The organism is Vibrio sp. zbq_1 (assembly GCF_043102935.1).
GTDB lineage: Bacteria > Pseudomonadota > Gammaproteobacteria > Enterobacterales > Vibrionaceae > Vibrio > Vibrio parahaemolyticus.
The window spans coordinates 1-57,671 of record NZ_JBICJH010000024.1 but is presented as its reverse complement, the minus strand read 5'-3'; the positions used below and the strand labels follow the sequence as shown (position 1 = coordinate 57,671).

Sequence of the window (57,671 nt, the reverse complement as noted above, 5' to 3'; positions counted from 1 at the left end):
TCATAAAAAAGTTGATCCACCTCTTCACAAATTGGAAGTACAAAAAAACCAGCCCGAAGGCTGGTTCTTGTAAACTCAACAGTCTAGAGGGAAATTATTCCCACTCGATTGTCGCTGGTGGCTTACCAGAAATATCGTAAACAACACGTGAAATACCTTCAACTTCGTTGATAATACGGTTAGATACCTTACCTAGGAAGTCGTATGGTAGGTGTGCCCAATGCGCTGTCATAAAGTCGATAGTTTCAACTGCACGCAGTGATACCACCCAATCGTATTTACGACCGTCGCCCATTACGCCTACAGAACGAACTGGTAGGAATACCGTGAACGCTTGAGATACTTTGTCGTATAGGTCTGCTGCGTGAAGCTCTTCAATAAAGATAGCGTCAGCACGACGTAGCAAGTCACAGTATTCTTTCTTGATCTCGCCAAGAACGCGAACACCTAGACCAGGACCTGGGAATGGGTGGCGGTAAAGCATGTTGTACGGAAGACCTAGTTCTAGACCAATCTTACGAACTTCATCTTTGAACAACTCACGTAGTGGCTCAACTAGACCCATTTCCATATCGTCAGGTAGACCGCCCACGTTGTGGTGTGATTTGATCACGTGCGCTTTACCAGTTTTAGATGCTGCAGACTCGATTACGTCTGGGTAGATAGTGCCCTGAGCTAGCCATTTTGCGTTTTTCAGCTTCTTCGATTCTTCATCGAATACGTCTACGAACACGTGACCGATAGTCTTACGTTTTTCTTCTGGGTCAGACTTGCCTTTCAGCGCTTCAAGGAAACGCTCTTCTGCGTCAACTTTGATGATGTTTAGGCCGAACTTATCGCCGAACATATCCATTACTTGCTGACCTTCGTTTAGACGAAGCAGACCGTTATCCACGAATACACATGTAAGCTTGTCACCAATTGCACGGTGAACCAGCATAGCAACAACGGATGAATCTACACCACCAGAAAGACCTAGAATAACTTCATCGTCACCCACTTGCTCTTTAATACGAGCAACAGCGTCTTCGATGATAGATTCAGAGGTCCATAGACGCTCACAGCCACACACGCCAAGAACGAAGTTCTCTAGCATTTGTAGGCCACCTTTCGTGTGTGTTACTTCTGGGTGGAACTGAACGCCGTAGTATTTCTTCTCTTCGTTCGCCATTGCCGCGTAAGGACAAGTGTCTGTCTCACCGACTTTTACGAAGTCTGCTGGAATTTCTACAACTTTGTCACCGTGGCTCATCCAAACGTCTTGAGTCGCTTCAAGATCTTTGAAGATCGCAGATTCGCCAGAAACTTTTACTTGTGCGTAACCAAATTCACGCTCGTTTGAGCCCGCTACTTTACCACCTAGCTGTTCTGCCATGGTTTGCATGCCGTAACATACACCAAGTACAGGAACACCTGAGTCAAATACATATTGAGGAGCGCGAGGAGAGTTTTCTTCTGTAACGCTTTCTGGGCCACCAGAAAGGATGATGCCATCTGGGTTGAATTCGCGAATATCCGCTTCTTCTACGTCCCAGCTCCATAGTTCACAGTAAACGCCGATTTCACGTACGCGACGCGCAACTAATTGAGTGTACTGAGAACCGAAGTCCAAGATCAGAATACGTTGGTCATGGATATTTTTAGTCATTTTGAGCAGTCTTTTAAGGCTAAGTGATTAAAACCGAGGCGAGTGTACTCGCCTCTTCTTAATGCTTCAAGGAAAAAGCAAACGTTTACGTTAGGCTATTAGTTACCTAGACGGTAGTTTGGCGCTTCCTTAGTGATCTGAACGTCGTGTACGTGAGATTCTTGCATACCCGCACCAGAAATACGTACAAATTCAGCTTTAGTACGCATGTCTTCGATAGTTGCAGAACCCGTTAGACCCATGCTTGAACGTAGACCACCCATTTGTTGGTGTACGATCTCTTTTAGGCGGCCTTTGTATGCGATACGACCTTCGATGCCTTCTGGAACAAGCTTGTCTGCAGCGTTGTCAGACTGGAAGTAACGGTCAGAAGAACCTTGAGACATCGCGCCTAAAGAACCCATGCCACGGTAAGCTTTGTAAGAACGGCCGTTGTAAAGAATCACTTCGCCCGGCGCTTCTTCTGTACCTGCGAACATAGAACCAACCATCACACATGATGCGCCTGCTACGATTGCTTTACAGATATCACCAGAGAAACGGATACCGCCGTCAGCAATCACTGGGATACCGTATTCGTTAGCCACTTCAGCCGCGTCAGCGATTGCTGTGATTTGAGGAACACCAACACCCGTTACGATGCGAGTCGTACAGATAGAACCAGGGCCAATACCAACTTTCACTGCGCTTACGCCAGCTTCGATCAGTGCTTTCGCGCCAGCACCTGTTGCGACGTTACCGCCGATAATGTCTAGATCTGGGTACGCAGCACGAGTGTCACGAATACGTTGTAGAACGCCTTCTGAATGACCGTGAGAAGAATCGATAAGTAGTACGTCAACGCCTGCTTCTACAAGTGCAGCAACACGTTCTTCGTTACCCGCACCAGCACCAACAGCTGCGCCAACACGTAGACGACCGCGCTCATCTTTACATGCGTTTGGTTTACGTTCTGCTTTATGGAAGTCTTTAGCAGTGATCATACCGGTTAGTTTGAACTCATCGTTCACTACCAGTACTTTTTCAACGCGTGCTTCGTGCATTTTCTCTTGAACTTCTTCACGAGTTGCACCTTCTTTTACAGAAGCTAGACGCTCTTTAGGCGTCATTACCGCAGACACTTTCTTAGATAGGTCAGTCACAAAGCGTACGTCACGACCAGTGATGATACCCACTAGCTCGTTGTGCTCTGTTACTACAGGGAAACCTGCAAAACCGTGCTTTTCCGTCAGAGCGACTACATCGGCGATGGTTGCATCAGGATTCACAGTCACAGGGTCTGTTACCACACCAGCTTCGAACTTCTTAACTTTACGAACTTCTGCCGCTTGCTGCTCAATAGACATGTTCTTGTGGATAAAGCCAATGCCACCTTCCTGCGCAAGAGCGATAGCTAGACGGGCTTCCGTCACGGTGTCCATCGACGCAGAAATCATAGGGATGTTCAGACTGATGTTTTTCGTCAACTGAGTGCGAAGATCAGCTGTGTTTGGGAGAACGGTGGAGTGTGCTGGCACAAGTAGTACGTCATCGAATGTCAGCGCTTCTTTGGCAATTCTTAGCATTTGCAATATCTCACAATTAGAGGAGTAAAAAGAACAATCCAATCTCATCGTTTCGCATAATGAGGGTAACTGGTTTTAGTTAACAAGTTACATTTGGATTAGATATTGCGGAGGGATTATACGTTCAACGCAATCGCTTGACTACAAGTTTTTTAATTTTTTTCTTGCAATTACCCCCTTGCTATGTATTATATTGCCGCTAATTTCCATACTCACGTCTAAGAGATTAGCTGTGCTCTCCAAGACCAATCAGAACATCTTCACTGTTTCTCGTCTCAACGCAGAAGTTCGTTTACTCCTTGAAAACGAAATGGGGATCGTTTGGCTTGTCGGAGAGATATCCAACTTCTCTGCTCCTGTTTCCGGTCACTGGTACCTCACCCTTAAAGATTCTCGTGCTCAAGTAAAATGTGCCATGTTCCGTGGTAACAATCGTCGCGTTACTTTCAAACCTGCAAACGGCAATCAAGTTTTAGTTAAAGCCCGTCTGTCTCTGTATGAGCCACGTGGTGACTACCAATTGATCATCGAAAGCATGCAGCCTGAAGGCGATGGTCGCTTACAACAAGAGTTTGAAGAGCTTAAGATGAAGTTGGCAGCGGAAGGTTTGTTCGCTCAAACCAACAAACTGCCACTACCAGAACATCCAAAGCGTGTTGGTGTCATCACTTCTAAAACAGGTGCAGCGCTTTACGACATATTGGACGTTTTAAAACGCCGTGATCCTTCCCTACCCGTGGTGATTTATCCGACCATGGTCCAAGGTGATGACGCAGCCATTCAAATTGCCCAAGCAATCGGTCGTGCGAATAGCCGAAATGAATGTGATGTATTGATTGTTGGTCGTGGCGGCGGCTCTCTAGAAGACTTATGGTGCTTTAACAATGAGATCCTTGCTCGCACTATTGCTGCAAGTCAAATCCCGATCATTAGTGCTGTGGGCCATGAAGTCGACATGACGATTGCCGATTTTGTTGCCGATGTGCGAGCTCCTACTCCATCAGCTGCCGCTGAACTGGTTAGCCGTGACAATAGCCATAAAGATCAAGCTTTGGTGACTCGTCAACATAAATTGGCAAGTGCTATGCGTTACTACTTAGCGCAGCAAAAGCAGCAATCGGCTCAATTGATGCATCGTTTAGAGCGTCAGCATCCAAGCTACCAATTGCAGCGTCAGTCACAGCAACTCGATGAGCTGGATATGCGTTTGCGTAGAGCTATGCAGCGCTTCATCGATACACGTCAACAAGCCGTTGAGCGTAAACACCACCGTCTGCAATTAAACTCTCCTGTTAAACACTTAGCACAACAAAAATCGAGACTTGAACGTGTTGAGCACAAGCTATTAGACGCAATGGATCGAAAACTACTGACGATGCGTCATCAGTTAGCGATTGCGGCAGAGAAGTTAGATACCGTCAGTCCCCTAGCGACACTCAAGCGTGGTTACTCCATCACGCAAACAGAGCAAGGTAAGGTCGTTACAAGCGCAGATGATGTAAAAACGGGCGACCTTTTAGTCACCCGTTTGGCTAATGGTGAGATTCACTCTACCGTTAGTTAGCCGACTTTAAAATGAGCTTAATCAGCTGATTTTTTGAAACTCAAATCGCACACGAGATTTGGATTTGAGTTCATTACAGGTATTGCAGAAATAATTCGCAGCCCCACAAGCCTGAAGCTTTTCTAACTCAGCACCACAGTCCGGACAAAAACCTACTTTTTTGAAATCGGATTCACATTGGCCACAATGGTATTGGCCAGTCCATTCTAGTTCTACTTCGCAATCTGGACATTTGTTCTGTTGCATATCTCTCACCTTACTGTTTCACTCGCTCCAGTATTCACATTTTCTAACCGCTAACCTTGATGTATATCACCGTATGCAAGGTAATGGGTTTACTTCACGAGAAGCTTACTTTAAGAAAGATCTTATTCTGATCATCGGATATTTACCATTTGATCAGCGATCACCCCCTAAAAGAATATTTATATAACCACACACCGAAAGCATAAGTTACATATTCTGCATTCCAATTTAAAGAAGCATAAAACACCAAAATTAAATTCAAAAAAAGAAAAAACAGAATTTAATAAAAAGATCTAATTGGAAAAGCAAGCTATTACATCGGTGTGCATTTCAATCGTTTGTGAATCCATTTCGACCAACTTGACGTGTATCGAGCCAAAGTCACTCAAATGCTCTGCGTGCGTTCCTCCACAAGGGATCACGGCCAATTCTCCCTCTCCCAAGTCACATTTCCAAAAACGCGAATCGGTCAAGTTGTCACCATGGCAGTCCATAATGATCGCCGCGTCTCTTTCCAGCCAAAGCTTCAATTGTGCATTCACCTGACCCTCTATTTTCTCTAAGTCTGACAGCATTTCTGCGCTGTTTAGGCCTCTTTTACGGAGTGTTTTACCTAAACGGTAAGTATCTAGGCACTTGTCTGGTGTTACAAAGCTGGCTTCTTGGGCATAACTATTAAAATCATAGTTGCCATGTGGGTCTTTACGATCTGCATCTTTACGCCAGTAACTGGCAGCGAGGACTTTATTTAGGGCTAAATAGGCGAGATGACCTGCACTGTGTCCACGACTCAATGCTTGTTGGTACTCTTTATCCACTTTCAGCGTCACTCGTGTACCTTGAGATAGAGTGTCAACAAGCGCTAATACATGTACGACAACAAATAACCAACCTTCTGTATCGCGCTTTACAGGGATTGCCGCTCCAACAAATAACTCTCCGGTTGCCACTTCAATGGCACCAACTTGACAATCAATCACTTCAAATTGTTGATCATTAAATACTAAGATGCCTTTATCTGCGGGATGATCAGACCAGATATGGCTAACGGGATGAAACGGAGTCACGTCGGTGACTACGTAGGTCACTTCATTGTGGTTTTGAACGAGTTGAATCTGAGCGTCCAACTGCCAAGTTTGATGGCAGAAACGGGTTTGTGTCGCGGGAATCGTCATGCTTTGCTTATCTTTGTGAATGTAAGAAGTTAAGGTTTTGTGCTGAGCATTTGAAGATACAGGAATCTGCACGTCATCACTAATATCACTAGAGGAAAACCGCGCAGAAGAACATTGTGATAATGATGAAAGTAAGGTTTAGAAAAGGACACATCTCACATCACTTTTAGAGGTTGCAAAAAACAGATAAAAAAATACCCAAGTAAAAACTTGGGTATCTTCAAATACTTAAATTATTTTTTGCGGTTTTTAACCACAGACATCATACGTTTACGCTTACGCTCTTGAGACAAGGTTAGCTTGTTCGCACGATTCTCAAACGGGTTTTCGCTATTCTGGAAGTTGATACGAATTGGCGTACCCATAATTTCCAGTGACTTGCGGAAGTAGTTCATCAAGTAACGCTTGTATGAATCCGGAAGTTCACGAACCATGTTACCGTGAATCACGACGATTGGTGGGTTGTAACCACCTGCGTGCGCGTATTTTAGCTTGATACGACGGCCACGAACCATTGGTGGTTGGTGATCATCAGTCGCCATCTTCATGATACGAGTCAAAACAGAGGTACCAACACGTGTCGTTGCCGACTTGTACGCTTCTTGGATAGACTCAAACAAGTGACCAACACCAGTACCGTGCAGTGCAGAAATAAAGTGAATACGAGCAAAGTCTACGAAACCTAGGCGGCGGTCTAGCTCTTTCTTCACGTTCTCTTTTACTTCGTTATCTAGACCATCCCACTTGTTTACCGCTAGTACGATTGAACGACCGGCGTTCAATGCAAAACCTAGCAGGCTCAAGTCTTGGTCAGAGATGTTTTCACGTGCGTCGATAACCAATAGCACTACGTTTGCGTCTTCGACGGCTTTCAACGTTTTAACAACGGAGAATTTCTCAACCGTTTCGTTAATACGACCACGACGACGTACACCCGCAGTATCAATGATTACATACTCACGGCCATCACGTTCCATAGGAATGTAGATTGAGTCACGAGTTGTGCCTGGCATGTCGTATACCACAACACGTTCTTCACCAAGAATACGGTTGGTTAACGTCGACTTACCAACGTTTGGACGACCAATGATTGCTAGTTTGATTGGCTGTTCTTGTAGACGTTGGAACTCCGCTTCCGCTTCTTCTTCGGTGTATTCATCTGGTGCAATTTCAGCATCTTCAAATTCTGTCAGATCTTCAATCTCACCTTCTTCTGATTCACTTGTTAGTAAATCATCAAAGAATGGAGCTAGCGCACGCTCAAGCAATGCTGTAACACCACGACCGTGTGCAGCCGCGATTTGGTACATGTCATCAACACCAAGCTGCCAGAAATCAGCACACGCAGCGTCAGCATCAATACCATCAATTTTGTTTACCACCAGCATCGCTGGTTTTTCAATTTTACGCAGATGCGCCGCAATCGCTTCATCAGCAGGTGTAAGACCAGCACGACCGTCAACAAGGAATAGCACGACGTCAGCTTCATCAATCGCTGCTAGCGACTGCTCTGCCATTTTGGTTTCCACGCCTTCTTCTGTGCCATCAATACCGCCAGTATCAATGACAATGAATTCGTGCTCTTCATCAAGACGAGCTTGGCCGTATTTACGGTCTCGCGTTAGGCCTGGAAAGTCCGCAACCAACGCGTCACGTGTGCGTGTCAATCGGTTAAATAGTGTAGATTTACCTACGTTCGGACGCCCTACTAGAGCAACAACAGGTACCATAACAACCTCTACAATAATCTTTCTTCTGTAGTTATAGGTAACGACTTGCCCGATGCCAAATCAAGCCAGCTTTTTACCTATAACCACGTCAGGGTTAAAAATTTCAAACAACAAAACGGCTCCTAACTGTCACCAGCCAGGAGCCGAATGTGAATTATATCACGATATTATTCGTTAATGGTTAGTTTCTTTACATCGCCGTTGCGAGTTGTAATGACATAACCATCAGACAATAGAGTCGGACCAACCGCAAAACCACTGTCATCAACGAATTGTTGAGCTACGAACTCACCCGTCGAACGATCTAACCAGTGCAGGTAACCTAGGGTATCACCTAAAACTAAATAGTTACCGACGATAACTGGCGCAGTTAACTGACGGTGTTCTAATAGGCTATTTTCCCACAGTTCAGTACCGCTTCGAGCATCAACCGCGACCACGTGATCTTTTTCGGTGATAACAAAGATACGACTGCCGTCCGTTGCGATATCGTTCGCTGACGAATAATTACGCTTCCAGATTGGGTTAGCCGAACGCAAATCAATAGCGATCAACTGACCATTGTATCCAATGGTGAAAAGAGTTCCGCCCAGTACAATAGGAGAAGAGTCAACGTCAACCAGACGGTCAATTTCCGTAGCGCCTTTCGGTGTGCCTACTGGTTGTTGCCAAATAAGCTGACCACGCTCCACAATCGCTGCGGCTAGTCGACCATTTGCCGTACCCCAGAAAACACCACCACCAATCGCAGTTGGAGTGCTGTCTCCGCGTAGTGTCAGGTTTGGAACTTCAGTACTTAGTGCCCAGCGCTGCTCACCAGAGCTTTCATCCAAAGCAATCAACATACCACGGCTGGTATTTACGATGATCAAGCCTGAATCCGCAACGGGTTTCGCCAGAACTTCACCACCGACTTTAATGCGCCAAATGATTTCACCAGTTTCTTGGCTTAGTGCAATCACTTCACCATTTTCAGAACCGATGTAAAGATGTTCGTACGCCGCAGTAATACCGCCAGACAGACGAGCAATCACGTCTTCTTCCAGATCGGTTTGCCATAATTGCTTACCATTTTCTGGATCAAGCGCTTTCACCAAACCATCACGGCTCGCGACAAACAACATGTCGTTTGCGTAGACAGGAGAAAGCTTTGAGAAGTAATGACCAACACCATCACCAATCGATGTGCTCCATTCACTCTTGGTCGTAAACTGGCTATCTACCTGCGGTAGTGGTGCCATAACGATGGTATCTTCCTCGCCAGCACAACCAGCTAGGATGCCCACCGTTAATGCCCCTAACAAGGCTTTCTTAAAGACTCTTTTCATCCAATGCGGTCCTTATTATTTCGCCAAGTCGTCCAATTTCATTTGCAGTGTTGGGCTTGCATCTGCTGCTTGCTGCGCTTCTGTGTAAGCCGCGTAAGCTGCATCTTTGTCACCTTGACGAAGTGCAATATCACCACGCAATTCAGCAATGCGACCAGCCCATGCTGTATCTGTCACTTTGCCTAGCTCAGTGTTTGCAGCATCAAAGTTACCCATTTCTGTCTCGATACGAGCGATGCGGTAGCTAATTAGTGGAGATAATGCAGCATCTTTCGTATTGCTTTGAGCCCATTTAAGTTGCTCAAGAGCAGCAGCAAAGTCTTTCGCTTCGACTTGTGCTTTTGCTAGTTGCAGAGCAGCCAATACTGAATATTCTTTAACTTCGTTCGATTCGATAAAAGCTTGCACATCTGATTGTGCATCTACGCCTTTTTCTTGCAGCGTATTCATTGCGGTTGTGTAGCTTTGCGAAGCTGTTTCACTCGCCTGAATCACAGTATCCTGGTAGTAACGCCAGCCAAATAGACCACCTAAGCCAACAACAGCACCGATGATGACGGCTTTACCGTTTTCCTTCCACCAGTCTTTAATAGCTTCAACTTGTTGTTCTTCAGTATCGTAAAGTTCCACTTCCTGTCCTCTTAAAACATGTAAATGGCAGCAAAGCTGCCATTGCTCCTATTTCGTCGAAAGGCTCCGATTTGGGGAGCCTTATTGTTACAAACTAGGATTTAATCTTTAGCTTATTAAAAGACTTAAATCAGTGCTGCGATCTTCTCAGCAACTTCAGCTTGGTTGTAAGTCTCTTGCTCACCACCAACTAAGTCTTTTAGTACAACGGTATTGTCGGCAACTTCGTTTTCACCCAGAACCAATGCTACAACAGCACCTACTTTATCTGCGCGTTTAAACTGTTTCTTGAAGTTACCGCCACCGAAGTGATTCATCACGCGAACGCCTGAAATAGCTTCACGAAGCCGCTCTGCTAGCTTCATACCTGCAATCATGGTGCCTTCACCTGCAGTTACTACGTAAACATCCACACTGCGACGTACGTCTGTAAGCTCTAAAGTTTCCAACATAAGAACTAGACGCTCTAGACCCATTGCAAAGCCAACTGCTGGTGTTGGTTTGCCACCAAGTTGCTCTACAAGACCGTCGTAGCGACCACCGCCACACACAGTGCCTTGAGCACCTAGGCTTTCCGTGATCCACTCAAATACCGTGCGGTTGTAGTAATCCAGACCACGAACAAGACGTTCGTTAACTGTGTATTCGATACCTGCTGCGTCTAAAAGTTCACATAGACCTGCGAAGTGTGCTTTAGATTCTTCACCTAAGTACTCAGAAAGACGCGGTGCATCGCCTAAAATAGCCTGAATGTCAGGGTTCTTCGTATCCAGAACACGCAGTGGGTTAGTGTGCATGCGGCGCTTACAATCTTCGTCTAGCACATCGATATGTTGCTCAAGGAAGGCAACCAGCGCTGTACGGTAGTCTGCGCGATCTTCTTGAGAACCGATTGAGTTCAGCTCAAGACGAACGTGCTTGTCGATACCTAATTCACGCCATAGACGTGCAGTCATCATGATAAGCTCGGCGTCAACGTCTGGGCCATTTAGACCAAACACTTCCACACCACATTGGTGGAATTGACGGTAACGACCTTTCTGCGGACGCTCATGGCGGAACATAGGCCCCATGTACCACAGACGCTGTTCGTCACGGTTGATCAGGCTATTTTGAATACATGAACGTACACAACCCGCAGTACCTTCAGGGCGAAGTGTTAGGCTGTCTCCGTTACGATCATCAAAGGTGTACATTTCTTTTGAAACGACGTCTGTCTCTTCACCAACAGCGCGGCTGAATAGGTTTGTTTCTTCAACGATTGGCATGCGCACTTCGTTATAACCGTATGCGCTAATTACATTTTTCACTGTGTTTTCAAGTTTCTGCCACAGCGGAGATTGAGTTGGGAGACAATCGTTCATGCCTCGGATTGCTTGGATTGTTTTTGCCACAATACTTACCGTAATACTCGTTGAGATTAATCTTGTACTTTTACTTCAATGCGATTTTCGCTATCCATCATAGACGCTTTCGCACGGATCTTTGCTTCTAGCTGATTCACAAGGTCATTGTTATCGAAACGCTCTTTTTGACGTTTTCCGTCTTCATAGAACGCACTCTTCTTGTTGCTACCCGCAAGACCCAAATGGGAAACCTCAGCTTCACCAGGACCATTTACCACACAGCCAATAATAGACACATCCATTGGTGTGATGATGTCTTCTAAACGCTGCTCAAGCGCATTTACGGTACCAATAACATCGAATTCTTGGCGTGAACAACTAGGGCAAGCAATAAAGTTGATGCCACGAGAGCGAATACGCAAAGATTTCAGAATATCGAAACCGACTTTGATTTCTTCGACTGGATCAGCAGCTAAAGAGATACGTAACGTATCACCAATACCTTCCGATAAAAGCATGCCCAAGCCAACTGCTGACTTCACAGCACCTGCGCGCGCACCACCAGCTTCAGTAATACCTAAGTGAAGTGGCTGGTCGATTTTCTTCGCTAGCAAGCGGTAAGAATCAACCGCAAGGAATACATCCGATGCTTTAACGCTGACTTTGAACTGATCAAAGTTAAGACGATCGAGATGATCCACATGACGCATCGCTGATTCAACTAGGGCTTCAGGCGTTGGTTCACCGTATTTCATCTGCAGATCTTTTTCCAAAGAGCCGCCATTAACGCCAATACGGATCGGGATATTCTTATCGCGCGCACAATCAACAACCGAGCGAATACGCTCTTCGTTACCAATGTTACCTGGGTTGATACGCAAACAATCGACGCCGTATTCCGCGACTTTCAGTGCGATACGGTAGTCAAAGTGAATATCAGCAACCAGAGGAACAGATACTTGCTGTTTGATCAGCTTAAACGCTTCTGCTGCTTCCATCGTTGGTACTGAAACACGGACGATGTCTGCGCCGACTTTTTCTAGTGCTCGGATTTGTGCGACTGTCGCTTCCACATCAGTCGTGCGAGTGTTAGTCATTGACTGTACGGCAATTGGCGCACCATCACCAATTGGCACATCACCCACATAAATACGCGTCGATTTACGACGAATAATTGGAGATTCGTGTTGCATAATTTTTTATAACGGTAGAGTGAATCTAGCTACTTTGCCTGAAGTATACCCAGAAAGGTCGACAGGTTCACTTGCAAATGTCATTGTTACACCTTCCGGTGCGCCTAATATCACTTTAAATGGCGCTTTTCCGGTAAGTTCCACGTCTTGACCCGGTTTCTGAGTGCCACTTACGAGCGTTTTGCCGTTTGTATCTTTTACTTGGATCCAGCAATCTGCTTTAAATTTCATGGTGAGCAGAGTCATACCTTCTGGCACTACAGGAGATGCTTCTTGAACCTCTTCTGCTGCTTCAATCAAAGCAACTGGTTCTTGAGTTGCTTCTGTTGTCGACTCTTCTGTTTCTGCAGGTACCACTTCATCAGTTTGCGCTGCATTGATGGATGATTCTGATGCTGTATTGTTTGATGCCGCTAGTTCTGCTGGAGTACTTGCGATCAGCTCTTCTTCGGTCATTAGATCAATATCAGCAATTTCATCGGCACTTGGTTGGCTTGTTTCAACATTAGCCTCTGCTACAACTTGAGCGAGACTATTTTCTTGCTGATTTTGCCACCACCAAGCTGCTGAGATACCGATGATGACAATGGCTATTACCCAAGTCAGCAACATAATTCGGCTGTTGTGTTTCTCGTGTTTGGTTTTACGAGAAAAGCTTTGCATTTCGATTTCTTGCTCTTTTGGCTTTACATCTGCCGTCTGTTCTAGAGCAACCAGCACCACTTTCTCATCTAGCCCGACAAACTTTGCGTAAGAACGCAAATAGCCGCGAGTGAATGTCGCTACTTGTTGAGATTCAAATCGGTTGTTTTCAATATCTTCAATAACAGAAACGCGAAGTCTCAGGCGATCAGCAACTTGCTTTTGAGTCATACCTAAAGATTCGCGTTTGTTTTTGAGTAATGTGCCCGCTTCAATCGAAAGCGGTACTTCATTGGTATTTTCGTGTTCTGTCATAATGGTGGTATTTAATCTGTTTTAGTAGCTAACACGGTTATTTATTTTCGTTGTTGTTCTTAAGCCTCATTTAAAGATAGCTAGCCTGTTCGCGTTAACCAAAATTATATTTTTAAGAAATTCTCAACAATTGAGTGTGAATACCCGTTTTGCAAAAATCAGCAAAGCGTATGAGAAAAAATGTTGAGAATAATCGGTGTCTTCATGAATGTTCTTCACCATGATAAGCGAATGTATAACGAAGACAAAAACTCTTTCCACTCAAACTAACAGATAGCTCAAGCTTTTGTCCAAACTTTGACACAGTAAATTGAAATAAACGCCAAAACCATTCAATTTCAGGGGTTACTTTACAAATACAACAAACAAAATAGCCAGAGCAAAGGCTCTGGCTATTTTTAATTTGGGGCAAATTATACCGCTTTTACGTCGATGGTTTCTGCACCGCGCGCAGCTTTTAAAGCCGCAGTACGTTTAGTACGGTCAATAACGTCACCGACTAACTGACCACATGCCGCATCAATATCATCACCACGTGTTTTACGAACCGTCACCGTATGCTCGTATTGCATCAATGTTTTTTGGAATCGGTCAATACGTGAGTTGCTTGGCTTCTTGTACGGAGAACCTGGGTACGGGTTAAACGGAATCAGGTTGATCTTACATGGTGTGTCTTTCATCAACTCAGCCAGCTCGCGTGCGTGGTCCATGTCATCGTTCACATGATCAAGCAACACGTACTCGACTGTTACTTTGCCACGGTTTGCGTTCGAAGATGCGATGTAACGACGAACTGACGCTAAGAAGTCTTGAATATCCCAACGATCGTTGATTGGCATGATTTCACTACGTAGCTTATCGTTTGGCGCATGTAGGGAGATCGCCAATGCGACGTCAATCTTACCTGTCATCTGATCAAGACCAGAAACCACACCTGAAGTTGATACAGTAACGCGACGTTTAGAAAGACCAAAACCAAGATCATCAAGCATGATTTCTAGCGCAGGGATTAGGTTCTTCATGTTTAGAAGAGGCTCACCCATACCCATCATTACGACGTTAGTGATTGGACGACGACCAGTTTCTTTTTGCAAACCGATTTCACGTGCAGCACGCCACACCTGACCGATGATTTCAGATACTTTTAGGTTACGGTTGAAGCCCTGTTGAGCGGTCGAACAGAACTTACACTCCAACGCACAACCTACCTGAGAAGATACACATAACGTCGCGCGATCCTCTTCTGGGATGTAAACCGTTTCTACGTCTTGGTCACCCACCTTCATTGCCCACTTAATCGTGCCGTCTGAAGAGTGCTGAGCTTCTGCAACCGTTGGGGCTTTAATTTCGCACTTGTGCTGCAGTTTTTCACGTAGTTTCTTGTTGATGTTCGTCATGTTGTCGAAGTCATCAACACCGAAATGGTAGATCCACTTCATAACCTGATCAGCACGAAACGCTTTCTCGCCTAGTTCTTCCGCGAAAAACTGACGCATGCCTTTGCGATCAAAGTCGAGTAGATTGATTTTTTCAGTAGTCATGTTGCCTCTCAATGACTGAAACAAGAATAAGGGCGCGAATTGTACAGCCTTTATGCAGCTACAACAAGAGGTCTAAAACCCTGTCTTTGCTAAGGCATTAAAAACACATCGGTTAAATATTAAACAACCCTACCAATACGCCTTCGAACTATTTCGATAATAAAAAGCCCCGGAATTATCCGAGGCTAACTATCTTTACGAGCACAAACTAACTACCGATTAGCGAGGGCAAATTTCTGACTCAGGGAAGAAGAACTCAATCTCACGAGCCGCTGATTCAGGACTATCTGAACCATGCACAGAGTTATAACGCATGCTTAGCGCGTAATCTGCGCGAAGTGTGCCTGCTGCCGCTTCTTCTGGGTTGGTTTTACCCATCAATTCGCGGTAACGTGCAATCGCATTTTCGCCTTCCAACACTTGAACCATAATAGGGCCAGAAGTCATGAACTCTTTTAGAGGTTGGAAGAATTCTTTACCTTCATGTTCTGCGTAAAAGCCGCTCGCCTGCTCTTCAGTCAGGTGAACCATTTTCGCAGCAATAATACGTAGGCCTGCCTTCTCGATTCGATTGTAGATTTCACCGATCAGGTTTCTTTCCACAGCGTCAGGCTTAACAATGGAAAACGTTCTTTCTAGAGCCATAAAGTTTCCTTTTTGTACTTGTAATAATAGTGTTTAAAAGTGACTTACTTGACTACGGCAGCGCCTAACTGACGCCACCATAAATATTATTTTTCTGCTTGCTCATTAAGAAGGCGAGCAAGAGTGCGGACACCCATACCAGTCGCGCCAGCCGCCCACTTGTCTGATGCAGACTTACGGTAAGTACCAGCACAATCGAAGTGCAACCAGCCTTTCTTGTAGTCTTCAACAAAGTAAGACAAAAATGCAGCAGCGGTACTTGCGCCTGGACTGTAGTCTCCTGAGCTGATGTTCGATAAGTCAGCGAAGTTTGACGGCAACATTCCACGGTGGAAATCAGCCAGAGGCAGTGGCCACAGGCCTTCTTTCTCTTTGTTTGCTGCGGTTAGCGCTTGATGAGAAAGTTCATCATCAAAGCTCATTAACGCGTGGTAGTCGTTACCCAATGCGTTTTTCGCCGCGCCGGTTAACGTTGCGCAGTCGATGATCAACTCAGGGTTATGCTCGCTTGCATAGATAAGACCATCGGCAAGTACCAAACGACCTTCTGCGTCGGTGTTCATGATCTCAACAGTCTTACCGTTTTTGTAGGTGATGATGTCGCCAAGCTTAAGCGCACGACCAGAAACCATATTCTCAGCACAACATAAGATCAGTTTTACGCGCTTGTTCAAACCACGCAAAATAGCTAACCCCAAACCGCCAGTAATCGTACCTGAACCGCCCATATCGGCTTTCATTGCACTCATAAAGTTTGAAGGCTTAAGGCTGTAACCGCCTGAATCAAACGTAATGCCTTTACCTACTAGACACGCGAATACTGGTGCGTTTTCATCGCCAGTCGGGTTGTAATCCAATTGCAGCATTGCTGATGTGCGATCCGAACCGCGACCAACCGCATAGATACCTTCCCAACCTTCCGCTAGTAGATCTTTATCTTTAACAATACGAGCCGTTACTGTGCCTTCTGGTGCGACAGATTTGATGAACTCAGCCGCCATCGTAGCAAGTTGACGAGGTGCAACTTCTTCCGCCGTTTTGTTGATGATATCGCGCGTAAAATCGGTCGCTTTAATGCGAGCTTGAAGTTCAGTTTGGTCTTCTTCAGAAAGCGCAGTCCATTCTAGTAAACCGTGTTTTTTCGGGTTGCGGTAACCTTGATGGAAAGCCCAGATGCTTTCCAAATCCCAATGTTCACCAGAAAGTAGAACAGAATGAATTCCTTGGCCATCTAGCTGACGAGCTGCACGCTGAATTGCACCAAGATCGTGACCTTCACCTAGGTGAATCGTCGCACCGTTTTCAGAGAATGAAAGTAGTGCTTTCTCACCCCAGTGTGGAGCAGCAGAATCTTGACTTAAAAATACAGACATCTGTGTAGACATGGTTTCTCCTTGTCTTATATCGGCGTAGCCTACGCCGCTTCTTTTTAATAACTCACGGATGTTAGCATTATGTAGGGTAAAAATGTCAACTTGATAAAAAAACGGACCTAGAGGTCCGCTTTTTTTAGTAAGAATTGTTAACTCAGCTGCGTTTTACCGCCGAATTGAGCATCAGTCTGCTTCGTCCATCCAGCACATGATGACCGCTTCTAGGATCTTTTCGTTACAATGGTTTGGCTCATCGTCAAACTCATCTAACTCCATGATCCATTGATGAAGATCGGTAAAACGCACGGTTTGTGGATCCACATCTGGAAACTTGTCACAAAGCTCAATCGCGATATCGCGAGAATCTGTCCATTTCATTGCTCATCTTCCTTTTTCTTCGCCCCTATTTTGGAGCGATAGTATTAATGATCTTCTGATGCGTGGTTTAGCGTGTATTTTGGAATTTCAACAACCAAGTCTTCATCCGCAACTTTCGCCTGACAACCAAGACGAGACTCAGGCTCAAGACCCCATGCTTTGTCTAGCATGTCATCTTCTAGCTCTTCGCTCTCTTCAAGAGAATCAAAACCTTCACGAATGATCACGTGGCAAGTAGTACAAGCACACGATTTTTCACACGCGTGTTCAATACCAATACCGTTTTTTAGTGCTACGTCTAGAACGGTTTCACCCGTCTTCGCTTCCAACACTGCGCCTTCTGGGCACAAATCTTCGTGTGGTAATACAATAATCTTAGGCATAACTACTTTCTCTTATATATCGTCTACTGATTGACCTGACAATGCAGCTCGAATCGATTTATCCATACGGCGTGACGCAAAGTCTTGGCTAGCTTTGTCTGTATCTTTGATACCTTGCTCAATGGCATTTGCATCATCACCATTACGCAGCTCAATCAGTGCTTCAATGGCTTTTAATAGATCTTGTTTTTCTTGCTCTGATAGTAGTTCATCACCATCAGCTTGCATTGCAGCGATCAAACCTTCAATCACCCGGTCGGCTTCAACGCGTTGTTCAGCTAACGCACGAGCTTGCATGTCTTCTTTGGCGTGAGTCATCGAATCACGCAGCATGTTCGCAACTTCGTTATCGCTTAAACCGTAAGAAGGTTTCACTTGAATTTCGGACTGAACACCAGTGCTCTTTTCCATTGCAGTCACAGATAGTAAACCGTCAGCATCAACTTGGTACGTCACTCGGATGTGCGCTGCACCTGCCGCCATAGGAGGAATACCTTTTAGTGAGAAACGCGCAAGTGAACGACAATCATCCACCATCTCGCGCTCACCTTGCACAACGTGCACGCTCATCGCTGTTTGACCATCTTTGAAAGTGGTAAACTCTTGCGCGCGAGCAACAGGAATCGTGGTGTTGCGCGGAATGATTTTCTCAACCAACCCACCCATGGTTTCAATACCCAATGATAATGGAATCACGTCAAGCAGCAGCATTTCAGAGTCAGGCTTGTTACCAGCAAGAATATCTGCTTGGATACCCGCACCAATAGCCACCACTTCATCAGGGTTGATGCTAGTGAGTGGTGTGCGACCAAAGAATTCGCCTACCATTTCACGGACAAGCAAGGTACGAGTTGAGCCACCAACCATCACCACTTCAAGTACTTCCTCCGCTTCTACGTCAGCATCTTTCAGTGCACGACGACAAGACATCAGAGTTTTCTTCACGAGTGGGCGAATCAGATCTTCGAACTGCTCGCGTGTTACAGTGCCTTTCCAGCCAAACACGTCAACTTCTACGCTGTCTTGCTCAGAGAAAGCAATTTTGGTCGCCGTTGCAATGTTCAGTAATGCACGGTTTTTCTCAGCAGAAAGCGGCGCTTCTAGGCCAGCTTGCTCCATTAGGTAATCCGCTAATAGGTGGTCAAAGTCATCACCGCCAAGTGCAGAGTCGCCGCCTGTTGCTAATACTTCAAATACGCCTTTCGACAAACGTAGGATAGAGATATCGAACGTACCGCCACCTAAATCGTAAACGGCAATCACGCCCTCTTGACCTGAATCCAGACCGTAGGCAATCGCCGCTGCGGTTGGCTCATTAAGAAGACGCAGTACATGTAAACCCGCTAGCTTAGCCGCATCTTTCGTGCCCGCGCGTTGCGCGTCATCGAAGTACGCAGGAACGGTAATTACCACGCCCGCAAGCTCTCCACCCAGCGTTTCTTCTGCACGTTTACCTAGCGCTTTTAGAATATCTGCAGACACTTCAATCGGGTTTTTATCCCCTTGAGCAGTTTGCAGTACTGGTAAGCCATTATCACTCTCTTTAAAACGGTAAGGTAATGATGGGTAGCGAGATTGAATGTCTTTTAGCGAGCGGCCAATCAAGCGTTTCACTGAGATAATGGTGTTCTCAGGTTCAAACTCTGCTTTGGCTTTCGCATCGTAACCAACCACTGTTGATTCTGCTGAGTAATTCACCACCGATGGCAAAATGCTACGACCTTGCTCATCATTTAATGTGGTGGCATCGCCACTGCGTACAGAAGCGACCAAAGAGTTGGTAGTACCTAAGTCGATACCAGCCGCTAACTTATGCTCATGAGGTGCCGAGCTTTGGCCCGGTTCTGCGATTTGAAGTAGTGCCATGATTGGTCCTTGTCACGCTAACTAGCCGAGAAGCTTATCTTCGACCAGTTCAATTTCGTTCTTTAGTTTGGCAATGAATTTCAATTTACGAACTCGGTCTGCGGCTTCAGCCCAAAGACCATCGTTAAGCTCTTGCTCAACGCTTGCCAAATGCTGCTTATACATTTTGCTGACCTTAGAATCGAAGTCAAAAAGCGCCGATTCAGGATCAGAGCAGTCAGCAATATCTTCTAGTTCTTCGCGCAGTTCCATTTGTTCCATCAGGAACATCGGATCTTGCATGGTTTGTTGCTCACCACGGATTTCCATTCCCTGCTCTGCCAAGATGTACTCCGCACGAGAGATAGGATGTTTGAGGACTTGGTACGCATCGTTAATTTGCGCAGCCTTTTGCACCGACATCAAGCGGTCGCGCTCAGAGGCGGTAGCAAAGTTGTCCGGGTGGAAGCGTTTTTGTAGTTCTCGGAACTTAGAAGAAAGAAGGCTACCATCCAGCTGAAACTGACTTGGTAGCCCAAATAATTCAAAGTGATTCATTAAGATCGGGTCCTAGTAAAGCCTTCCGGACTCGCTTGCCCAGAAGGACAATCAATTAGACGTTGAAGCTTTCACCACAACCACATTCACTTTTTGCATTAGGGTTGTTGAATTCAAAACCTTCATTCAACCCTTCTTTCACGTAATCCAATTCGGTACCGTCTAAGTACACCAAGCTTTTCTTGTCGATGATGATTTTCACGCCTGAGAAATCAAACACTTCATCTTCTTCGTTTAGCTCGTCAACAAACTCAAGTACGTAAGCCATGCCGGAACAACCTGTCGTCTTCACTCCAAGACGTAAACCGATACCTTTGCCTCGGTTATCTAGGAATGCTTTTACGCGACTTGCCGCTGTTTCTGTCATTGTGATGGCCATACTGCACCTTAGTCTGTCTAAATTACGATTGGAATGGGAGCGTTAAAGGCTCCCATTATATTACGGAATAATTATTCTTGGTGTTTTTTCTTGTAGTCAGCAACCGCTGCTTTGATTGCGTCTTCAGCAAGAATTGAACAGTGAACTTTCACAGGTGGAAGTTCTAGCTCTTCTGCAATTTCAGAGTTCTTAATTGCAGCCGCTTCATCAATTGATTTGCCTTTTACCCACTCTGTTACTAGTGAGCTTGACGCGATTGCACTACCACAACCGTAAGTTTTGAACTTCGCATCTTCGATGATACCTTCCGGTGTCACTTTGATTTGCAGTTTCATTACGTCACCACAAGCTGGAGCGCCAACCATGCCGCTACCTACTGATGGGTCTTCTTTGTCAAATGAACCAACGTTACGCGGGTTCTCGTAGTGATCAATTACTTTTTCGCTGTATGCCATGATAAATTACCTCGAATCCTCTATTCAGTCCGTGAGATTAATGGTGAGCCCATTCAACAGTGCTCAGATCAACCCCTTCCTTGTACATATCCCATAGAGGAGACATGTCGCGTAGCTTAGTCACTGCAACGCGGATTTGTTCAATTGCGTAATCAATTTCTTCTTCAGTGGTAAAACGACCGAATGAGAAACGAACCGAGCTGTGAGCCAACTCATCATCCATGCCTAGGGCACGAAGTACGTAAGAAGGCTCTAGACTCGCAGAAGTACATGCACTACCTGAAGATACCGCTAGATCTTTTAGCGACATCAGCAGAGATTCACCTTCTACGAAAGCAAAACTGATGTTTAGGTTTTGTGGTACACGCTGCTCTAGGTCACCGTTCACTGTTACCGCTTCAAGGTCTTTCACACCATTAAGAAGGCGGTTACGAAGTGCTAGTGCGTGGTCGTAATCTTTCTGCATCTCTTCTTTTGCAATGCGGAAAGCTTCACCCATACCTACGATTTGGTGAGTTGCTAACGTACCAGAACGGAAACCACGCTCATGGCCGCCACCGTGCATTTGTGCTTCAAGGCGGATACGAGGTTTACGACGTACGTAAAGTGCACCGATACCTTTTGGACCGTAAATCTTATGCGCTGACAATGAAATCAAATCAACTTTCATTTCTTGAACGTCGATTGGCAATTTACCAGCAGACTGAGCTGCATCCACGTGGAACACGATCTTGCGCTCACGACATAGTTCGCCGATTGCTGCGATGTCTTGAATTACACCGATTTCGTTGTTTACGTGCATAATAGACACAAGCACTGTGTCATCGCGCATTGCCGCTTTCAGCTTCTCAAGATCGATAAGGCCATTTGATTCAGGCTCTAGGTAAGTCACTTCAAAGCCTTCGCGCTCTAGCTGACGACATGGGTCAAGAACCGCTTTATGCTCTGTTTTACAAGTGATTACGTGCTTGCCTTTTTTCGAGTAAAAGTGCGCAGCACCTTTAATCGCAAGGTTGTCAGACTCTGTCGCACCAGATGTGAATACGATTTCGCGAGGATCTGCATTTAGAAGGTCAGCAATTTGCTCACGAGCAGTATCTACCGCTTCTTCTGCCTGCCAGCCGTAACGGTGCGAACGTGAAGCTGGGTTGCCAAATGTGCCATCCATTGTCATGTACTGAACCATTTTTTCAGCAACACGTGGATCAACTGGACATGTAGCGGAATAATCAAGATAAATCGGCAGTTTCATTCTCTACTCCAATGTAAAATGCTGACCGCTAAGAGCGGACGTTTACACCGATGGGCGCGGCGGTTGTATTTTTGTTTGAAAGCCCATGAGTTACCGCCAGATCAATATCCTGACGATCAGAAATTTCTAGCACTTCATTGTCTGTCATCAACTCTCCAAGAGTGATGTTATTCAAGAAGTCACTAATGCGAGAACTTAGGTCACGCCATAGCGTATGAGTTAAGCAACGAGTCCCGCCTTGGCAATCTCCTTTGCCCTGACATTTGGTTGCGTCAACTGACTCATCAACGGCCGCAATCACAGTACCGATAGCGATACTATGTGCGTCGGCACCAAGTCGGTAACCACCACCAGGACCACGAACGCTGGCAACGAGACCTGCTTTACGCAATTTAGAAAAAAGCTGCTCTAAGTAAGAGAGCGAGATCCCCTGACGTTCTGAAATATCAGCAAGAGGTACAGGGTTTTGTTGCGAATGCAGTGCCACATCCAGCATGGCTGTCACCGCATATCTTCCTTTAGATGTAAGTTTCATACCACACCGTATCCACATGGTTTGTAATGGTTAAGATTTTTCCATACCCGAGTAAAATGGTCAAGTATTTATTTGACTAAATTACTCAGGTATTCATCCTTACACCTAAAAAGGTTATTCTTTATTCAGAGCTTCTTTTCAATCGAGGTCAAAATACCGCGAAGAATATTCAACTCTTGAGTCTCTGGTCGTGCTCGAGAGAAAAGACGACGCAATTTATTCATCACCTGGCCAGGTTGTTCTTTGTTTATAAACTGGGTCTCTACGATGACCTTTTCAAGATGGTCAAAGAACATTTCTAGCTCTTTATGACGAGGATACTCTTCGACTTCAACTGGTGAGAATTGTTTCTGCTCAAGATTAAGATGAGCAACACGAACTTCATAGCTTAGCGTTTGAACCGCCATCGCTAAGTTCAAGGAACTGTATTCAGGGTTAGCAGGAATGCATACATGATAGTGGCACTTTTGTAGCTCTTCGTTAGTTAGGCCTGTTCTTTCACGCCCAAACACTAAAGCTACCGGATGTTTTTGGCCTTCAACTGCAAACTTTTCACCACATTCACGTGGCTCAAGCATTGGCCATTCTAATGTGCGAGAGCGAGCACTTGAACCGACCACAAGACCACAGTCTTCAATAGCTTCTTCCAGTGTGCTTACGACTTGAGCATTCTGAGCGATATCAGCGGCACCAGCGGCCAGTGCTAGCGTTTGTTCATCCACTTCACATTGTGGATCGACCAATACAAGTTGGCTTAAACCCATCACTTTCATTGCTCGGGCTGCTGAGCCAATATTGCCAGAATGTGAGGTACCTACGAGTACGACTTTTACTTGATCCAACATCTATGATTGCTACCTAAATTAAAACCGCAGGATGTTACCATAGTTTTTTAACACACCCTAGGGAGAAGCTGACTTCTATTCGCATTCTCATCAATTGTTGTGTTGTATGACGCGATATCAAAGATGACACCATTCATTAACGTCTAAAAAATAACCACTTCCTTTTTCGTTTATCTTTGGTATACTCGCCGCCGCTTTTATTCGTTCTTTAACATCCGTTGGGAAATTTGTATGCATCCAATGCTAAACATTGCTATTCGCGCTGCGCGAAAAGCAGGCAATCATATTGCTAAATCATTAGAAAACACTGATAAAGTAGAATCTACACTTAAAGGCACTAATGACTTTGTCACTAACGTAGACAAAGAAGCAGAATACATCATCATCGATACTATCAAGCAGTCTTACCCAGAGCACTGCATCGTTGCTGAAGAACAAGGTCTTATCGAAGGTAAAGATAAAGACGTACAATGGATCATCGACCCACTGGATGGCACTACTAACTTTGTAAAAGGTTACCCACACTTCGCGGTTTCTATCGCTGTTCGTATCAAAGGCAAAACTGAAGTTGCTTGTGTTTACGACCCAATGCAAAACGAACTATTTACTGCACAACGCGGTGCTGGTGCTCAGCTAAACAGTGCACGTATTCGTGTTACTCCGCTGAAAGACCTTCAAGGTACTGTTCTAGCAACAGGTTTCCCATTCAAGCAGAAGCAACACTCAGAGTCTTACATTAAGATCGTTGGTTCTCTATTCACTGAATGTGCTGACTTCCGTCGTAGCGGCTCTGCTGCTCTTGACCTATGTTACGTGGCTGCTGGCCGTGTTGATGGTTACTTCGAGCTAGGTCTAAAACCTTGGGATATGGCTGCAGGTGAGCTTATTGCTCGTGAAGCTGGCGCAATCCTAACTGACTTTGCTGGCGGCACTGAGTACATGAAGTCTGGTAACATTGTTGCTTCAAGCGCTCGTGGTGTGAAATCTATGCTTAAGCATATTCGCGAAAATGGTAACAGCGCGATCCTTAAGTAAGATTTAAAAGTCAATTTAGCCCGTCACGCTGATGACTTTAAGAAGCCCCGCTCAACGAGCGGGGCTTTTTTGTATCCAAACCAACATTGTTTAGATACTAAAAACATGGGCAAGATTATAAAAACTTGATAGCCGCAAAACACTCTACTTCTTTGCTCAAAGTCTAGATACAAAAAAACCGCTGAGAGTTCAGCGGTTTTTGTTTTCGATTCTCAATCAGCCTTATGGCATCTCGTCGAATTCTGCGCCTTCTTTCTCTACTTGCGGTGGCATCAAGTGCTCTTTCTGGATACCCAGTTTTAGAGCAAGTGCAGATGCTACGTAAATAGAAGAGTAAGTACCAACCGTGATACCCAACAACAGTGCCGTTGCAAAGCCGTGGATCATTGCCCCGCCCTGTACAAACAGTGCAATAACTACAAACAACGTTGTACCAGAAGTAATCAACGTACGGCTCAATGTTTGTGTAATCGAAGCATCCATGATGTCCGCAGGATCACCTTTACGCATCTTGCGGAAATTTTCACGAATACGGTCGAAAACTACGATGGTATCGTTGAGCGAGTAACCAACAACCGTTAGCAACGCAGCCACGATAGTTAGGTCCACTTCAATCTGTAGGAATGAGAATACACCCAGCGTGATAATAATATCGTGCGCCAACGCCATTACAGCACCAGCCGCTAGACGCCATTCAAATCGCATTGATACGTAAATCAGGATACAGATGAGCGACACAAGGATCGCCAGACCGCCCGCTTCAGTTAGTTCATCACCAACGTTTGGACCAACAAACTCGATACGGCGCATTTCTACGCTTTCACCGGTACCTTCTTTGATCGCACCGATGATTTGGTTACCTAGCGTTTCGCCAGAAACGTCGTCACGAGGACGAAGACGCACCATCACATCGCGAGCACTACCAAAGTTCTGTACTGTCGCATCTCCGAAACCTTTTGCATCAAGTGCTGTGCGGATTTCTTCAAGGTTAGCTGGTTTTTCAAAGCCAACTTCAATTAGCGTACCGCCCGTGAAGTCTAGACCCCAGTTCAGCCATTTGGTTGATAATGTGAAGATAGAAGCGGCAATCATGAAGATTGAGAATACGAACGCCACTTTTGACCAACGCATAAAGCCGATCGACTTCTCTGCTTTTAGAATTTGAAACATATTAATTCCCAGCCTTAGATCGACAATTTATCAACGCGTTTGCCACCGTACAGTAGGTTCACGATACAACGTGTACCAATGATGGCGGTGAACATTGAAGTTAAGATACCGATAGATAGAGTAACTGCGAAACCTTTCACTGCACCTGTACCAACAGCAAACAGAATGATTGCAGTGATAAGCGTCGTGATGTTCGCATCGGCAATGGTACTAAATGCGTTGGCGTAACCTTGGTGAATCGCTTGTTGTGGACTACGTCCATCTCGCAGCTCTTCACGGATACGTTCAAAGATCAGTACGTTAGCATCGACGGCCATACCCACAGTCAATACGATACCGGCAATACCTGGCAGCGTCATCGTTGCCCCTGGAATCATCGACATCACACCAATGATCAACACTAAGTTAGCCATCAACGCAATATTGGCAATCAGACCAAAGCCGCGGTAGTAAAGCAGAGTAAATAGCATTACAGCTACCATACCCCAAACACACGCTTGGATACCCATGTCGATGTTTTGCTGACCCATTGACGGACCAATGGTACGTTCTTCAACGATAGAGATCGGTGCGATAAGTGCACCTGCACGTAATAGAAGTGCGAGGTTGTGCGCTTCAGCAGCAGAGTCGATACCTGTAATACGGAAGTTACGGCCAAGTGCAGATTGAATCGTTGCTTGGTTAATCACTTCTTCGTGCTTAGTCAGGATAACTTTGCCTTCAGGCGTTTTACGACCGCTGTCTTTGTACTCAGCAAACACGGTAGCCATTAACTTACCAATGTTTTTCTTCGAGAACGCCGACATCTTGTTACCACCCTCGCTGTCTAGCGAGATGTTAACTTGAGGGCGACCGTATTCATCCACACTAGAACTTGCATCCGTGATGCTAGCGCCACTTAGGATGACACGCTTTTTAAGTACAACAGGACGACCATCGCGATCTTGTTTGATTTCACTACCCGCAGGTGCACGGCCATTCGCCGCCGCTGCTAAATCAGCTTTATCATCAACTTCACGGAATTCAAGGGTTGCCGTGGCACCGAGAATTTCTTTCGCACGAGCAGTGTCTTGAACACCTGGCAGCTCAACAACGATGCGGCTAGCGCCTTGACGTTGCACAAGCGGCTCAGCAACACCCAGCTCGTTTACACGGTTACGTAGAATCGTGATGTTTTGTTCTACAGCGTAGTTACGAATCTCTTGCAAACGTTGCTCAGTAAAAGTGGCGATAAGAGCGTAACGACCATTCGAATCAGACTCGACAAAGTTCATATCAGGATGATTCTTCGTTAGCGTGCGCTTCGCTTCAGCCAGTTGCTCTTCGTCACGTAGCAGCACTTCCACCCCTTCTTTGCCAGAAGGACGGATTGCACGGTAACGAATCTTAGCGTCACGAAGTTCACTACGGAAAGCTTCCTCTTGTTGACCAACAAGCTTTTCCATTGCTGCGTCCATATCCACTTCCATCAAGAAGTGAACACCACCACGTAGGTCTAGACCTAGTTTAAGTGGCGACGCACCAATTGCTTCTAGCCAATCTGGAGTAGAAGGAGCAAGGTTAAGTGCAACAATTTTGTCTTTGCCAAGCGCTTCGCTGATGACATCACGAGCACTAATTTGAGTATCAGTGTCGTTGAAACGAACAAGAATTGATCCATTCTCGAGAGCAATGGATTTATGAGAGAGATGCTCTTTATCAAGAGCAGTGGTGACAGCATCCAGCGTTGACATATCTACAGAGGCGCCACGCGCCCCTGTAACTTGAATAGCCGGATCTTCACCGTAGATATTTGGAAGTGCATACAATGCAGCGGTGATGATGGCAAAAAACACCATCAAGTACTTCCATAATGGGTAACGGTTTAGCACAGCGAGGACCCTTTAGCTGTTTTATAGAGACTTAAGCGTACCTTTTGGCAGCACTGCAGTGATGAAGTCTTTCTTGATTACAACTTCATTGTTCGCGTTAAGCTCAATTGAAATGTAGTCGTTGTCTTCAGCGATTTTAGTGATTTTACCCACTAGACCGCCGCTGGTCAGAACTTCGTCACCTTTGCCCATAGAAGACATTAGGTTCTTGTGTTCTTTAACACGTTTCGCTTGTGGGCGGTAAATCATGAAGTAGAAAATCACTGCGAACATGCCAAGCATGATTAGCATTTCGAAACCACCGCCAGCTGGCGCGCCTTCTGCTGCTGCGTGAGCCTGAGAAATAAACATTAAAACATCCTCATTATATTTTATTGATAATCCAACAAGTTGGGCTTTCGCAATTTAGATTCAAGTCTGAGAGTGACTAATAGAGATCGCTCTCTCAAAAATAACGTGCGTTAGCCTACTTTATTAGCAAAAGCCTCTGGCGACATGCCAAAGGCTTTAATTCTTTTAAGCTTTGCTTAGTGGTGGCACTTCGCGGTCACGACGAGCGTAAAACTCTTGAACAAACTCATCGAAACGGTCTTCATCAATCGCCTTGCGAATGCTTTCCATCAGACGCTGGTAGTAACGCAGGTTGTGGATCGTATTCAGACGAGCACCTAGAATTTCGTTACAACGCTCTAGGTGATGAAGGTACGACTTGCTGTAGTTCTGACAAGTGTAACAGTCACAGTGCGGATCTAACGGCGTTGTATCCGTTTTATGTTTCGCATTACGGATCTTGATCACACCACCAGTCACAAATAGGTGGCCGTTACGTGCGTTACGCGTAGGCATTACACAGTCAAACATGTCGATACCGCGACGAACGCCTTCTACCAAGTCTTCCGGTTTACCTACGCCCATTAGGTAGCGTGGCTTATCTTCTGGAAGTTGTGGACAAGTGTGCTCAAGAATACGGTGCATGTCTTCTTTTGGCTCACCAACTGCCAAACCACCCACTGCGTAGCCGTCAAAACCGATCTCAGTTAGGCCTTTTACCGATACATCACGAAGGTCTTCGTAAACACCACCTTGAACAATACCAAATAGGTTGTTCGGGTTTTCTAGCTTATCGAAGTGATCACGTGAGCGTTGAGCCCAACGTAGCGACATTTCCATCGATTTTTTCGCTTCGTTATGTGTCGCAGGGTATGGCGTACACTCGTCGAAAATCATTACGATGTCAGAGCCTAGATCTTTTTGAATTTCCATCGACTTTTCTGCATCCATGAAAATCTTGTCGCCATTCACAGGGTTACGGAAGTGAACACCTTTCTCTGTGATAGTACGCATCTTACCTAGGCTGAATACTTGGAAACCGCCTGAATCGGTAAGAATAGGACCGTGCCAGTTCATGAAATCGTGCAGGTCACCGTGCATTTTCATCACTTCTTGACCAGGACGCAGCCACAAGTGGAACGTGTTGCCTAGCAGAATTTCTGCCCCTGTGCCTTTTACTTCTTCTGGTGTCATGCCTTTAACCGTACCGTAGGTACCGACTGGCATGAACGCTGGAGTTTGGACAGTGCCGCGTTCGAAAGTCAGTTGACCACGACGCGCATTGCCGTTTTTCTTCTTAAGATCGAATTTTAATTTCACGATGCCTCCGAATGTCAGAGAAACAGTCTGACTGAGTGTTTAGGGCTCTGCCCTACTTTAAGGAGCGGTCGCTTTTCCTTGCGAGAGACAAAGCAATGAATGCTTTATTTCCTAGCTTACTGCTAGCACTCGTAAATCTTATTTTTTACTAAATCGTTTTCTTTTTGATGAACATTGAATCACCGTACGAGAAGAAGCGGTATTTGTTTTCCACCGCATGCTTGTAAGCATTCATGGTGTTCTCGTAGCCAGCAAACGCACTCACCAACATGATCAATGTTGATTCTGGTAAGTGGAAGTTCGTGATCAAGCAATCCACCAGCTGGTATTCGTAACCAGGGTAGATAAAAATTTCAGTATCGCCGAAGAATGGAACCAACTCTGAGCCTTTCTTCAATGCATCTTGCGCTGCACTTTCGAGTGAACGTACTGATGTTGTACCCACTGCGATGATGCGACCACCGCGAGCTTTGGTTGCATTGATGGCATCCACCACTTCTTGCGGTACTTCTACATACTCTGCATGCATGTGGTGATCGTTGATATTATCCACTTTTACTGGTTGGAACGTACCTGCACCGACGTGTAGTGTAACGTAAGCAAACTCAGCGCCTTTGGCTTTGATCTTATCTAAAAGAACGTCATCAAAGTGCAGGCCAGCTGTAGGTGCTGCTACTGCGCCTGGTTTTTGGTTATATACGGTTTGGTAACGCTCTTTATCTGCGTCTTCATCTGGGCGGTCAATGTATGGAGGAAGTGGCATGTGGCCAATTTCTTCCAGGATGTCTAATACCGTCTTATCAGAGTTAAATTTCAGTTCGAATAGGGCGTCGTGACGAGCCACCATTTCCGCTGAGTATTCGTCATTCTCGCCCACAATAATAGTAGTGCCTGGTTTTGGTGATTTAGAGCAGCGAACGTGCGCAAGAATGCTTTTCTCATCTAGCATGCGCTCCACTAGCACCTCTAACTTACCGCCAGATTCTTTACGACCAAACATACGCGCTGGAATAACGCGGGTATTATTGAAAACCACTAAGTCACCAGCTTGAACTTGGTTTAACACATCGGTAAATGTGCCATCTATAAGCTCGCCAGTATTGCCGTCCATTTGTAGTAGTCGGCTTGCGGTACGCTCTGGTTGAGGGTAACGAGCGATGAGTTCATCTGGAAGGTCGAAATGGAAATCTGATACTTGCATGTTACTTGTCTTATATATTGGTCAAATCACGTCAAAGAAGACGATTAAATTGCGACGAGTTTTTCGCAGCAGACTAGTATATGTTTACATGCTGCAATAGCAAGCAAATCCCCAGAATATCGCTGTAAAAGCCATGGTGAAGAGTGTAATAAAACGTGAAAATCCGCGATCACTTGGCAATATTCTTACACGGCGTAAGGACATTCATTTTGACGACGCACTCATCGTCATTTATACAGCGCCAACCTAGCAATAAAACGAGCAGCGACATGCGCTGCTCGTTTCTTTCAACATCGTTAACGTGATTAAGCTTCGCGTCTGCGCCACCATGCAACAGGAGCGAACAGAGCCAACAACCAGAGATTTAGACTGCCGCCATCGTCATCGGAACCTTTGAAATCACAATTATTGGTTGCAATACCATCGTGACACTCTTTGCCCGCTTCTTCTCTAGCATTGATAATAAAATTTGGTTCAGTGATGTAACGGTTTGGTGGTGTGTCGGCAGTAATGTAAGACTGAACCCAATCGTAGTAGTTACTGACCTTCGTATAAAAACTTGGAATGGTCAGCGAGCCACAAGTCGGCAATACCAAAGGACCACCACTCACGACACCAATTTGCTTGCCTGTCGCAATGTCCAGCAGCGGGCCACCGCTGTCCCCTTTACAAGCAGAGTTACCATATTGAGTGCTGCTGCTTGGCTCTAAAATCCTATTGAATGTGGGCACTGTACAGATCTTAGTCGCGTTGGTTCTAGAGTTAATCAACCCCGGATAGCTATTGCCAATTTCCAGACGCTCATAACACTTGTCTATCGGAAGAAAACCGATCTGAGTGGTTTGTAACAAAGGAGAAGCCTCCGATGCCATTGGCGTTGTTGTTCCCCATCCATACACCTGAACATTTTCAGTTCGCTGGTTGGTGTCGTAGTTATCGTTCCAATCCGCCGCTAATCGAGCCTCAATGCTGATCATGTCTTCTTTCGTGGCGAGGTCAGCCACATTCACCCCAGTAACTGGGCGAGTAAGGTAAAGCAGCGCAATGTCATTATCGAGCGCCGTTTGAATAGGCTTCACATTCCCCTTGCTGTCAACATCCGCTTTCGAGATACGAGTGTAGTTTGGATGCACGACGACATGCGAAACGGTGTAGTAGTTGTCGATACTCGTATCGTGAAGATTATGTACACGAGCAGTGATAGACAGTTCACCCGGTTGGGTAACGTAATAGCTCGCTTCGTTCGAACCTTGCCCCATTACGACACAGTGGGCCGCAGTCATTACCCACTGGTCAGTGACCATAGTGCCGCCACAGTTTTGAAATTCCGCCATGTTACTGGCTCGAATCGCAACGCGATCTGCAGGGTTTGACTCCACGCTGCCCAAAACGATGGCCTGAGCGGATTGGACACTCATTGCAGCAGCCATCAGTGCAAATAATTTTTTGTACATAATCGTCTTCAATTTGGTAAGCCTGAGCGTATCTTCTTCGAGAGACGAATCTTGGAAAATCCAACGAATAAAAATGTGCGATTCAATTCATTGGATTACCTTGGGTACACATTCAATATCAATCAAAAATGCCAACTGACTCGCACGCAAACCGACTTATTCAAACTAATAAAAACATCGATAACACACAGATTACGCAGTAAAAAAGAGGCGCAAGAACATTGTGCTATTTAATTGATGAAAAACGAGTTGGCTCCCAGATATACGGCAAAATATTCTCTATATTTAAAGAAAGGACAATGCCGCTGGAGGTCTCTATGATCAAGGTTGAAGACATGATGACTCGCAACCCTCATACCTTGCTACGCACACATACCCTGCGCGATGCAAAGAGCATGATGGACGCGTTGGATATTCGACATATTCCGGTTGTTGACGCCAATCATCACTTACAAGGCTTGGTGACTCAACGTGATATTCTTGCTGCTCAAGAATCCTGTTTGCACCCAGATGACGCTGAACAATCTTTTACCCTCGATACGCCTCTCTACGAAATGATGCACACTAACATCATGACTGCAGAGCCAAGAGCAGGTCTAAAAGAGAGCGCCATTTACATGCAAAAGCATAAAGTGGGTTGCTTGCCTATCGTGCATAAAGGGCATCTGGTTGGAATCATTACTGACACGGACTTCGTTACGATCGCGATCAACTTGCTTGAACTGCAAGAAGAGGTTGAGCCGGAAGAAATTGAACCGGATGAAGAGGCGTTATAAAGACGAAAAAAGAGCGGCCGGGATGCCGCTCAAAATATGCCATTACTGACGCTGATTAAGGAAGTGTTGCAGTGCCAATTAGAATTGGTCTTCTTCGGTCGAACCGGTAAGCGCAGTGACAGATGAGTTACCACCTTGGATGGTGTTCGTCATTCTATCGAAGTAACCTGTACCCACTTCTTGTTGGTGCGCTACAAAAGTGTAGCCTTTCTCTGCTGCTTGGAATTCAGGACGTTGAACTTTCTCAACGTAATGACGCATACCTTCACCTTGCGCATAAGCGTGTGCCAATTCAAACATGTTAAACCACATGTTGTGGATACCCGCTAGCGTGATGAACTGGTACTTGTAGCCCATGTCTGAAAGCTCTTGCTGGAACTTCGCAATGGTTTCTGCATCGAGATTTTTCTCCCAGTTGAACGATGGTGAACAGTTGTATGCCAGCAGTTGATCTGGGTACTCAGCGTGAATCGCTTCTGCGAACTTACGCGCCTCTTCTAGACACGGCGTCGCAGTTTCACACCAAATCAAGTCTGCATATGGTGCGTAAGCCAAACCACGAGAAATCGCTTGGTCGATACCTGCACGTACACGGTAGAAGCCTTCTTGAGTACGCTCACCTTCAATAAAGTCTTTATCGTATGGGTCGCAATCTGAAGTTAGCAGATCTGCCGCGTTCGCATCAGTACGTGCAATAACTAGCGTTGTTGTGCCAGAAACGTCTGCAGCAAGACGCGCAGCTACCAGTTTTTGTACCGCTTCTTGAGTCGGAACCAGTACTTTACCGCCCATGTGACCACATTTTTTAACCGAAGCTAGTTGGTCTTCAAAGTGAACACCAGCGGCACCGGCTTCGATCATAGACTTCATCAGTTCGTATGCGTTTAGCACGCCACCAAAGCCCGCCTCTGCGTCCGCTACGATTGGTAGGAAGTAATCAATACCACCTTCATCTTCAGGAGACTTGCCATTCGCCCACTGAATTTGGTCAGCACGACGGAAAGAGTTGTTAATGCGTTTAACCACTGAAGGCACTGAGTCCACTGGGTATAGCGACTGATCCGGGTACATAGTCGATGCAGTGTTATTATCTGCTGCTACCTGCCAGCCTGATAGGTAAATCGCTTCGATACCCGCTTTCGCTTGTTGTACGGCTTGACCACCTGTCAGTGCACCAAGACAGTTTACATAACCTTTTTTCGCACTGCCGTTGACCAGTGACCACAGCTTATCAGCACCACGTTGTGCTATTGTATTTGCTGGTACCATCGAGCCACGCAGTTCTACGACTTCTTCTGCAGTATACGTACGCTTTACGTTTTTCCAGCGTGGATTCGTTGCCCAGTCTTTTTCCAGAGCTTCAATTTGTTGGCGGCGAGTCAATGTCATTGGTCTATCCCTCTTTATTATTTGCACTTTTGTTTGTGCGTTGAGTTTCCGTTCTCAGGCAGTACATCCCTATCTGCCTCGAAAGTTTTCACGTTATTGGTATTACAGTTAAGAATTCTTAGTCCAGATAGTCATAACCAGGAACGGTTAAGAAGTTGGTTAGCTCATCGCTAGTTGTTAGCTTCGCCATCAATTGTGCGGCTTCTTCAAAACGCCCGGCTTGATAACGTTCTTCGCCCACTTCTTGTTTCACTACTTCCACTTCTTCTTGCAAGTAGGTTTCGAACAGTGCTTTTGTCACCTGTTGGCCATTGTCGAGTGACTTCCCGTGCTGAATCCATTGCCAGATTGAGGCGCGAGAAATCTCAGCAGTCGCAGCATCTTCCATTAATCCGTAGATTGGTACACAGCCGTTTCCAGAAATCCAAGCTTCGATGTATTGCAGCGCAACGCGAATGTTGTGGCGCATGCCTTCTTCTGTACGTTCACCGTCACACGGTTCTAGCAACTCGGCTGCGGTAATTGGCGCATCTTCGGAGCGACTAACATCTAGTTGATTTGTTCGCTCTCCAAGTGCCGCACTGAATACTTCCATAGCAGTATCGGCGAGACCCGGGTGAGCAACCCACGTACCGTCGTGACCGTTATTCGCTTCAAGTGACTTATCGTTGTGAATTTTATCCAACACTTTCTGGTTTTCTTGCGGGTCTTTCGCGGGAATAAAGGCGGCCATTCCTCCCATCGCGAAAGCACCACGCTTGTGACAAGTACGAACCAGCAAACGCGAATAGGCGTTCAAAAATGGTTTGTCCATGGTGACGACTTGGCGATCCGGCAGAACACGATCTGGGTGTTTCTTCAGTGTTTTGATGTAACTGAAAATGTAATCCCAACGACCACAATTCAGCCCTACGATATGCTCTTTAAGTGAGAACAAAATCTCATCCATCTCAAACACAGCTGGTAACGTTTCGATCAGCACGGTCGCTTTGATCGTGCCAGTCTCTAAACCAAAATATTCTTCTGTGAAATGGAACACTTCACTCCACCACTTCGCCTCATGATGAGACTGCAGTTTAGGAAGATAGAAATATGGACCGCTACCTTTTTGAAGCAATGCCTTGTGGTTGTTGTAGAAATACAGTGCAAAATCAAAAAGCGCGCCTGGAATGATCTGACCGTGCCACGTCACGTGTTTTTCTTTTAAGTGAAGGCCGCGAACACGGCAGATCAACACCGCTGGGTCGTCCACCAGCTGATAATGCTTGCCATTGCTAGGGTTGGTGTAGCTAATGTTGCCATTAACGGCATCTCGCAAGTTAACTTGACCATCGAGAACCTTGTCCCAAGCTGGCGACATAGAGTCTTCGAAATCCGCCATGAATACTTTTACATTTGCATTCAAAGCGTTGATCACCATTTTGCGATCCGTTGGGCCTGTAATCTCAACACGGCGATCTTGTAGATCCTGAGGAATACCTAAGATCTTCCAACTACCTTCACGAATATCTTGTGTGTCAGGCAGGAAGTCTGGCAACTCCCCAGCGTCGATGCGTGCTTGCTTTTCTTCTCTCGCTTCCAACAACTCTTCAACACGCCCAGCAAATTTTTCACACAGCAGAGATAAAAAGGTTTGGGCTTCAACAGGGAAAATAGCTTGATGCTCCGGAGCAAGTGCTCCAGTCACCTCAAGCATGCCTTGGGTTTGCTGTGATGGTTGTGTTTTTTGTTCTGTCTGAGCAAGCATAATCATTCATCCTTAACGTGCTTTATCTATCTTGGGCAGTCAGCGTAAAGCTACATTTGTAAGTTATGAACAACAAAATACATCCTTTAACTTTGTGTTCAATCTGTGTGGCCGTGTTCATAGATTGCTTAAGCCTGAGTGCTTTTTCAATCTAGACATAAGTCTTAGCAGCCTTTAAATAAGCTATATCAACAAAGGGGTTAACGAAACCCCCCAGACAAACAAAACACAAAATTCGAAGTTTTATTCGGCACCAAACAAAGCACTGATTTTTGATGCCAATTTGTAAGTTATTACGTAATTAAATTACATTAAATTTTGCAATGAAATATGATTTAAAACAGGTGTATGAATATAGAGGCAAGCGAGAAAACCTTGTATTCATAAGGTCTAGCGTAAGGAATTTAAACGGAGGTTAAACACAATGCGCAGCCAATTGTGTAAAATTAACATTGTGAAATTTCACAATTTTATGAAAGCTTCACGAAAATAAAGCTGTGAAATTTTACAAGTCAAAGTTCACCAACAGAATAAAATACTAGAAAGCGCACCGTTTCCAGTGCGCTTTTAGAGAAATAGTGAGGAAGTAAAGGCTAATACTAATAGCTAAAGCAGTTCGGAAACCACATCTGCAAGTTGGTTAAAAGTGTTTGTTCTTGATGAACTAGGGCGCCAAACCAAACCAATTTCGCGATACGCTTGCTGGCCAGGAGGGTCGATCACCACCAAATTTTGGTTGTGTAACAAGCCGTGTTCGATTGCCATTTGAGGAATAAAAGTGGTACCTAAGCCGTTCGCGACCATCTGCACCAATGTATGTAAGCTGGTTGCCGTAAACGGGTTAATTTTCTCTTTATCGGTCAGCTTACAAGCGGAAACTGCATGTTCAGTTAAACAATGCTCTTTCTCTAATAGGAACACCGACTCATCCGGCAGATCGTCATAACGGATCGGTACAGGAATCGAATCGACTTGGTTTGCACTGATCACCATACGGAACGGATCTTTGCCGACGACGCGACTCTCCATACCATCGATTTCAACAGGCAACGCTAAGATCAATACATCTAACTCACCATGACGCAGCGCTTGCAACAAATTGGTGGTGGTGTCTTCTCTTAATAGAAGGTTTAGTTGAGGGAATCGATAATTCACCTCTTGGACGAGGTCACACAATAGGAACGGTGCAATCGTCGGAATACACCCAACCTTCAACTGGCCTTTCATATCATCGCCCTGACATAATCGGCCAAGTTCTACTAAATCTTGTCCTTTGGCCAATAGCTCTCGACCTTGCTTTACGACCATTTCTCCCGTCTGGGTAAAAACCAACGGGCTTTTCTTGTCTTTCTTTTCGTAAAGCGGACAACCGATCAACTCTTCAAGATTCTGAATCCCTTTACTTAACGTTGATTGACTGACAAAGCAGCGTTCTGCTGCCTCGCTAAAATGTCGAGTTTCATGCAGTGTCACTAAATAATGTAACTGCTTCAGACTGGGCCATTTATTCATAATTGTATTTGTATCTACCGCTGTTCCAGTGATCGAGTTAATAGTTTTGTTGTTATCGCTTTTTTCGATTAACTCAATCTATTTATTTCGCTTTTTTCAATACTACAATCTGTACTATAGTTTGTCTCGAACAAACACGGACCAAACCGACATTACTGTATTCGGTTTGGAACTAACCATACTTTTTAGGAGCAAAAAAATGGTACTAGTAGGTCGTCAAGCCCCTGATTTTACTGCAGCAGCTGTTCTAGGTAACGGTGAAATCGTTGAAAACTTCAACTTTGCAGAGTTCACTAAAGGTAAGAAAGCAGTAGTTTTCTTCTACCCACTAGATTTCACTTTCGTTTGCCCATCTGAGCTAATTGCATTCGACAACCGTCTAGCTGATTTCCAAGCTAAAGGTGTTGAAGTTATCGGTGTTTCTATCGACTCTCAGTTCTCTCACAACGCATGGCGTAACACTGCTATCGAAGATGGCGGTATCGGTCAAGTTAAGTACCCACTAGTTGCTGACGTTAAGCATGAAATCTGTAAAGCTTACGACGTTGAGCACCCAGAAGCAGGTGTTGCTTTCCGTGGTTCTTTCCTAATCGACGAAGAAGGCGTTGTACGTCACCAAGTAGTTAACGACCTACCTCTAGGCCGTAACATCGACGAAATGCTACGTATGGTTGATGCTCTAAACTTCCACCAGAAGCACGGCGAAGTATGTCCTGCACAATGGGAAGAAGGCAAAGCAGGTATGGACGCATCTCCAAAAGGTGTTGCAGCGTTCCTATCTGAGCACGCAGCTGACCTAGGCAAAAAATAATAGACCTTCACCCAAGCTCAACGGGTGTGATGGTTGGATGTATATATAAAGCAAAAAGCTATAGCGGGAAAACCGCAAACGCCAATCAGTCTAAGTAAAGTCCTATCGAAGCCCAGAGTATATGCTCTGGGCTTTCTTTTATCTTCAATAAATGTGCTCAAATGAGGTAACACCTAGGCGAAAACTTTACCTCTATTTCCCATCGACATCATACAGATTCTGCCTGTTGGCCCTGCTAATATCTTAGCCATAACACTTACTGTAACGTTAGTAGGATGAATCAAAGTGGTTACTCATCTAGAAGTCTGTATTGATAATATTGAATCTCTTCATTACGCCATTGCTGGTGGCGCAACTCGTATTGAGCTTTGCTCATCTCTCGCATTGGGTGGCTTAACGCCAAGCTACGGTTTTATGCAGCAAGCGGCCAAACAATCTTCTGTTCCAGTGTATGCCATGATTCGTCCACGCCAAGGCGACTTTTTCTATAACGAAGAGGAGCTAGACATGATGCGTTGGGACATCGAAGCCGCCCATCAATCTGGTTTAGATGGAGTGGTGCTAGGCGTACTGACCCAAGAAGGTGATATCCACATGCCGTTTGCCACCGCATTGTGCGAGTTTGCACAAGCACTGGGTCTTGGCATCACGTTTCATCGTGCGTTTGATCAATGCCGCAATGCAGAACAAGCGTTGGAAGATATCATCTATTTAGGTTGTGAACGTATTCTGACTTCAGGCCTCGCTCCATCTGCACCAGCAGGCGAGAGCGTACTTAAATCTCTTGTGGAACAAGCCCAAGGGCGCATAGCGATCATGGCCGGGGCGGGAGTGAATGCAGACAACGTCCGTCATTTAGTCAAAAACACGAACGTGCAAGAAGTCCATCTTTCAGGCAAGACCACACGCCCTAGCCAAATGACCTTTATTGCTGAACAAAGCAAAATGGGCGCTTCAGATGTCGATGATTTTGCGATTCCTATTACCAGTACTCAAGCCATCGCCAACGTCGCAGCAGCTCTCAAATAACACAATCGAAATCCCCACTTTCTACGTTGAGTGCTAACATATTGAGCATCAAGGAGTGAGGAACGAATAATGTCTAAGCTAAAGAAAAAGGAATACGAACAAGAGCTTAAAAAGCTGCAGGTCGAATTGGTAAAGCTGCAAGAATGGGTTAAACACAAAGGACTAAAAGTCGTCGTTCTGTTTGAAGGCCGTGATGCCGCAGGCAAAGGCGGCGTAATTAAGAGAATTACGGAAAAGTTAAATCACCGAGTTTGCCGCGTAGTGGCATTGCCCGCACCGACTGAAAAAGAAAAGACACAATGGTACTTTCAACGTTATGTCGCGCACCTGCCATCCGCCGGTGAAATCGTCTTGTTTGACCGCAGTTGGTATAACCGAGCTGGCGTCGAAAAAGTCATGGGCTTTTGTACGCCAGATGAATATGAAGAATTTCTACGCTCTTGCCCTGAATTCGAGAGAATGCTGCAACGCTCAGGCATTATTTTGCTCAAGTACTGGTTTTCGGTCTCCGACGAGGAGCAGGAAAAACGCTTCTTAGGGCGCATCAACACGCCGATAAAGCGCTGGAAGTTCAGCCCGATGGATCTAGAATCTCGACACCGCTGGGCGGAGTATTCTGAAGCAAAAGACAAGATGTTCGCTTACACCGACACCAAAAACTGTCCTTGGTGGGTTGTACCTTCAGATTCAAAACAAAAAGCGCGCTTAAATTGCATTAGCCATCTACTCAGTCAAATTGAATATAAAGCGCTAGAGTACCCACCAATTGAGTTACCAGAGATCAATAAAGAGGGCTACGTCAGAGCGCCAATAGACGATCAAACGTTTGTACCGGATAAGTACTGATCTCGGCTTCTAAGATCCAAAAGACCAGCGTTCGCTGGTCTTTTTCATTTATATGAAGCGTTACTTCAACACATCATCAATGCTTTGATCACCAAGGTGACGAACGTCCTTACCTTTCACAAAGTAAATAATGTATTCACAAATGTTTTGGCAACGATCCCCTACTCGTTCAATAGCGCGAGCAGACCACATCACCTGAAGAATATGCGGAATATTTTTTGGGTCTTCCATCATGTAAGTCATGAGCTGACGGATCACCGCTTCGTATTCGGCATCCAGCTTGTCATCGAGTTTGTGAACCTCTGCGGCAGCTTCAACATCCATACGAGCGAATGCATCCAAAACCTGATGCAACATTTGAATCGCCTGACGGCAGAGAGGTTCTAATGAAACTTGGAATTGGCGTTCTTTCGATGAAGGGCTTTCGATAGCGACATAAGCAATGCGTGTCGCGACATCCCCAATGCGTTCAAGATCAGTAATGGTCTTGATGATCGCCATAATCAAGCGCAAATCTTTCGCGGTCGGCTGACGTTTGGCGATGATTCGAGTACACGCGTCATCAATCGACACTTCCATCGCATTCACTTTATGATCGTCACGCACAACCTTTCGCGCGAGCTCAATGTCTTCTTTATGCAAGGCTTGAATAGCATACGAAAGCTGCTGTTCCACCAAGCCACCCATGGTCAACACATGAGTACGAATCGATTCTAGCTCTACGTTAAATTGTCCTGAAATATGACGTCCAAAGTGCATGATTTTCCTTATTCCGTGTTTGGTCGAGCCTTAGCCGTATCGACCAGTAATGTAGTCTTCTGTCTGTTTCTTCATTGGCGATGTGAAGATTGAATCTGCGTCGGAGTATTCAATCAACTTACCCATGTGAATGAATGCGGTGTGGTCACTCACTCGCGCGGCTTGCTGCATGTTGTGGGTAACGATCACGACAGTATATTGAGTCTTAAGCTCGTTGATAAGTTCTTCAATAGTTAAAGTTGATATTGGATCCAGTGCCGATGTTGGCTCATCCAATAACAGTACTTCTGGTTCAATTGCTACCGCACGCGCAATAACCAAACGTTGCTGCTGACCACCCGAAAGTCCAAATGCGTTTTCGTGCAATCTATCTTTCACTTCATCCCACAACGCAGCAGAGCGAAGCGAGCGTTCAACCGCATCATCTAATGTGCGACTGTTCTTGACACCTTGTAAGCGTAAGCCATAAACCACATTCTCATAAATCGACTTAGGAAATGGGTTAGGACGCTGAAAAACCATTCCAACGCGACGCCTAAGCGTTGCTACATCGACATTCGGGTGATAGACGTTCTTACCGTGCAAACGAACTTTTCCGGTGACTTTACATCCTTCCACCAAGTCGTTCATACGATTGATACAGCGCAACAATGTCGATTTACCACAACCAGACGGGCCGATAAATGCTGTCACTCGCCCTTTTGGGATACGCATCGAAATATCGTGTAATGCCTGCGCTTGACCGTAGAAAAGATTAAGGTTCTCTATCGAGATCGCCGTTTGTTCATCCGTTAAGTTATGGACGTCCAGTGGTGGCTCATAACCTAATGTATTATCGAAATTAAACATACTTAATCTTGTCCTAACGTTCTGTATTTTTCTCGTAAATTATTGCGAATGCTGATTGCTGTTAAGTTTAGTCCGACAATCACGGTAACGAGTAAGAAGGAAGTGGCATACACCAGCGGGCGCGCCGCTTCAATGTTGGAGGTTTGAAATCCAACGTCGTAAATATGAAAACCTAAGTGCATGAACTTTCTGTCCAAATGCACGTAAGGGAACTGACCATCAACAGGCAAACTGGACGCCAGTTTCACAACCCCCACTAGCATTAGTGGCGCGACTTCCCCTGCGGCACGCGCAATCGCCAGAATCAAACCGGTGATAATCGCAGGCGTTGCCATTGGTAATACCACGCGCCACAACGTTTCAAATTGCGTCGCGCCAAGCGCCAAAGAGCCGTGGCGTACTGAGCTCGGAATACGTGTTAAGCCTTCCTCTGTCGTAACAATAACCACGGGTAATGTTAATACTGCTAGCGTCAAAGCTGACCACAACAAACCCGGCGTACCGAAAGTTGGCGCTGGCAATCGCTCGGCATAAAACACGTTATCGATGGAGGCTCCGATGGTATAGACAAAGAAACCCAACCCGAACACGCCATACACGATCGAAGGAACCCCCGCCAAATTGATGACCGCAATTCGAATAATTCGCGTAAGTGCGTTGTTCTTCGCGTATTCATGCAAGTAAATCGCAGCAACCACCCCAAGCGGCATCACGATAATCGACATGATAAGCACCAAGAAAACGGTTCCGAATATTGCAGGAAAAACGCCGCCCTCAGAGTTCGATTCTCTTGGGTCTTCGGATAAGAATTTCCAGACTTGTTTACCCCAATGCATCACTTTGTCAGGTAACGACATTTGGTTTGGGTACCAGTAGTCCAAAATATCTTCAAGGGGAATCGAAACATGAGAACCCGTCATGTCCTCAACAATTAGTGCATAGCCAGAAAGCTGTAAACGCAAGCCATCCAGTTGTAAGTCCAACTTCGCCAGCTCTTGTTCCACTTGCTCTTTTTGTTGCAAGTTCTGCGCTAAAAAATCCTCCGTTACGGTGTTGTTGAGCTCATGTTTGCGCTTGTCTAAACGCAATTGCTCAAGCTTCCAACCCAGGTCTTTCAGTTGGTCGACGACCAAAGAATCAATCTCGTGGCGCAGCGTTTCTGCGTCATCAAGTTTTTTGTTCAACACCGTTTGGATATCAGTTTGATAGAGCTTGTCGCCATCTTGAAACGCCACCAGCTTACCAAAAAAGTATCCGCCGCTGCTGCGCTCAATCACCGCCCACTCTTTGGGTGTGGTTGGCTCATCCAGCTGCATCTGCAATACGGAAATAAAATCGGCCGGATATAACTCGCGATTCGCAATTTTGATGTTCAATCGAGTCGCGAAGTCCTCATCTTCGTCTAACTTCTTGACGGCATCCACTGGAAGATAGCTTCTCGGAACAAAGCTACGCTCGTAAATTTGGCCAATCAAAATGGTGTTTTCATGCAGCACTTCACCTTGCACCGGCGTCAACGACGTTACGTTCCATTGATACAATGGCGCAGGCCAGAAATAGGTTAATCCTTTCCAACCAATGAGGAGCAATAACCCTAACACCGATAACAAACTGATGCTGACCGCACCGCCTGTTAGCCATATCCACGGTGCGCCAGAACGAATCCAATTTAACATTCGGTCACTCGCTCTTTTTCCTGATCTAAACTACAACGCACGGTATTTATCTCTCAATCTTTGACGCACCAACTCTGCCAGCGCGTTCACAGCAAAGGTGAAGACAAACAAAATCAACGCAGCGAGGAACAACAAACGATAATGCGAACTGCCAACCTCAGACTCTGGTAACTCCACCGCAATGGTTGCCGATAAGCTGCGAAGGCCTTCTAAAATGTTCCAGTCCATCAAAGGCGTGTTGCCAGTCGCCATCAAGACAATCATCGTCTCACCAACTGCACGTCCAAGCCCCATCATAATGGCGGAGAAAATACCTGGGCTGGCCGTAAGGAGCACGACGTAAATCAAGGTTTGCCAAGGAGTGGCCCCAAGCGCTAACGATCCATCAGACAAGTGCTTTGGCACAGAGAAAATGGCATCTTCCGCAATGGTAAAAATGGTAGGAATCACGGCAAAGCCCATCGCAAGGCCAACCACCAAAGAATTACGCTGATCAAAACCAATCCCGTGATTGGTCAAAAACAAGCGCATGTCGCCACCAAAGAAGGTTTGTTCAATACTTGGAGAAATCCAAACTCCGATACCAATCAACAGTAAAATCACTGGCATAAGAACCAGCGCATGCCACCCATTAGGTAGACGATTACGCAGAGATTGAGGTATCAGAGCCCACAAGCCCCCCATGACCATAGTGCTCAATGGCAACACAAACAACATCACCACGACCGTAATCAGATGATCTTCGACTATCGGAGCAAACCATAATCCTGCAAGGAAACCGATGATGACGGTCGGCAGTGCTTCCATCAATTCAATGGACGGCTTAACCACTCGACGCATGCGTGGCGACATAAAATACGCCGTATAAATAGCGCCTAGCACCGCCAAAGGCACTGAAAACAGCATCGCAAACATAGCCGCTTTTATCGTGCCGAACGCAATCGGCACCAAGCTAAATTTGGCTTCAAAGTTGTCACTGGCCGATGTAGATTGCCATACAAATTCAGGCTCTGGATAGCCTTCGTACCACACTTTCTGCCACAGTGAAGAAAGCGAGACTTCAGGGTAAGAGTTATCGACCTCTGCCACCTTTAACGAGTCATCATTCCAAGTAATCAGATAGCGTTCATTGTTCGACATTGCCGCCATCGCAGGCGCTTCTTTATAAGCTCGCTTAAACAACACCAGTTTTTCACTGGTCGTGTAATGACTCTGAAGCGTACCATTGGTGTAGAAACTGTAGAATCCTTTGCGGTGTGAATCTGGCAATAAGTATTTAAGTTCAGACGCTAATTTGAAGTCACGAATATGAGTTAAGGTTCGCTTATCATTTTGCAAAGTATCAAACCATTGCGAAACGCGACCATCATTGTGCGTCACCAACAGGGAATATGCGCCCGCAAGCAAATCAATCGTTCTTACAGAATGCTTTTTATCCCCTTGAGTAAGATCGATAACTTCGCGCACCGTAAACTTTTGAGCAGCTTTGGTCAGAACAATTAACTCCGAACCATCACGCAGATAAAGCGTTTCACCATCCGGTGTTAAGAGCATCTGTTGGGGAGCGTCAAAGCCCGCAGAAAAGGAGAAATCAATCGTGGTTGGAGCGACGCCTAGCGCAGACTTCTCTTGCCAACGCGCTTTGACTTTCCCGCTGCGAGTCTGCCAAACAATAGTTGGAGTTTGCGTTGATGCACTGAAGACAAATTGCGTCACAGGATCTTGCGCGTCGGTAAGCGTCAAATTCATATCCGTCGACAACGCCACCACTTCTGGCGGGCGAGTATTTTCTCTCAACGTCGCGTTGAATTCTGGCTTGAAGATATGTGCTAGACCTTGATCATCCACTAATCCATACCAACCAAGGCCAGGAGCCGATTGAGAAAAAGATACCGGATTAGTCGCTAACTGTTGAGTATAAATGGCGGGCTTGTCAGTTGCGTCTATCGATAAATATTGAATCTCACCACTTTGCGTTAAAACGAAAGCAAGTTGTGAATAGTCATCGACAGAAATGGCCAGAGGCATGCCCACTTGCGTGGTTCGAGTCGCGTGATTAGGTTTGATCTCTGCATCAGAAAACAGAGGAATGATCACCATCGCAAGGTAGACAAAGATCAGAATAAGGGCAGCGAGCACACCCACTCCACCAGATGTCACTGCAAGTCGAACTAAACGATCTTTAATCAACCGTTTCTTATCTTTTTCCTGCAATGAAAACTCGGCTTGGGCCATTTATCTCTCTACCTTTTTTGACTTAGTACTAGAATATGTCGTTAAGATGACAATTATATTACAGATCACATTAAACACCTGAAAAGAATACAACTCTTATGCAATGCGTGGTATGAAATATATCTGTAACAAAAATCTCATAATGTTTTCACTCGTCTGTTTATCCCCATGATCAGTACGATTACTTCACTTTAGGCTAGGTAAGGTTATGAGCGCAGAAAAACTATATATAGAAAAAGAGCTTAGTTGGTTATCTTTCAATGAACGAGTGTTACAAGAAGCGGCCGACAAAACCGTTCCGTTGATCGAGCGTATTCGTTTTCTTGGGATCTTTTCCAACAACCTCGACGAATTCTACAAAGTGCGCTTCGCTGATGTGAAACGTCGTATTTTGATCAACCAAGAGCGAGGAGGGAGTGACAACTCCAAGCGTCTGTTAAGTAAGATGCAAGCCAAAGCCCTTAAGCTTAACGAACAATTCGACGAACTTTACAGTGAATTAATTAGAGAAATGGCACGGCGTCGCATTTTCTTGGTCAATGAGCATCAACTCGATGAAGCGCAGGAAAAGTGGATCACCAAATACTTCCGCAAAGAAGTCATGCCACATATCACGCCTTTGTTGATGAAAGATGAAATCGACGTGCTGCAATTCCTCAAAGACGAATACGCTTACATCGCCGTCGAACTGCGCAAAGAAGACCACTCTCAATACGCTCTCATCGAAATTCCAACCGACCACCTGCCACGCTTCGTGATGGTGCCAGAGCAAAAAGGCAAACGCCGTAAGACCATCATCTTGCTTGATAACATCATCCGATACTGTTTAGACGAGCTATTTAAAGGCTTTTTCGATTATGATGAGCTCGCTGGTTACGCGATGAAAATGACGCGTGATGCAGAGTACGACTTGCGTAATGAAATCGAATACAGCTTGCTAGAGCAAATGTCAGCAGGCGTAAACCAACGTTTAACCGCCATGCCAGTACGCTTTGTGTATGAGCGTGAAATGCCGCAAGAGATGCTCGACTTCTTGTGCAGCAAACTAAGAATTTCCAATTACGACAACCTAATTCCAGGTGGACGCTACCACAACTTCAAAGATTTCATCGCTTTTCCAAACGTCGGGCGAGAATACCTCGAAAACAAACCAATGCCACCAATGAAGTGTGCAGACTTTGAAGGTTACGCCAACAGTTTCGAAGCCATCAAAGCCAAAGACATTCTGCTCTACTACCCTTATCACACCTTTGACCATATTGGTGAATTGGTTCGCCAGGCATCCTTTGACCCGAAAGTGCTCAGCATCAAAATTAATATCTACCGCGTAGCCAAAGACTCTCGCTTGATGAACTCTTTGATTGATGCAGTGCATAACGGCAAAAACGTTACTGTAGTCGTTGAGCTGCAGGCGCGATTTGATGAAGAAGCAAATATTGAATGGTCAAAAGTTCTGACTGAAGCTGGCGTGCACGTCATCTTTGGTGCGCCCGGTTTAAAGATTCACTCAAAGTTATTGATGATCAGTCGCCGTGAAGGTGACGATATTATTCGCTACGCGCACATTGGCACGGGCAACTTCCACGAAAAAACCGCTCGAATCTATACCGACTTTTCGCTGCTCACCGCAGACCAAGAAATCACCAATGAAGTGCGCAACGTGTTTGGATACATTGAGAACCCTTATCGCCCAGTGAAGTTCAATCACTTGATGGTTTCTCCACGTAATTCGCGCACCCAAATTTACCGCCTGATTGACAATGAAATCGCCAATGCAAAGGCGGGCAAAAAGGCAGGATTAACCATAAAGGTCAACAACCTCGTCGATAAAGGCATCGTCACCCGTCTTTACGCAGCAAGCAACGCGGGGGTAAAGATCAACATGATCATCCGCGGCATGTGTGCGTTGGTTCCTGGAATTGAAGGCGTCAGCGAAAACATTCGAATCATCAGTATCGTTGATCGCTTTTTGGAACACCCACGCGTAGTGATCACGCACAATGATGGGGATCCTCAAGTCTACATTTCATCTGCCGATTGGATGACACGAAACATCGATCATCGTATCGAAGTTGCCGCTCCTGTTCGTGATCCACGTTTGAAACAGAGAATTATTGATATAACTAACATCCACTTTACCGATACAGTAAAGGCACGTTTGATAGACAAAGAGATGAGCAATAGCTATGTACCGCGCGGAAACCGTAAAAAAGTTCGCTCACAAGTTGCCATCTACGACTATCTTAAAAATATAGAAAAGCAAACAAGAAGACAAAAGTCAGATGTCTCAGATACTTGAAAAAGATGAACGCTATATTGCCGCGATCGATCTCGGCTCTAATAGCTTCCACATGGTGGTGGCGAAGGTGGTCGGCAGCGACCTACAGCTCATCAGTCGCCATAAACAGAGGGTTCGTTTAGCCTCTGGCCTAGACAGTGAATTGAATTTAAGTCACGCCTCCATGGAGCGAGCGTTGGAGTGTCTTGCGATGTTCGCAGAGAGGCTGCAAGGCTTTGATGAATCCAATGTGCGCATTGCTGCTACACACACGCTAAGAAGAGCGAAAAACGCGCATTTGTTTATCCAACGAGCAAAAGCAGTCATGCCATTCCCGATAGAGATTATTCCGGGAGAGGAAGAAGCGCGCCTAATTTACTTGGGTGTCGCACACACTCAAGTGGAATCTAATTCTAAACTGGTGGTCGATATTGGCGGTGGCAGCACCGAGATGATCATCGGACAAGAGTTCGAGCCAGAACTGCTTAATAGCAAACAGATGGGCTGCGTCAGCTTTACACAGCAGTACTTCAAAAATGGCAAGTTATCGAGCAAAAACTTCAGCAAAGCCATGCTCGCTGCCGAACAAAAGTTAGAGTCCATCGCGACCAAATACCGCAAGAAAGGTTGGGATATTGCACTCGGCTCATCAGGCACCATCAAAGCGATTCAAGAGGTATTGATTGGGCTGGGCTTTGAAGACGGTTTAATCACAGCAAAGCGTCTGAGTAAGCTCATTGATACTTTAAACGAGTTCGCGTCAATTGATGATATTCAGTTGACTGGCTTGACCGATGAACGTAAACCGGTATTTGCCGCTGGTGTGGCGATTTTAGCTGCGATTTTTCAGGCACTAAAAATCGACCAGATGTTTTTCTCTGATGGAGCATTGAGAGAAGGCTTGTTATATGAAATGGAAGAGCGGTTTGCTCGCTCTGACATTCGCATGCGTACCACGGAAAACCTAGCACAAAAACATCGTGTGGATCTCGAGCACGCTGCACGCGTAAAAGGTCACGCACGCGAGATGCTTGAACAAGTACATTCTGAGCTTGGGATTAAAAAGAAAAGCGAACTGTTTGATTTATTAGAATGGGCCGCTCTGCTGCATGAAGTTGGGCTAAGCATCAACCTACGCAGCTTCCATCGTCACTCGTTTTATATTCTTCTGCATTCAACCCTGCAAGGTTTTAACCGTGAGCAACAACTCGTCTTGGCGACGCTTGCACGCTTTCAACGCAAAGCGCTAAGGCTCAATGAGTTGCCAGAGTTCAACCTCTACAAACAAAGTGATGTGTTAAGCCTGATTAAGATTCTTCGTCTGTCCATAGTCCTTAATGGGCAACGCAACGACGACCCACTACCTGACATCACTTTATCGATCAAAGGCGATGAATGGATGCTCGCTTGTACCGATGAAGCATGGTTAGATAATAATAAGTTGCTGCATGCAGATTTACTGGAAGAACAAGATAGATGGGCAAGTGCGAAGTGGACACTCACTTTTTAGTTTTCGGTACAATGAAAAAAGTCGGCTTAAAGGCCGACTTTTTTTAACTCTTCCGCTGCGAAATCTGCAGTGATCGGTACATAGCCATCTTTTTCGACTAATGCTTGTCCCTGAGCAGAGAACATAAAACGAATAAACTCGGCTTCTATTGGAGATAACGGGTAATCAGGATGCTTGTTTACGTATACATAAAGGTAGCGTGATAGTGGGTACTTACCTGAGACAATATTTGTACGAGTCGGGCTAACATAGTTACCCCCGCGTTTAGCGATGGGAACCAACCTTACGCCAGCCACTCGATAACCAACGCCAGAATAACCAACTCCGCTGATGGTCGATGCCACAGATTGCACCACAGAAGCCGAGCCCGGTTGTTCATTCACTCGGGTTTTGAAGTCACCGCCACACAGCGCATTGCTTTTGAAGTAACCATACGTCCCGGACACAGAGTTACGCCCAAACAACTGCAAGTTGCGCTTCGCCCATTCGGCTTTTAAACCTAGTTGCTGCCAGTTAGTGATGAACTGACTTTCTCCACAACGCAACGTAGCGGAAAACATGGCGTCCAATTGATTAAAGTTCAAACCTTGAATGGGATTGTCTTGATGCACAAAAATACCGATAGCATCAATAGCAACGCGCAATGCTGTAGGTTTGTAACCATGCTGTCGCTCAAACGCTTCGATTTCTTTCAAACGCATCGGGCGGCTCATTGGGCCAAACTGCGCCGTTTGCTCTGTTAAAGCAGGTGGCGCCGTTGACGAGCCTGAAGCTTGAACTTGCGCGTTGATGTTCGGGTAAATGGATTTAAACTCTTCCACCCAAAGTGTGGTCATCCCCGCCAAAGTGTCTGAGCCTACCGAGAGCAAGTTACCAACAATGCCAGTGGTTTTATGGTAGTTCGGTAATGGCTTATCTTGAGCAACCGCCATACTCGAACAAATAAGCGCGATACAAGCGATGGCTTTACTGACTCGACGTCCCATTATTTCACCACTAAACGACTTGGAAGTACGAACGAGAACTTACTGCCTACACCGACTTCACTTTGAATTTCCAGGTGTGAGTCATGATGGCTCAGCGCATGCTTCACAATTGCCAATCCTAAACCACTGCCACCCGTATCGCGTGAACGTGCTTTATCAACTCGGTAGAAACGCTCTGTCAGTCGATGCAAGTGTTGTGGCTCAATGCCATCACCACTGTCTTCAACTTCAAGGCACGCACCTTGTGCGGTTTGATACCAACGAACATGAATATTGGCTCCCGGAGGAGTGTACTTCACTGCGTTGTAAACAAGGTTGGAGATCGCGCTGCGCAATTGGTCATCATCTCCAAGCACACGAAGGCTGGTATCGACATCAAACTTGAGTTTATGTTGGTCATCACCACTTAAGCTGATCGCTTCTTTCTCTAAGACTTCAAGCATTGCTGGCACGTTTACGACATCTTCCAACTCATGCATCGGCGCGGCTTCAATCTTAGATAAGGTAAGAAGTTGATTCACTAAGCTGTTCATGCGGTTAAGCTGCTCCGTCATCACCCCATGCGCTTTAGTCCACATCGGGCCGACGATCATATCTGGGTCTTCCGTCATCTCCAGATAACCTTGTAGTACGGTCATCGGAGTGCGTAGCTCATGAGAAACGTTGGCGAAGAAGTTACGACGCATTCCTTCAAGTTGCTTAAGTTGGCTCACGTCACGCACCACCATCAGGTGTTCACCTTCAGTGTAAGGCACGATACGCAGTTCTAACATACGTTCGACATTCAACGGCGAGCGCATTTCTAGCGGTTCAGAGAAATCTTTTTTATTGAGGTACTTGATGAAATCTGGAGTTCGAATCAGGTTCGAGATAGGTTGACCGGAATCTTCTGGCCAATGGAAGCCTAACAGGTGTTGAGCTAATCGGTTACACCAAACAATGTTGCCTTCCGCGCGAAATACTACGACGGCATCGGGCAATGATTCGGCACCGTTTCTAAAGCGACGGATCAGATTGGTGAGCTCTTTGCGTTTACGACGCTGACGCTGTTGCAAACGATAGAGACCGTTAAAGAGGGACTCCCAGTTACCACTGCCAGACGGAGGAGTCAGGCGTTTTTCATCCCATAACCAAGAAGACAAGCGCACTTGGTTATGTAAATGCCACACAAGCTGCAAAGCCGTGGCAGCCAAAAGCAACCACGGCATATAACCGAATATCCACCCCACTATCACCCAAGGGGTGTAAAAAAAAGCCAGCTCCCAGGCCAGCTTTTTCCACGTTAATCTTTCAACCACTCATTACTCCAGAAATGGCATTGATAAGCTGCGTAAAAATCTAAGCCTTTGTTGAGAAGCGGTAACCAGCGCCACGAACGGTTTGAATCAGTTTGTCGTGACCGGCAGCTTCCAGTGCTTTACGAAGACGACGGATATGAACGTCAACAGTACGGTCTTCAACATAAACATTGGTGCCCCACACGTTATTTAGCAGCTGCTCACGGCTGTAAACACGCTCTTGATGGGTCATAAAGAAGTGCAGCATCTTGAACTCGGTAGGCCCCATATCAACCGCTTCATCATTCGCAGTAACACGGTGAGAAACAGGATCGAGTTTAAGACCTTGAACATCAATCACATCTTCTAATGCGGTCGGCGTAACACGGCGAATAACCGCTTTAAGGCGAGCAACTAACTCTTTAGGAGAAAACGGTTTGGTAATGTAGTCATCTGCACCAACCTCTAAACCGCGAACTTTATCTTCTTCTTCACCGCGAGCAGTCAGCATCACAACAGGAATGTTGCGTGTAAGCTCTTCACGTTTCATGTGTTTGATAAAGTTAATGCCACTACCGCCAGGTAACATCCAATCCAGTAATACTAAATCAGGGAAGGGTTCAGCCAGTTTGGTTACAGCAGTATCGTAATCTTCCGCCTCTACCGCTTGGTAACCTTTTTGTTCAAGCACGAAGCAAAGCATTTCACGAATTGGAGCTTCGTCTTCAACAACCAGAATCCTTCTAGACATAATTGAGTAACCTTATGTTTGTTGAGCTAATGAATTTAAGAGACAAAGCGCGCCCCTCGATGCATAAGCATTATCACTACCAATTATGACACTTTTGTGACCTTTGAAAACAAATTTTCATATAACTTTCTTTTGGGGTTCATCCTGATATTTTTCATTTCTATTAAGACATCAGCTCAAAAATTCCCTATGATTACTCCCTTGTCATCAAGCCTAGAGAAGATTTATGTGGTTTAAAAACTGTCTGGTATATCGCGTTAACCGCGAGGTTAACTTCAACGCCGATCAACTAGAAACTCAACTCGCTGAGTTTCGATTCACCCCTTGTGGTAGCCAAGATAAACAAAAGTTTGGTTGGGTTAGTGCTATGGGTCGACATGGCGACATGATGACGCACGTGTCAGAAAACCGCATTCTGATCTGTGCAAAAAAAGAGGAGAAAATGCTGCCTGCTTCTGTGATTAAAGAGTCTCTGAATGCAAAAGTAGACGCTATGGAAGCGCAAGAAGGTCGCCCTCTGAAGAAGAAAGAGAAAGACAACTTAAAAGATGACATCGTGATGGACTTGCTGCCTCGTGCCTTTAGCCGCAGCAGCCACACTCACGTGTTGATTATGCCAAAAGAAGGCTTCATCCTTGTCGATGCAAGCAGCTACAAAAAAGCAGAAGACGTATTAGCGCTACTGCGTAAAACCATTGGTAGCTTACCTGTTGTTCCTGCGATTCCAGAAGTAGCAATTGAAACAACGCTAACTGAGTGGGTTAAAACAGGTAACACGCCGCAAGGCATCACCATGATGGACGAAGCTGAGTTAAAATCGGTACTTGAAGAAGGTGGCGTGATTCGCTGTAAGAAGCAAGAGCTGACCACAGATGAAATCCGCAATCACATCGCAGCTGACAAAGTCGTGACGAAACTTGCACTTAACTGGCAAGACCGAATCGAGTTCATCATGGCTGAAGATTCCGGCATCAAACGTCTAAAATTCTCAGATGAGTTGAAAGATCAAAACGACGATATCCCACGTGAAGATCAAGCGGCTCGCTTTGATGCTGACTTCTCACTAATGTGCGGTGAATTCAGCTCTTTCCTACCAAATCTATATGAAGCGCTAGGCGGCCTGCCTAACCCTAACGCATAAGATAACCCTACTTTTTAATAAATACGCCCTCACTTTTTGTAGGGCGTTTGTTCATCTAAAGCACAATTCTCCTAGTCACAGTTCACATTTTGACGTAAAATTTGCGCCCCATTTCCATAAGGTGGAATTGGCCTGACTTGTGATCAGATAAAAGAGAATTGAGCAATGACAACTGAGAAAGCATTCGTACCTGAGCTACTGTCTCCAGCGGGCAGCCTGAAAAATATGCGTTACGCATTCGCCTACGGCGCAGATGCAGTTTACGCTGGCCAACCTCGCTACAGCCTACGCGTACGTAACAACGAGTTTAACCACGAGAACCTAAAAATCGGTATCGATGAAGCACATACCTTAGGCAAAAAGCTTTACGTGGTATGCAACATCCAACCACATAACTCGAAGCTAAAAACCTTCATTCGTGACCTTAAACCAGTCGTTGAGATGGGCCCTGACGCGTTGATCATGTCAGATCCTGGTCTAATCATGATGGTTCGTGAAGCTTTCCCAGAAATGCCAATTCACCTTTCTGTACAAGCAAACGCTGTAAACTGGGCAACCGTTAAGTTCTGGGCAGCGAATGGCGTTGAACGTGTAATCGTTTCTCGCGAGCTTTCTCTAGAAGAAATCGAAGAAATTCGTGAGCATTGCCCTGAAACTGAACTAGAAGTATTCGTTCACGGTGCACTATGTATGGCTTACTCTGGTCGTTGCCTACTTTCTGGTTACATTAACAAGCGTGACCCTAACCAAGGTACATGTACTAACGCATGTCGTTGGGAATACAAAGTTGAAGAAGGCAAAGAAAACGACGCTGGCGACATCGTTGAGAAGTTTGACCCAACTGAAGCACAGCCTGTTGAAGTTCAAGACGAGCGCCCTGAAACCACTATCGGTCGTGGTAAACCAACGGATGAAGTGGTTCTGCTTTCTGAAGCGCATCGTCCAGAAGAAAAAATGGCTGCCTACGAAGATGAACACGGCACTTACATCATGAACTCAAAAGACCTACGCGCGGTTCAGCACGTAGAGCGTCTAACTAAGATGGGTGTTCACTCACTAAAAATCGAAGGCCGCACTAAGTCGTTCTACTACTGCGCACGTACAGCGCAAGTTTACCGTAAAGCGATCGACGACGCAGTTGCAGGTAAACCATTCGATGAAAGCCTAATGGGTACACTAGAAAGCCTAGCTCACCGTGGTTACACAGAAGGTTTCCTACGTCGTCATACACACGATACTTACCAAAACTACGACTACGGTTACTCAGTCTCTGACGCACAACAATTTGTTGGTGAGTTCACAGGTAAACGTCGTGGCGACATGGCAGAAGTTGAAGTGAAAAACAAATTCGTTGTAGGTGACAGCCTGGAGTTAATGACACCAAAAGGTAACGTTGTTTTCACTCTAGAAGCGATGGAAAACCGCAAATCAGAGTCAATTGAAGACGCAAAAGGTAACGGCCACTTCGTATTCATTCCTGTTCCTGAAGACATGGACCTAGAATACGGTCTGTTGATGCGCAATCTAAACGCAGGCCAGGACACTCGTAACCCTACTGGTAAGTAATCATGGCGTTACTCATCACTGACAAATGCATTAACTGCGACATGTGTGATCCGGAATGCCCGAATGGCGCGATCAGCATGGGAGACAGCATCTTCGAAATCGACCCTAACTTATGTACTGAGTGCAAAGGTCATTACGAAAAGCCTACCTGTCAGTCAGTTTGTCCAATAACAAAATGTATTATTACTGATCCAAACCACATTGAGACAGAAGAGCAATTGCTTGAAAAGTTTGTGGTGATTCAGGGACTCGCCTAAATAAAATGAGGTTCAACTTTGCGAACAAAGTTGAACCTTTTTTTATCCTGATTTTTCGATTGGATAGATATTGCAAAACAACTCTTTCTCAAAGTGATACTCGAGTCTTTCACGCCAATTTTCAGCTTGAGATACAGGAATTAAATAGAAGTTTTCCCTGCTCGTATCTGTAACGAAAGCCATTCCATATTGCATTAGCTCGTAATGCACATCATTAACAAATCCCGGATCGAGACGCTGACGTCCCGTCAGGTGATTAACATCTTCACGAGTCAATAAAACTCCCTTGGGATCACTGCTAAATCTGTGTCTTAACCACTCTGCAAATTCTTTTGCACAAATCATAGTCATGGTTTTGTCCTTGATTCATTCTACGGCAGGTCACTCCACAACCCCGCCTCAATACCTTGTCTGCGTTGCCTATTTTACTTACCAACCGACAGACATATTGTTCAGAAATCAGAGTATCGTGACGAAAGATCTTTCAAAACAGAGTCGTTACCACTCAACAATACATACAACCCGTTGTTTATTTAAGATTTCTATAATATGCCACCCAAACGAGTTGGGTTAGTTTTTGTATTGGTATTATTCACTGTAGACAAAAGTATGATGTTTCTCCAGTTTCATAAAAGAGATACCTGAGCCGAAACAAGAACAAAGATAAGACGTTATTTACTGACGATAAGTGGCTGACATTGTGGTGGAATCGCTTTTTTCTTTTTAGGTTTAGCCGCTACTTTTTCTGGCTGGGGCTTCGCTGGGACAACTGCTTTTGGCTTCCAACTCGCTAACTCCGAACCGCACCCATCACCAGAAGGAGGAGGTGCTTGATCGACACAATTAGAGCTTGAGTCAGGGCATGATAAGCGCACATGAAAATGATAATGATGTCCCCACCAAGGACGAACTTTACGTAGCCAAGAACGATCTTTTCCCCCTTCCTGAGCACACAGTTGCTCCTTGATAACAGGGTGAACAAAGATACGAGCCACCTCATCGCTCTTAGCAGCATAACGGATGAGTTCAAAATGCCTCTTATCCCATCGATGATTTAATATCGAGTAGTCTTGCAGATCAACCACACTCATCGGTTTCGGCAATTGAAGTTCGTTATAGGAGAGAGGAGAGTCAGCTAAACGCAACCAGATATCAATATCCAGCCCCGTTTGATGGCTTGAATGACCAGATGAAAAACGGCCGCCACGAGGTAAAGAAAGGTCGCCAATTAGTAAAGTAGTTTTTAACTTTTGATTCGCCTTTAAAGCTAGGCTTTCAACAAAATCTATAGTGTTAGGGTGCCCATAGTAGCGATTCGTTCGACTACGTAACACTTGATAACCTGTACCTTCTAAAGGCAGGGGGGAGGCCCCATCTAAGCAGCCGTTCGCGTAACTACCAATAGAAGAGGACATATTATGAGTGGGAGCACTAACTTGCTCCCATGGCGTAGCATAAAGAGGAGCTGAGACAAATAAACTGAAATAAAAAGAAAGACTCAGCCGCATCATACATCCCCTTTAGTAATGTTCACCATTATCATAGTAGGCATTTGGCGATAGTGCAGAAAAAATGACTGCTACATCAATATCTTCACCGACTACACCACGAACTTGTTGTGTAATTACTTTCGCCACCTTGTCTTGGGTCTCTTGTCCTCGATCAAACCACAAAACTTCAACAAAAGGATAAGCAGGACTTACCTCGCCCTCACTAAAGAAAGTTGTGTAGATGTACTCAAAAGTAAAATCTTCTCGTGGACTATTCATTAGTGGCTGGAGCTCGTCAGTCAGTGGCTTTGACAAAGCTTGTACTGCTTGAGGTTCTACAGCGCGAAATCGTAGATGTGGCATAAGGTTAATCCTATATTTGTATTGTCCTAAGATGATAACAGGAACAACAACGCTAATCATCCCAACAACAACTAGACGCGTTCTTAAAAATACCCAGAAAAACGCTAATAAATATCAACAAGAGCTTGAGATTCCAATCAGTGACATTCAACGATAAGGGATCACTAGCGGCTAGATATCAATCCCGCTGGAAATCTGCTGTTCTTTATATAGGGAAAGTAGATAAGAGATTAGGGCAGTTCAGACTTAGCTACCATTAGCTACGCGCCTAGAATCGCCTATTTGGGAACTTGAGTTCACAAAGAATAAATTTTGCCATTTTACAAACGTAAAAAAGCCCCAGTCTTTCGACTGAGGCTTTAAATATGGCAGGGGTGGAGAGATTCGAACTCCCAACACGCGGATTTGGAATCCGCTGCTCTGCCAATTGGAGCTACACCCCTGTAGTTCGTGTTTAATGAGACGACTCTC

At 45.5% G+C, this 57,671-nt stretch carries 52 protein-coding genes and 1 tRNA gene; 11 read left to right on the top strand and 42 right to left on the bottom strand.

Annotation, left to right across the window (positions count from 1 at the left end):
- Positions 1 to 94: 94 nt before the first annotated feature.
- Entirely contained in the window at positions 95 to 1,648 is a 1,554-nt protein-coding gene (guaA, locus tag ACF8CV_RS11875; RefSeq protein WP_005460250.1) for a glutamine-hydrolyzing GMP synthase, read from the bottom strand.
- Positions 1,649 to 1,746: 98 nt separating this feature from the next.
- Entirely contained in the window at positions 1,747 to 3,213 is a 1,467-nt protein-coding gene (gene guaB / locus ACF8CV_RS11870) for an IMP dehydrogenase (protein ID WP_005460229.1), read from the bottom strand.
- 232 nt (positions 3,214 to 3,445) lie between these two features.
- Here guaB and xseA point away from each other — a divergent pair, with 232 nt between their 5' ends.
- Positions 3,446 to 4,777, top strand: coding sequence for an exodeoxyribonuclease VII large subunit (gene xseA / locus ACF8CV_RS11865; RefSeq protein WP_025558838.1), 1,332 nt, complete (start codon positions 3,446 to 3,448; stop codon positions 4,775 to 4,777).
- Between the two features lie 21 nt (positions 4,778 to 4,798).
- On the opposite strand, the gene ACF8CV_RS11860 is transcribed toward xseA, so the two are convergent.
- From ACF8CV_RS11860 to trmJ, 20 genes are all read right to left on the bottom strand, one after another.
- Positions 4,799 to 5,023 (bottom strand): zinc ribbon domain-containing protein, encoded by a 225-nt coding sequence (locus ACF8CV_RS11860; RefSeq protein WP_005460239.1) that lies wholly within the window; start codon positions 5,021 to 5,023, stop codon positions 4,799 to 4,801.
- 293 nt (positions 5,024 to 5,316) lie between these two features.
- A complete protein-coding gene (locus tag ACF8CV_RS11855) occupies positions 5,317 to 6,198 on the bottom strand; it encodes an alanyl-tRNA editing protein (RefSeq protein ID WP_138938492.1) in 882 nt (293 codons plus the stop codon).
- Between the two features lie 233 nt (positions 6,199 to 6,431).
- A complete protein-coding gene (der, locus tag ACF8CV_RS11850; protein WP_005483018.1) occupies positions 6,432 to 7,928 on the bottom strand; it encodes a ribosome biogenesis GTPase Der in 1,497 nt (498 codons plus the stop codon).
- A gap of 167 nt (positions 7,929 to 8,095) precedes the next feature.
- A complete protein-coding gene (bamB, locus tag ACF8CV_RS11845; RefSeq protein ID WP_005460257.1) occupies positions 8,096 to 9,256 on the bottom strand; it encodes an outer membrane protein assembly factor BamB in 1,161 nt (386 codons plus the stop codon).
- A gap of 15 nt (positions 9,257 to 9,271) precedes the next feature.
- Complete coding sequence (locus ACF8CV_RS11840; protein ID WP_005460236.1) at positions 9,272 to 9,886, bottom strand: YfgM family protein; 615 nt, start codon at positions 9,884 to 9,886, stop codon at positions 9,272 to 9,274.
- Between the two features lie 125 nt (positions 9,887 to 10,011).
- Positions 10,012 to 11,280 (bottom strand): histidine--tRNA ligase, encoded by a 1,269-nt coding sequence (gene hisS, locus ACF8CV_RS11835; protein ID WP_029822126.1) that lies wholly within the window; start codon positions 11,278 to 11,280, stop codon positions 10,012 to 10,014.
- 26 nt (positions 11,281 to 11,306) lie between these two features.
- Positions 11,307 to 12,425 carry a flavodoxin-dependent (E)-4-hydroxy-3-methylbut-2-enyl-diphosphate synthase gene (gene ispG, locus ACF8CV_RS11830; protein ID WP_005496320.1) on the bottom strand — a complete coding sequence of 373 codons (1,119 nt, stop codon included), beginning with the start codon at positions 12,423 to 12,425 and terminating at the stop codon, positions 11,307 to 11,309.
- A gap of 6 nt (positions 12,426 to 12,431) precedes the next feature.
- On the bottom strand, positions 12,432 to 13,382 hold the full coding sequence (gene rodZ / locus ACF8CV_RS11825; protein ID WP_020904181.1) for a cytoskeleton protein RodZ: 951 nt from the start codon (positions 13,380 to 13,382) through the stop codon (positions 12,432 to 12,434).
- 413 nt (positions 13,383 to 13,795) lie between these two features.
- Positions 13,796 to 14,923, bottom strand: coding sequence for a bifunctional tRNA (adenosine(37)-C2)-methyltransferase TrmG/ribosomal RNA large subunit methyltransferase RlmN (locus ACF8CV_RS11820; RefSeq protein ID WP_015296287.1), 1,128 nt, complete (start codon positions 14,921 to 14,923; stop codon positions 13,796 to 13,798).
- A gap of 219 nt (positions 14,924 to 15,142) precedes the next feature.
- Positions 15,143 to 15,568 (bottom strand): nucleoside-diphosphate kinase, encoded by a 426-nt coding sequence (gene ndk / locus ACF8CV_RS11815; RefSeq protein WP_020840136.1) that lies wholly within the window; start codon positions 15,566 to 15,568, stop codon positions 15,143 to 15,145.
- A gap of 86 nt (positions 15,569 to 15,654) precedes the next feature.
- Entirely contained in the window at positions 15,655 to 16,953 is a 1,299-nt protein-coding gene (gene pepB / locus ACF8CV_RS11810) for an aminopeptidase PepB (RefSeq protein ID WP_021453899.1), read from the bottom strand.
- A gap of 171 nt (positions 16,954 to 17,124) precedes the next feature.
- Positions 17,125 to 17,319 carry a Fe-S cluster assembly protein IscX gene (gene iscX, locus ACF8CV_RS11805; RefSeq protein WP_005460231.1) on the bottom strand — a complete coding sequence of 65 codons (195 nt, stop codon included), beginning with the start codon at positions 17,317 to 17,319 and terminating at the stop codon, positions 17,125 to 17,127.
- 44 nt (positions 17,320 to 17,363) lie between these two features.
- The gene (fdx, locus tag ACF8CV_RS11800) at positions 17,364 to 17,702 is read right to left on the bottom strand and encodes an ISC system 2Fe-2S type ferredoxin (RefSeq protein ID WP_005460237.1); all 339 of its coding nucleotides are present in this window, start codon (positions 17,700 to 17,702) and stop codon (positions 17,364 to 17,366) included.
- A gap of 12 nt (positions 17,703 to 17,714) precedes the next feature.
- The gene (gene hscA, locus ACF8CV_RS11795) at positions 17,715 to 19,568 is read right to left on the bottom strand and encodes a Fe-S protein assembly chaperone HscA (RefSeq protein ID WP_015296286.1); all 1,854 of its coding nucleotides are present in this window, start codon (positions 19,566 to 19,568) and stop codon (positions 17,715 to 17,717) included.
- A 21-nt stretch (positions 19,569 to 19,589) separates the two neighbouring features.
- Positions 19,590 to 20,105: a co-chaperone HscB gene (gene hscB / locus ACF8CV_RS11790; RefSeq protein ID WP_005460241.1), complete on the bottom strand. Its 516-nt coding sequence runs from the start codon at positions 20,103 to 20,105 to the stop codon at positions 19,590 to 19,592.
- A 55-nt stretch (positions 20,106 to 20,160) separates the two neighbouring features.
- Positions 20,161 to 20,484 (bottom strand): iron-sulfur cluster assembly protein IscA, encoded by a 324-nt coding sequence (gene iscA / locus ACF8CV_RS11785; RefSeq protein WP_005482998.1) that lies wholly within the window; start codon positions 20,482 to 20,484, stop codon positions 20,161 to 20,163.
- Between the two features lie 71 nt (positions 20,485 to 20,555).
- Positions 20,556 to 20,939: a Fe-S cluster assembly scaffold IscU gene (iscU, locus tag ACF8CV_RS11780; RefSeq protein ID WP_005483070.1), complete on the bottom strand. Its 384-nt coding sequence runs from the start codon at positions 20,937 to 20,939 to the stop codon at positions 20,556 to 20,558.
- A 37-nt stretch (positions 20,940 to 20,976) separates the two neighbouring features.
- On the bottom strand, positions 20,977 to 22,191 hold the full coding sequence (locus ACF8CV_RS11775; protein ID WP_005483767.1) for an IscS subfamily cysteine desulfurase: 1,215 nt from the start codon (positions 22,189 to 22,191) through the stop codon (positions 20,977 to 20,979).
- A 28-nt stretch (positions 22,192 to 22,219) separates the two neighbouring features.
- A complete protein-coding gene (iscR, locus tag ACF8CV_RS11770) occupies positions 22,220 to 22,726 on the bottom strand; it encodes a Fe-S cluster assembly transcriptional regulator IscR (RefSeq protein ID WP_005381720.1) in 507 nt (168 codons plus the stop codon).
- Positions 22,727 to 22,851: 125 nt separating this feature from the next.
- The gene (gene trmJ, locus ACF8CV_RS11765; RefSeq protein WP_005460175.1) at positions 22,852 to 23,571 is read right to left on the bottom strand and encodes a tRNA (cytosine(32)/uridine(32)-2'-O)-methyltransferase TrmJ; all 720 of its coding nucleotides are present in this window, start codon (positions 23,569 to 23,571) and stop codon (positions 22,852 to 22,854) included.
- A gap of 231 nt (positions 23,572 to 23,802) precedes the next feature.
- Here trmJ and suhB point away from each other — a divergent pair, with 231 nt between their 5' ends.
- Entirely contained in the window at positions 23,803 to 24,606 is an 804-nt protein-coding gene (gene suhB, locus ACF8CV_RS11760; protein ID WP_005460178.1) for an inositol-1-monophosphatase, read from the top strand.
- A gap of 222 nt (positions 24,607 to 24,828) precedes the next feature.
- On the opposite strand, the gene secF is transcribed toward suhB, so the two are convergent.
- The 6 genes from secF to ACF8CV_RS11730 all read right to left on the bottom strand — a co-directional run bounded on the left by secF (position 24,829) and on the right by ACF8CV_RS11730 (position 31,952).
- Positions 24,829 to 25,776, bottom strand: coding sequence for a protein translocase subunit SecF (gene secF / locus ACF8CV_RS11755; protein WP_005460198.1), 948 nt, complete (start codon positions 25,774 to 25,776; stop codon positions 24,829 to 24,831).
- Between the two features lie 14 nt (positions 25,777 to 25,790).
- On the bottom strand, positions 25,791 to 27,647 hold the full coding sequence (gene secD, locus ACF8CV_RS11750; RefSeq protein ID WP_005460193.1) for a protein translocase subunit SecD: 1,857 nt from the start codon (positions 27,645 to 27,647) through the stop codon (positions 25,791 to 25,793).
- A 21-nt stretch (positions 27,648 to 27,668) separates the two neighbouring features.
- The gene (yajC, locus tag ACF8CV_RS11745; protein WP_005460204.1) at positions 27,669 to 27,998 is read right to left on the bottom strand and encodes a preprotein translocase subunit YajC; all 330 of its coding nucleotides are present in this window, start codon (positions 27,996 to 27,998) and stop codon (positions 27,669 to 27,671) included.
- 165 nt (positions 27,999 to 28,163) lie between these two features.
- On the bottom strand, positions 28,164 to 29,297 hold the full coding sequence (tgt, locus tag ACF8CV_RS11740) for a tRNA guanosine(34) transglycosylase Tgt (protein WP_005460199.1): 1,134 nt from the start codon (positions 29,295 to 29,297) through the stop codon (positions 28,164 to 28,166).
- 148 nt (positions 29,298 to 29,445) lie between these two features.
- Positions 29,446 to 30,498 carry a tRNA preQ1(34) S-adenosylmethionine ribosyltransferase-isomerase QueA gene (gene queA, locus ACF8CV_RS11735; RefSeq protein ID WP_069492008.1) on the bottom strand — a complete coding sequence of 351 codons (1,053 nt, stop codon included), beginning with the start codon at positions 30,496 to 30,498 and terminating at the stop codon, positions 29,446 to 29,448.
- A 305-nt stretch (positions 30,499 to 30,803) separates the two neighbouring features.
- On the bottom strand, positions 30,804 to 31,952 hold the full coding sequence (locus ACF8CV_RS11730) for a trypsin-like serine protease (protein WP_171055982.1): 1,149 nt from the start codon (positions 31,950 to 31,952) through the stop codon (positions 30,804 to 30,806).
- A 317-nt stretch (positions 31,953 to 32,269) separates the two neighbouring features.
- On the opposite strand from ACF8CV_RS11730, the gene ACF8CV_RS11725 reads away from it, so the two are divergent.
- On the top strand, positions 32,270 to 32,728 hold the full coding sequence (locus ACF8CV_RS11725) for a CBS domain-containing protein (RefSeq protein WP_005460159.1): 459 nt from the start codon (positions 32,270 to 32,272) through the stop codon (positions 32,726 to 32,728).
- A 78-nt stretch (positions 32,729 to 32,806) separates the two neighbouring features.
- Here ACF8CV_RS11725 and aceA read toward each other — a convergent pair whose 3' ends face one another.
- The 3 genes from aceA to ACF8CV_RS11710 form a co-directional block, all read right to left on the bottom strand.
- A complete protein-coding gene (gene aceA / locus ACF8CV_RS11720; RefSeq protein ID WP_005460165.1) occupies positions 32,807 to 34,117 on the bottom strand; it encodes an isocitrate lyase in 1,311 nt (436 codons plus the stop codon).
- A gap of 118 nt (positions 34,118 to 34,235) precedes the next feature.
- Complete coding sequence (aceB, locus tag ACF8CV_RS11715) at positions 34,236 to 35,864, bottom strand: malate synthase A (RefSeq protein WP_020840129.1); 1,629 nt, start codon at positions 35,862 to 35,864, stop codon at positions 34,236 to 34,238.
- A gap of 606 nt (positions 35,865 to 36,470) precedes the next feature.
- Positions 36,471 to 37,376, bottom strand: coding sequence for a hydrogen peroxide-inducible genes activator (locus ACF8CV_RS11710; protein WP_005460156.1), 906 nt, complete (start codon positions 37,374 to 37,376; stop codon positions 36,471 to 36,473).
- A 199-nt stretch (positions 37,377 to 37,575) separates the two neighbouring features.
- On the opposite strand from ACF8CV_RS11710, the gene ACF8CV_RS11705 reads away from it, so the two are divergent.
- From ACF8CV_RS11705 to ppk2, 3 genes are all read left to right on the top strand, one after another.
- Positions 37,576 to 38,187: a peroxiredoxin C gene (locus tag ACF8CV_RS11705; protein WP_005381738.1), complete on the top strand. Its 612-nt coding sequence runs from the start codon at positions 37,576 to 37,578 to the stop codon at positions 38,185 to 38,187.
- Positions 38,188 to 38,472: 285 nt separating this feature from the next.
- On the top strand, positions 38,473 to 39,216 hold the full coding sequence (locus ACF8CV_RS11700) for a copper homeostasis protein CutC (protein ID WP_025622059.1): 744 nt from the start codon (positions 38,473 to 38,475) through the stop codon (positions 39,214 to 39,216).
- A 69-nt stretch (positions 39,217 to 39,285) separates the two neighbouring features.
- Positions 39,286 to 40,062, top strand: a complete 777-nt coding sequence (ppk2, locus tag ACF8CV_RS11695) for a polyphosphate kinase 2 (protein ID WP_005460167.1) — start codon at positions 39,286 to 39,288, stop codon at positions 40,060 to 40,062.
- A gap of 60 nt (positions 40,063 to 40,122) precedes the next feature.
- Here ppk2 and phoU read toward each other — a convergent pair whose 3' ends face one another.
- Genes phoU through ACF8CV_RS11675 form a run of 4 tightly spaced genes read right to left on the bottom strand, consistent with a single transcriptional unit; the run spans position 40,123 to position 45,581 of the window.
- Entirely contained in the window at positions 40,123 to 40,821 is a 699-nt protein-coding gene (phoU, locus tag ACF8CV_RS11690) for a phosphate signaling complex protein PhoU (protein WP_005440349.1), read from the bottom strand.
- A gap of 30 nt (positions 40,822 to 40,851) precedes the next feature.
- Positions 40,852 to 41,670, bottom strand: coding sequence for a phosphate ABC transporter ATP-binding protein PstB (gene pstB / locus ACF8CV_RS11685; protein WP_005460191.1), 819 nt, complete (start codon positions 41,668 to 41,670; stop codon positions 40,852 to 40,854).
- A gap of 2 nt (positions 41,671 to 41,672) precedes the next feature.
- Positions 41,673 to 43,346 carry a phosphate ABC transporter permease PstA gene (gene pstA / locus ACF8CV_RS11680; RefSeq protein WP_024699687.1) on the bottom strand — a complete coding sequence of 558 codons (1,674 nt, stop codon included), beginning with the start codon at positions 43,344 to 43,346 and terminating at the stop codon, positions 41,673 to 41,675.
- Between the two features lie 30 nt (positions 43,347 to 43,376).
- Positions 43,377 to 45,581: an ABC transporter permease subunit gene (locus ACF8CV_RS11675; RefSeq protein ID WP_392416909.1), complete on the bottom strand. Its 2,205-nt coding sequence runs from the start codon at positions 45,579 to 45,581 to the stop codon at positions 43,377 to 43,379.
- A gap of 208 nt (positions 45,582 to 45,789) precedes the next feature.
- On the opposite strand from ACF8CV_RS11675, the gene ppk1 reads away from it, so the two are divergent.
- The gene (ppk1, locus tag ACF8CV_RS11670) at positions 45,790 to 47,880 is read left to right on the top strand and encodes a polyphosphate kinase 1 (protein WP_005460183.1); all 2,091 of its coding nucleotides are present in this window, start codon (positions 45,790 to 45,792) and stop codon (positions 47,878 to 47,880) included.
- The gene (gene ppx / locus ACF8CV_RS11665; RefSeq protein WP_138938489.1) at positions 47,864 to 49,369 is read left to right on the top strand and encodes an exopolyphosphatase; all 1,506 of its coding nucleotides are present in this window, start codon (positions 47,864 to 47,866) and stop codon (positions 49,367 to 49,369) included. The genes ppk1 and ppx overlap by 17 nt, the downstream gene beginning before the upstream one ends.
- A 26-nt stretch (positions 49,370 to 49,395) precedes the next feature.
- Here the strand turns inward: ppx and ACF8CV_RS11660 are convergent, their stop codons facing one another.
- Genes ACF8CV_RS11660 through phoB form a run of 3 tightly spaced genes read right to left on the bottom strand, consistent with a single transcriptional unit; the run spans position 49,396 to position 52,383 of the window.
- The gene (locus ACF8CV_RS11660; RefSeq protein WP_065766388.1) at positions 49,396 to 50,355 is read right to left on the bottom strand and encodes a PstS family phosphate ABC transporter substrate-binding protein; all 960 of its coding nucleotides are present in this window, start codon (positions 50,353 to 50,355) and stop codon (positions 49,396 to 49,398) included.
- Complete coding sequence (gene phoR / locus ACF8CV_RS11655; RefSeq protein ID WP_005460158.1) at positions 50,355 to 51,653, bottom strand: phosphate regulon sensor histidine kinase PhoR; 1,299 nt, start codon at positions 51,651 to 51,653, stop codon at positions 50,355 to 50,357. Before phoR ends, ACF8CV_RS11660 begins: the two co-directional genes overlap by 1 nt.
- A gap of 40 nt (positions 51,654 to 51,693) precedes the next feature.
- Positions 51,694 to 52,383 (bottom strand): phosphate regulon transcriptional regulator PhoB, encoded by a 690-nt coding sequence (phoB, locus tag ACF8CV_RS11650; protein WP_005460184.1) that lies wholly within the window; start codon positions 52,381 to 52,383, stop codon positions 51,694 to 51,696.
- Positions 52,384 to 52,609: 226 nt separating this feature from the next.
- On the opposite strand from phoB, the gene rdgC reads away from it, so the two are divergent.
- The 3 genes from rdgC to ACF8CV_RS11635 all read left to right on the top strand — a co-directional run bounded on the left by rdgC (position 52,610) and on the right by ACF8CV_RS11635 (position 55,347).
- Positions 52,610 to 53,524 (top strand): recombination-associated protein RdgC, encoded by a 915-nt coding sequence (gene rdgC / locus ACF8CV_RS11645; RefSeq protein WP_138938490.1) that lies wholly within the window; start codon positions 52,610 to 52,612, stop codon positions 53,522 to 53,524.
- Positions 53,525 to 53,689: 165 nt separating this feature from the next.
- Positions 53,690 to 55,090, top strand: coding sequence for a tRNA 5-hydroxyuridine modification protein YegQ (gene yegQ, locus ACF8CV_RS11640; RefSeq protein WP_155007006.1), 1,401 nt, complete (start codon positions 53,690 to 53,692; stop codon positions 55,088 to 55,090).
- Between the two features lie 2 nt (positions 55,091 to 55,092).
- Positions 55,093 to 55,347, top strand: a complete 255-nt coding sequence (locus ACF8CV_RS11635; protein ID WP_005460170.1) for a YfhL family 4Fe-4S dicluster ferredoxin — start codon at positions 55,093 to 55,095, stop codon at positions 55,345 to 55,347.
- A 42-nt stretch (positions 55,348 to 55,389) separates the two neighbouring features.
- On the opposite strand, the gene ACF8CV_RS11630 is transcribed toward ACF8CV_RS11635, so the two are convergent.
- From ACF8CV_RS11630 to ACF8CV_RS11615, 4 genes are all read right to left on the bottom strand, one after another.
- Positions 55,390 to 55,698: a hypothetical protein gene (locus ACF8CV_RS11630; protein ID WP_005496359.1), complete on the bottom strand. Its 309-nt coding sequence runs from the start codon at positions 55,696 to 55,698 to the stop codon at positions 55,390 to 55,392.
- 320 nt (positions 55,699 to 56,018) lie between these two features.
- The gene (gene mepA / locus ACF8CV_RS11625; protein ID WP_015296273.1) at positions 56,019 to 56,855 is read right to left on the bottom strand and encodes a penicillin-insensitive murein endopeptidase; all 837 of its coding nucleotides are present in this window, start codon (positions 56,853 to 56,855) and stop codon (positions 56,019 to 56,021) included.
- A 12-nt stretch (positions 56,856 to 56,867) separates the two neighbouring features.
- On the bottom strand, positions 56,868 to 57,200 hold the full coding sequence (locus ACF8CV_RS11620) for a DUF1904 domain-containing protein (protein WP_005483015.1): 333 nt from the start codon (positions 57,198 to 57,200) through the stop codon (positions 56,868 to 56,870).
- A 366-nt stretch (positions 57,201 to 57,566) separates the two neighbouring features.
- A tRNA-Trp gene (locus ACF8CV_RS11615) sits at positions 57,567 to 57,643 on the bottom strand.
- Positions 57,644 to 57,671: the final 28 nt, after the last annotated feature.

Coding starts and splice junctions, on each gene's coding strand:
- guaA (WP_005460250.1), bottom strand. CDS start 1,648: ATGACTAAAAATATCCATGACCAACGTATTCTGATCTTGGACTTCGGT.
- guaB (WP_005460229.1), bottom strand. CDS start 3,213: ATGCTAAGAATTGCCAAAGAAGCGCTGACATTCGATGACGTACTACTT.
- ACF8CV_RS11860 (WP_005460239.1), bottom strand. CDS start 5,023: ATGCAACAGAACAAATGTCCAGATTGCGAAGTAGAACTAGAATGGACT.
- ACF8CV_RS11855 (WP_138938492.1), bottom strand. CDS start 6,198: ATGACGATTCCCGCGACACAAACCCGTTTCTGCCATCAAACTTGGCAG.
- der (WP_005483018.1), bottom strand. CDS start 7,928: ATGGTACCTGTTGTTGCTCTAGTAGGGCGTCCGAACGTAGGTAAATCT.
- bamB (WP_005460257.1), bottom strand. CDS start 9,256: ATGAAAAGAGTCTTTAAGAAAGCCTTGTTAGGGGCATTAACGGTGGGC.
- ispG (WP_005496320.1), bottom strand. CDS start 12,425: ATGCAACACGAATCTCCAATTATTCGTCGTAAATCGACGCGTATTTAT.
- rodZ (WP_020904181.1), bottom strand. CDS start 13,382: ATGACAGAACACGAAAATACCAATGAAGTACCGCTTTCGATTGAAGCG.
- ACF8CV_RS11820 (WP_015296287.1), bottom strand. CDS start 14,923: ATGACTACTGAAAAAATCAATCTACTCGACTTTGATCGCAAAGGCATG.
- ndk (WP_020840136.1), bottom strand. CDS start 15,568: ATGGCTCTAGAAAGAACGTTTTCCATTGTTAAGCCTGACGCTGTGGAA.
- pepB (WP_021453899.1), bottom strand. CDS start 16,953: ATGTCTACACAGATGTCTGTATTTTTAAGTCAAGATTCTGCTGCTCCA.
- iscX (WP_005460231.1), bottom strand. CDS start 17,319: ATGAAATGGACAGATTCTCGCGATATCGCGATTGAGCTTTGTGACAAG.
- fdx (WP_005460237.1), bottom strand. CDS start 17,702: ATGCCTAAGATTATTGTATTACCACACGAAGATTTGTGCCCAGAAGGC.
- hscA (WP_015296286.1), bottom strand. CDS start 19,568: ATGGCACTACTTCAAATCGCAGAACCGGGCCAAAGCTCGGCACCTCAT.
- hscB (WP_005460241.1), bottom strand. CDS start 20,105: ATGAATCACTTTGAATTATTTGGGCTACCAAGTCAGTTTCAGCTGGAT.
- iscA (WP_005482998.1), bottom strand. CDS start 20,484: ATGGCCATCACAATGACAGAAACAGCGGCAAGTCGCGTAAAAGCATTC.
- iscU (WP_005483070.1), bottom strand. CDS start 20,939: ATGGCATACAGCGAAAAAGTAATTGATCACTACGAGAACCCGCGTAAC.
- ACF8CV_RS11775 (WP_005483767.1), bottom strand. CDS start 22,191: ATGAAACTGCCGATTTATCTTGATTATTCCGCTACATGTCCAGTTGAT.
- iscR (WP_005381720.1), bottom strand. CDS start 22,726: ATGAAACTTACATCTAAAGGAAGATATGCGGTGACAGCCATGCTGGAT.
- trmJ (WP_005460175.1), bottom strand. CDS start 23,571: ATGTTGGATCAAGTAAAAGTCGTACTCGTAGGTACCTCACATTCTGGC.
- suhB (WP_005460178.1), top strand. CDS start 23,803: ATGCATCCAATGCTAAACATTGCTATTCGCGCTGCGCGAAAAGCAGGC.
- secF (WP_005460198.1), bottom strand. CDS start 25,776: ATGTTTCAAATTCTAAAAGCAGAGAAGTCGATCGGCTTTATGCGTTGG.
- yajC (WP_005460204.1), bottom strand. CDS start 27,998: ATGTTTATTTCTCAGGCTCACGCAGCAGCAGAAGGCGCGCCAGCTGGC.
- queA (WP_069492008.1), bottom strand. CDS start 30,498: ATGCAAGTATCAGATTTCCATTTCGACCTTCCAGATGAACTCATCGCT.
- ACF8CV_RS11730 (WP_171055982.1), bottom strand. CDS start 31,952: ATGTACAAAAAATTATTTGCACTGATGGCTGCTGCAATGAGTGTCCAA.
- ACF8CV_RS11725 (WP_005460159.1), top strand. CDS start 32,270: ATGATCAAGGTTGAAGACATGATGACTCGCAACCCTCATACCTTGCTA.
- aceA (WP_005460165.1), bottom strand. CDS start 34,117: ATGACATTGACTCGCCGCCAACAAATTGAAGCTCTGGAAAAAGACTGG.
- aceB (WP_020840129.1), bottom strand. CDS start 35,864: ATGCTTGCTCAGACAGAACAAAAAACACAACCATCACAGCAAACCCAA.
- ACF8CV_RS11710 (WP_005460156.1), bottom strand. CDS start 37,376: ATGAATAAATGGCCCAGTCTGAAGCAGTTACATTATTTAGTGACACTG.
- ACF8CV_RS11705 (WP_005381738.1), top strand. CDS start 37,576: ATGGTACTAGTAGGTCGTCAAGCCCCTGATTTTACTGCAGCAGCTGTT.
- ppk2 (WP_005460167.1), top strand. CDS start 39,286: ATGTCTAAGCTAAAGAAAAAGGAATACGAACAAGAGCTTAAAAAGCTG.
- phoU (WP_005440349.1), bottom strand. CDS start 40,821: ATGCACTTTGGACGTCATATTTCAGGACAATTTAACGTAGAGCTAGAA.
- pstB (WP_005460191.1), bottom strand. CDS start 41,670: ATGTTTAATTTCGATAATACATTAGGTTATGAGCCACCACTGGACGTC.
- pstA (WP_024699687.1), bottom strand. CDS start 43,346: ATGTTAAATTGGATTCGTTCTGGCGCACCGTGGATATGGCTAACAGGC.
- ACF8CV_RS11675 (WP_392416909.1), bottom strand. CDS start 45,581: ATGGCCCAAGCCGAGTTTTCATTGCAGGAAAAAGATAAGAAACGGTTG.
- ppk1 (WP_005460183.1), top strand. CDS start 45,790: ATGAGCGCAGAAAAACTATATATAGAAAAAGAGCTTAGTTGGTTATCT.
- ppx (WP_138938489.1), top strand. CDS start 47,864: ATGTCTCAGATACTTGAAAAAGATGAACGCTATATTGCCGCGATCGAT.
- ACF8CV_RS11660 (WP_065766388.1), bottom strand. CDS start 50,355: ATGGGACGTCGAGTCAGTAAAGCCATCGCTTGTATCGCGCTTATTTGT.
- phoB (WP_005460184.1), bottom strand. CDS start 52,383: ATGTCTAGAAGGATTCTGGTTGTTGAAGACGAAGCTCCAATTCGTGAA.
- rdgC (WP_138938490.1), top strand. CDS start 52,610: ATGTGGTTTAAAAACTGTCTGGTATATCGCGTTAACCGCGAGGTTAAC.
- yegQ (WP_155007006.1), top strand. CDS start 53,690: ATGACAACTGAGAAAGCATTCGTACCTGAGCTACTGTCTCCAGCGGGC.
- ACF8CV_RS11635 (WP_005460170.1), top strand. CDS start 55,093: ATGGCGTTACTCATCACTGACAAATGCATTAACTGCGACATGTGTGAT.
- ACF8CV_RS11630 (WP_005496359.1), bottom strand. CDS start 55,698: ATGACTATGATTTGTGCAAAAGAATTTGCAGAGTGGTTAAGACACAGA.
- mepA (WP_015296273.1), bottom strand. CDS start 56,855: ATGCGGCTGAGTCTTTCTTTTTATTTCAGTTTATTTGTCTCAGCTCCT.
- ACF8CV_RS11620 (WP_005483015.1), bottom strand. CDS start 57,200: ATGCCACATCTACGATTTCGCGCTGTAGAACCTCAAGCAGTACAAGCT.